Origin of the sequence: Pseudomonas sp. B21-056 (assembly GCF_026016325.1) — a bacterium.
GTDB lineage: Bacteria > Pseudomonadota > Gammaproteobacteria > Pseudomonadales > Pseudomonadaceae > Aquipseudomonas.
The window spans coordinates 5,889,794-5,947,464 of record NZ_CP087203.1 but is presented as its reverse complement, the minus strand read 5'-3'; the positions used below and the strand labels follow the sequence as shown (position 1 = coordinate 5,947,464).

Below are 57,671 nucleotides of genomic sequence, written 5' to 3'. Positions count from 1 at the left end.
TCACATCGAAGCCACCTTGCTGGCCGAAGTTCTCGCGGCCCAGGGTGCGGGTCTGGCTGTCCTGGCCGTCGAAGGCGGTGACGTCCAGGGCCGGGTAGATGAAGCGCTGGGCCTGGCGCAATTCGGCACCGGCACTGTTGAGGTAGATCTGCTCGACCTGGGTCAGGCCGATGCTGGCCTGCCAGTTCACCAGGCGCTCGTCCTGGGGCACCGCCGCCGATTCGTCGCCGAGCAACTGGTAACAGTCACTCAGGGAAGGAAACGCCTGGTCGAAATGCGGCGAGAAATAATCGGCGCGGTCGCTGGCAACCGCGTGCTCGCGCAGGTCGAGCAGGGCATGGGGCTTGAGCCGGCGGGCCTGTTGCTCGGCGCGCTCGAGGGCGGCTTGCAGGCCGGCCTGGGACAGGTCGTTGGTGGCCGCGTAGGCCTCGACACCGTTGACCCGCGCCGTGAGCATCGCCCCTTCGTCTCGGCTCAGGCTCGGCGGCTCGGCGACATTCTTGCGCACCGACAGATGCTGGCCGGACTCGCGCACGTAACGCAGGGAAAAGAATTCAGCGCCCGTGCGCAAGGCAGCAAAACGCTGCTTGAGCTGGGGGTGGAAGTCGAACATTCGGGAACCTCCTTGTCTGGAGTGGCGGTGCAACGAGGTGCGGCGCATTGACGCGGCGGCTCTAGAGTAGGCTTGGGCGGGAGAGGGATCAAGGTAGAGAGGAATACTGAGTGTCAGGGCTACCGCCATCGCGAGCAGGCTCGCTCCCACAGGGGATCTGTGCCGGGCACAATATTTGTGCTCACAACGGACTCCCACACTGGACCTTAGTGGTCACAAGAGTTGTGTCCACCGGGGATCCCCTGTGGGAGCGAGCCTGCTCGCGATAGCCGCGCTGCGGTCTTACTGCGCGGTTGGCGCCACTTCGCGCACCGGCTTGCCCTTGACCGGCGCATCGCCGGCCACATAGTACGGCGCGGTGCTGCGTGGCAGCGGTTTGCGGCCACGGATCCTGTCGGCGATTTTCTCGGCGATCATGATCGTCGGCGCGTTCAGGTTGCCGGTGGTGATGATCGGCATGATCGAGGCATCGACCACCCGCAGGCCTTGCATGCCATGCACGCGGCCTTCGCCGTCCACCACCGCCATGTCGTCGGTGCCCATCTTGCACGAGCAGGACGGGTGGAAGGCGGTTTCGGCGTGTTCGCGGATGAACTGGTCCAGTTGCTCGTCGGTCTGCACCTCGATGCCCGGGCTGATTTCCCGGCCACGGAACGGATCGAGCGCCGGCTGCTGCATGATCTCGCGGGTCAGGCGGATGCCGTCGCGAAATTCCTGCCAGTCCTGCTCGGTGGCCATGTAGTTGAACAGGATGCTCGGATGCTGGCGTGGGTCCTTGGACCTGGCCTGGATCCGGCCACGGCTTGGCGAACGCATGGAACCCATGTGCGCCTGGAAGCCGTGTTCCTTCACACCGTTGCTGCCGTTGTAGTTAATCGCCACCGGCAGGAAGTGGTACTGAATGTTCGGCCAATCGAACTCCGGACGGGTGCGGATGAAACCGCCGGCTTCGAACTGGTTGCTGGCGCCGATGCCGGTGCCGTTGAACAGCCACTCGGCGCCGATGGCCGGCTGGTTGTACCAGAGCAGTGACGGGTACAGCGAAACCGGTTGGGTGCAGGCGTATTGCAGGTAAAGCTCCAGGTGGTCCTGGAGGTTTTCACCGACGCCCGGCAGGTCGTGGACCACCGGGATGTCGAGGCTTTCCAGCAGTCTGGCCGGGCCGACGCCGGAGCGCTGCAGGATCTGCGGCGAGGCGATGGCGCCGGAGCACAGCAGCACTTCTTTGCGCGCCCGTGCTTCGACGCGCTCTTCAGCGGCGCCCACCAGGTAACGCACGCCCACGGCACGCTTGCCTTCGAAGAGGATCTTGTCGGTCAGGGCGTGGGTGACGATGGTCAGGGTCGAACGTTTCTTGGCCGTGTCCAGGTAGCCACGAGCGGTACTGGCGCGACGGCCGTTCGGGGTGACGGTGCGGTCCATCGGACCGAAGCCTTCCTGTTGGTAGCCGTTGAGGTCGGAGGTAGCCGGGTAACCGGCCTGAACGCCGGCCTCGACCATGGCGTGGAACAACGGGTTGTTGCCAGCTTTGGGCGTGGTCACGCTGACCGGGCCGTCGCCACCGTGATAGTCGTTCGGCCCGATGTCCCGGGTTTCAGCTTTTCTGAAGTAAGGCAGGCAGTCCAGATACGTCCAGTCCGCGAGGCCGGGCAGTTTTGCCCAGTTGTCGTAGTCCAGGGCGTTGCCACGGATGTAGCACATGCCGTTGATCAGAGAAGAACCGCCCAGGCCCTTGCCCCGCCCGCATTCCATGCGCCGGCCGTTCATGTGCGGCTCAGGGTCGGTTTCGTAGGCCCAGTTGTAGCGCCGACCTTGCAGCGGGAACGCCAGGGCGGCGGGCATCTGCGTGCGAAAATCCAGGCGATAGTCCGGGCCACCGGCTTCGAGCAGCAGGACGGTGACGCCTTCGTCTTCGGTCAGGCGGGTGGCCAGGGTGTTACCGGCGGAGCCGGCACCGATGATGATGTAATCGAATTCTTGGGACATGAAATGCACCCTCTTTTAATTGGGTTCAGGTCAGGGCCGGGAGTGCTTTGCACTCCATCGCGAGCAGGCTCGCTCCCACATTGGAATGGGAACTCATGTGGGAGCGAGCCTGCTCGCGATGACGGCCGTATAGGCGACGTCGACTCAGAACACCGACGCGTAATCGCCCAACTCGACCTGTACCGATTTGATGCGCGTGAAGTTGTTCAGCGAGCTGATCCCGTTCTCACGGCCCACGCCCGACTGTTTGTAGCCGCCGACCGGCATCTTGGCGTCGGATTCGCCCCAGGCGTTGATCCAGCAGATACCGGCTTCCAGTTGATGGATGATGCGGTGGGCGCGGTTCAGGTCGCGGGTCACGACGCCGGCGGCCAAGCCGAATTCGGTGTCGTTGGCGCGGCGGATCACTTCTTCTTCGGTTTCGTAGCTGAGGATCGCCATCACCGGGCCGAAGATTTCTTCGCGCACGATGGTCATCTCGTCGGTGCAGTCGGTGAACACGGTCGGGGCGACGAACGCGCCCTTGGCGAACTCGCCGTCGGTCAGGCGCTTGCCGCCACACAACAGGCGTGCGCCTTCGGCCTTGCCCTTCTCGATGTAGCCCAACACGCTCTCCATGTGGGCGAAGCTCACCAGCGGGCCAAAGTTGGTGTTTTCGTCTTCCGGGTTACCGATGCGGATGCGTGCCACACGTTCGGCGATCCTGGCTTCGAACGCAGCCTTGAGATGGCTTGGCACGAACACGCGGGTACCGTTGGTGCAGACCTGGCCGGAGCTGTAGAAGTTGGCCATCATCGCGGTGTCGGCGGCGCGATCCAGGTCGGCGTCGTCGCAGATGATCAGCGGCGACTTGCCGCCCAGTTCCATGGTCACGTCCTTGAGCGAGGAACTCGAGGCGCTGGCCATGACTTTCTTGCCAGTGTCGGTGCCGCCGGTGAACGAGACCTTCTCGATGCGCGGGTGCTCGGTCAGCCAGGTGCCGACTTCACGGCCACTGCCGGTCAACACGTTGAACACGCCCGGTGGAACGCCGGCTTCGGTGTAGATCTCGGCCAGTTTCAGGGTGGTCAGCGAGGTGACTTCGCTTGGCTTGAAGATCATTGCGTTGCCGGCCGCCAGGGCCGGTGCGGACTTCCACAAGGCGATCTGGATCGGGTAGTTCCACGCACCGATCCCGGCGACGATGCCCAGGGGCTCGCGACGGGTGTAGACGAACGAAGTATCGCGCAGCGGGATCTGTTCGCCTTCGATGGCGGGCACCAGGCCGGCATAGTATTCCAGCACGTCGGCGCCGGTCACGATGTCGACGTAGCGGGTTTCGGAGTAGGCCTTGCCGGTGTCCAGGGTTTCCAGGGCGGCCAGCTCATCGTTGCGCTCGCGCAGGATGTCCACGGCGCGGCGCAGGATCCGCGAGCGCTGCATGGCGGTCATGGCGGCCCAGATTTTCTGGCCCTTTTCGGCGCTGACTACGGCGCGCTCGACGTCTTCCTTGGTTGCACGCTGCACTTGGGCAAGGACCTCACCGTTGGCAGGGTTGATGGCTTCGAAGGTCGCGTCGCCGCTGGCATCGCTGTACGCGCCATCGATGTAGAGTTTTTGCAGTTCGAAACGGGCCATAAAGTCCTCGCAAGTGCATTAAGTGGTTGGCTTGGCCATCGGGCGTGTCTTCTATTGCTGACTACGCGGGTCGATGGCGGTTCAGGAGCCGAGCGGTTCTGTGTGCTCTGGCGCCCCTGCTTTTGCCAGTTGGAAATCCATGTATTCGTAAGCGATCCGGTGTGCCTGGACGGTGTCGAATGCGTCTCCCGACAACGCGCCGCGCAACCACAAACCGTCAATCAGGGCGGCCAGGCCCCGTGCCGCGCTGCGCGCCTCATCGACAGGCAACACGCGGCGGAACTGGCAACACAGGTTGGAATACAGACGGTGATCGTTGATCCGCTGCAACCTGTGCAATGACGGGTGATGCATGCTGGTGGCCCAGAAGGCCAGCCAGGTTTTCATTGCCGGGCCATTGACCTGGCTGGCGTCGAAGTTGCCTTCGATGATCACCTTCAGATGCGCCCGTGGGCTCGAATCCTCAAGCGCCTGACGGCGCGCGGTGACGTTCTCGCTCAGGACCGTCATCAGGTACTGGGCCGTAGCCGCGATCAGGCCATTCTTGTCCTGAAAGTAGTGACTGATGATGCCGTTCGAGACACCGGCCAAACGGGCGATCAGCGCAATGCTGGCGTCCCCCATGCCGACCTGATCGACCGCCTGCAACGTGGCTTCGATCAATTGCTGGCGGCGGATGGGTTGCATACCGACCTTGGGCATCTAGCACATCTCCTTAGGCCATCCGGCAGACGAAGTTCGCCTGACGGGACGAGGGCCAGTCTATTTTGTTTTGATTGAACGTTCAATCAACAAAGAATAAGCTCCGCGACAAATCGTCGCGATTTACCGATATTTCCTACGCGTAAATGGCGCAAGAACCAGGCATCCAAGGCTCAGAACCCGCGTTTGACGGGGGCGAAGGCCGTAAGGATGTCTTTATAACACCCGCCGGTCGGCTGCCAACTCACCGATTGGTCGGGTACCGCGTTGCCTTGTCCTTCTCTCGCACTGCCTGGAGCATCCGTGCAAATGAGTTCTGCCTCGCTAATAAAGACCTCGCCGCAAAAGGTGACGGTCAACGGTTGGGTGTTCTACACCTCCACCGCGTTGATCCTGCTGCTGACGGCCATCCTGATCATCGCCCCGCAGGAGGCCGGCCGATTGCTCGGCCTGGCCCAGGCGTGGTTGTCCCGCAGCTTCGGCTGGTACTACATGGTGGTGATCGCCGCCTACCTGGTGTTTGTGGTCGGCCTGGCGTTTTCCTCCTATGGCAAGCTCAAGTTGGGCAGCAAGGACGACACACCGGACTTCAGCTACGGCGCCTGGGCCGGGATGCTGTTCTCCTCGGGCATCGGCATTTCGTTGTTGTACTTCGGCGCCTCCGAACCCCTGGACCATTACTTCAACCCGCCCGAAGGCGTGGCCGGCAGCAACCTGGCCGCGCGTCAGGCCGTGCAACTGACCTTCCTGCATTGGGGCCTGCACGGCTGGGCGATCTACGCATTGGTGGGCCTGGCGGTGGCGTATTTTGCCTACCGGCATCACCAGCCGCTGGCGTTGCGCTCGGCGCTGTACCCGCTGGTAGGCGAGCGCTGGGTCAGGGGCGCGGCCGGTCATGCGGTGGATGGCTTCGGCATGTTCGTGACGTTGTTGGGGCTGGTAACGAACCTGGGGATCGGTTCGCTGCAAGTCGCGTCCGGGCTGGAAAACCTGTTCGGCATGGAACACAGCAATACCAACCTGCTGATCGTGATCATCGTGATGAGCACTGTGGCGACCATCGCGGCGGTGTCGGGCGTGGAGAACGGCATCCGCCGGCTGTCCAACCTCAATATCGTGCTGTTCAGCGGCCTGCTGATCTTCGTCTTGCTGTTTGGTCCGACCTTGCACCTGCTCAACGGCTTCGTGCAGAACGTCGGCGATTACCTCAACGGCGTCGTGCTGAAAACCTTCGACCTGTATGTGTATGAAGACGACAGCGCCAAGTCAGACCGCTGGTTGGGTCTGTGGACCCTGTTCTACTGGGCGTGGTGGATTTCCTGGGCCCCCTTTGTCGGCATGTTCATCGCCCGTATTTCCCGTGGTCGCACCGTGCGCGAGCTGGTGGCCGGTGTACTGCTGATTCCCCTGGGCTTCACCCTGGCCTGGCTGTCGATTTTTGGTAACTCGGCCCTGGACCTGGTGATGAATCATGGCGCGGTAGAGCTGGGCAAGACCGCATTGGAGCAGCCGTCCATGTCGATCTACCAGTTGCTTGAGCACTATCCGGCGTCAAAAGTGGTGATCGGCGTGTCGATCTTCGTCGGCTTCGTGCTGTTCCTGACCCCGGCGGATTCCGGCGCGGTGATGATGGCCAACCTTTCGTGCAAGGGCGGCAATGTCGATGAGGATGCGCCGCACTGGTTGCGGATCTTCTGGTCGGCGGTGATTACGCTGGTGACCATCGGCCTGCTGTTCGCCGGTAACTTCGAAGCCATGCAAACCATGGTGGTGCTGGCCGGGCTGCCGTTCTCGGTGGTGCTGGTGTTCTTCATGTTCGGCCTGCACAAGGCCATGCGCCGGGATGTGCAGATCGAACAGGAGCAAGCGGCGCTGGCGACCCGGGATTGGCAGCGTTTCAGTGAGCGCATGATGCAACTCGATCGGCAGCTGTAACACAGTTGTGGCGAGGGGATCTCCTTCAGTCTGGGCACCAACAAAAACGCCGCGATCATCTCGCGGCGTTTTTGTTGGTGTTGGGCTTAGCCCAGGTTTTTGCCGAGCAGCGCGTGGTACAGCTCGCTGTCGCCGAGGATCCCGACGACTTTCTGGTTGTCGTGGAGCACCAGTTTGTTGCCGGTCTGGTAGCGGATCTGCAATGCGTCGCGCATGCCGATGTTGGAATCCACCAGCGTCGGGCGACGGCCCAGGCCTTCGACGGGTTGGCCCTGGACCCAGTTCTGCAGGTCCAGCGCGGCTCCGTTCTGGCGTGCGCCCTTGATGGTGTTGCCTTCGGCCAGGTCGAGCCAGGAGTCGCCACCCGGATCCAGGCACACCGAACCGTTGATGCGCTTGCAGTTGTCCAGGGTGCGCATCAGACTGCGGCCGCACAGGACGTTGAGCGGGTTGGTATGGGCGACGAAGGTGCGCACATAGTCATCCGCCGGGTTCAATACGATTTCTTCCGGCTTGCTGTACTGGATGATCTTGCCGTCCTTCATGATCGCGATCCGGCTGCCCAGTTTCAGGGCTTCGTCCAGGTCATGGCTGACGAACACAATGGTCTTTTGCAATTTGCGTTGCAGTTCCAGCAGTTCGTCCTGCAAACCCTGGCGGATCAAAGGGTCGAGGGCCGAGAACGGTTCGTCCATCAACAGGATGTCGGCGTCCATCGCCAGGGCGCGGGCCAGGCCAACACGCTGTTGCATGCCGCCGGACAGCTCGTCGGGCTTTTTGTTGCGCCACTGGGACAGGCCCACCAGCTCGAGTTTTTCATCCACCAGCTTGCGCCGTTCCTTCTCGGGGCGGCCCTGCATTTCCAGGCCGAAGCTGATGTTCTCGCGCACGGTCAGCCAAGGCATCAGGGCGAACTTCTGGAACACCATGGCGATGCGCTTGGTGCGCATCATCTTGAGTTCAGCCGGGGAGCAAGAGGCAATGTCGATCTGCCGTCCCTCGTGCTCGACGAACAACTTGCCACGACTGACGGTGTTCAAGCCGTTGATGCAGCGCAGCAGGCTGGATTTGCCTGAGCCGGAAAGGCCCATCAGGACGCAGATCTCACCCTTCTCGACGGACAGGCTGGCTTTTTCCACGCCAACGATCAGGCCGGTCTGCTGCAGGATCTCGGGGCGTGAAAGACCCTTGTCCAGCAGGTCCAGCGCGGCCTTGGGGCGGTTGGAGAAAATAACATCGACGTCTTCGAAACGAATGATGCTCATGCGTCACCCCCTGCTTTAGCGTCGGGTTGTTTGCAGATACGGTCGAGCATGATTGCCAGCAATACGATCGCCAGGCCGGCTTCGAAGCCCAGGGCGATATCGGCGGTGTTCAGTGCGTTGACCACGGGTTTGCCCAGGCCATCGGCACCCACCAGTGCGGCGATCACCACCATCGACAACGACAGCATGATGCACTGGGTGACACCGGCCGCGATGCTTGGCATCGCATGGGGCAGTTCGATGCGCGACAGGAGCTGGCGACGGGAGCAGCCGAAGGCCTTGCCGGCGTCCATCAGTTCTTCCGGAACGTCGCAGATACCCAGGTAGGTCAGGCGGATGGGCGCGGCAATCGCGAACACCACCGTGGAGATCAGGCCCGGGACCACACCCAGACCGAAGAGGGTCAGGGTAGGAATGAGGTAGACGAAGGTCGGTACGGTCTGCATCAGATCGAGTACCGGCCGCATCATGGTGTAGAACATCGGCTTGTGCGCGGCAACAATGCCCAGCGGCACGCCGATCACGACGCAGACCAGGGTGGCGAACATCACCTGGGCCAGGGTTTCCATGGTTTCCTGCCAGTAACCCAGGTTGAGGATCAGCAGGAAGGAGGCAATGACGAATACAGTGAGGCCCCATTTGCGCTGGATGAAATGCGCCAGCAGGGCAATGAGGCCAATCAAGGCCAGCGGGTTGAACCAGGTCAGCGCAAATGTCACGCCGTGAATCATCGTTTCCAGAGACAGCGCGATTGCGTCAAAGGTGCTGGCGCCATGTTGCGTCAACCATTCGACGAAGCCCGCGATGTACTGGCCCAAGGGTATTTTCTGATCAATCAGCATGGTAGTGAACGTCCGCATGCAAGGGATAAACAGCCCGGGCGGGCGAACCCGCCCGGCATAACTATTACTGTGCGAGCTTGGCTTTCACGGCTTCCAGGCCAGGTTTACCGTCAATGGTGGTCACGCCAGCGAGCCAGGTATCGAGTACCTGTGGGTTTTTCTGCAACCAAGCCTTGGCGGCAGCTTCAGGCTTCATCTTGTCGTCAAGCACGTTGCCCATCAGTTTGCTTTCCATGTCGACCGTGAACTCGAGGTTCTTCAACAGCTGGCCAACGTTGCTGCATTCCTGGGCGTAACCCTTGCGGGTGTTGGTCGCCACGGTGGCGGCGCCAAAGTCCGGACCGAAAAACTCATCGCCGCCGGTCAGGTATTCAATGCTGAAACGAGTGTTCATCGGATGCGGTGCCCAGCCGAGGAACACCACGTCGGTGCCGCGCTTGGAGGCGCGGTCGACCTGGGACAGCATGCCCGCTTCGCTCGACTCGACGACCTTGAAGCCGGCGTCCTTCAGGCCGAAGGCATTTTTGTCGATCATGCTCTGGATCAGGCGGTTGCCGTCGTTGCCCGGCTCGATGCCGTAGATCTTGCCGTCGAGTTCCTTCTTGAACTTGGCAATGTCGGCGAAATCATGCAGGCCTTTGTCGTACAGGGCCTTGGGCACCGCGAGGGTGTACTTGGCGCCCTTGAGGTTGGTGCGCACGGTTTCCACGGTGCCGGCGTCGCGGTAGGCCTTGATGTCGTTTTCCATGGTCGGCATCCAGTTGCCGAGGAACACGTCCATGTTCTTGCCGTCGGCCAGGGACTTGTAGGTCACTGGCACGGAAATCATGGTGGTCTTGGTCTTGTAGCCCAGGGCGTCGAGAATCACGCTGGTGGTGGCGGTAGTCACGGTAATGTCGGTCCAGCCGACGTCGGAGAAGTTAACGGTGCTGCACTGTGCGGGTTCAGCAGCGTTGGCCAGCATGGGAAGACTCAGCATGGCGGCCAACAACAACGACTTGGAACCTTTCATGAGTGGACTCCTGGTGTTTTATCGGCGGTGTCCGGTCGGACCTCCGCGCTTTTTATTGGATGTTGCGGTTGGGGCGCGTGAACACAGTCTCGACACGCGGCCTGGAAAACGAGCCGTAACCGATCATGTACCAGCGCAAATCTGTCGCCTACAGGGTGAGTCGTATCCAGTACAGGGAGGGTCGTATCCAGTGTTGGTGACGTCGTTTACAGATTTTTTTCGCCTCCAGCCGGTCTCTGACACGCAAAAAAACGCCCTGGAACCCCGTCGTGAAGCAGGCGGCGTTGGTGGGCATAATTGCGTCGGTGTCAGACGTCGACCCCTCAGGTAAAAACCGGATGATGCGGCCATCCCGGCGTTGAGCGTAGCAGCTCCGTCACCGGGCGCTCCTGCGCCCGGATGTGCCCGTTCTGGAGGTTCTAGGCAATGGCAATCAGTGTGTTCGATCTGTTCAAAATCGGTATTGGCCCGTCCAGTTCCCACACGGTCGGCCCGATGCGTGCTGCGGCGCTGTTTGTCGAGGCGTTGCGGGCAAAGGCGCTGCTGAACGACGTGCGACGGGTCGAGGTGCAGCTCTATGGTTCGCTGTCGGCCACCGGCATCGGCCACGGTAGCGATACCGCGGTCATCATGGGCCTGATGGGCGAGTGGCCGGATGCGATCGATCCGTCGCAGATTGCGCCGCGCATTGCACTGTTGCGCGAAATCGAGACCCTGCAACTGGACGGTCGCCTGCCGGTGCCTTTCGTATGGGCCCGGGACATGCGCCTGATCGACGAAAACCTGCCGTTCCACCCCAATGCCATGACGCTGGTGGCCGAAGGCGCCAGCGGTGAGTTGTTCCGCGACACTTATTATTCGGTCGGCGGTGGTTTTGTCGTCGACGAGGCCCAGGCTTCGAGCGGCGTCGCGGACCTGGACACCACCAAGCTGCCTTACGACTTCTCCAGCGCCGAAGAGCTGCTCGAGCTTTGTCGCACCCATAACCTGCGTGTGGCCGAACTGATGATGGCCAACGAAAAGGCCTGGCGCTCGGAAGAGGAAATCCGCAGCGGCCTGATGAAGCTCTGGCGGGCCATGCAGGATTGTGTCGAGCACGGTCTCAAGCATGAAGGCATCCTGCCCGGCGGTCTGAACGTGCGTCGGCGTGCGGCCAAGCTGCACCGCAGCCTGCAAGAACTGAACAAACCGAATGTCATCGGCTCGACCCTGAGTGCCATGGAGTGGGTCAACCTCTTCGCCCTGGCGGTCAACGAGGAAAACGCCGCCGGCGGGCGCATGGTCACGGCGCCGACCAATGGCGCGGCGGGGATCATTCCGGCGGTGCTGCACTATTTCATGAAGTTCAGCGAGGCCGTCACCGACGCCAACGTGGTGGATTATTTCCTCGGCGCGGCGGCGGTGGGCATCCTGTGCAAGAAGAACGCCTCGATCTCCGGCGCCGAAGTCGGTTGCCAGGGCGAAGTGGGCTCGGCCTGCGCCATGGCGGCGGCAGGTCTGGCGGGGATCCTGGGGGCCACGCCGGAGCAACTGTGCAACGCGGCGGAAATCGGCCTGGAACACAACCTCGGCCTGACCTGCGACCCGGTGGGCGGGCTGGTCCAGGTGCCTTGCATCGAGCGCAACGCGATTGCCGCGGTAAAAGCCATCAATGCGGCGCAGATGGCGCTGCGTGGGGACGGCCAGCATTTCATTTCCCTGGACCGGGTGATCCGCACCATGCGCGATACCGGCGCCGACATGCACGACAAGTACAAAGAGACGTCGCGCGGTGGGTTGGCGGTCAGTGCGGTGGAGTGCTGATAGAAGACTGGCAACTGCCTCTGTGGCGAGGGGGCTTGCTCCCGCTGGGGGCGTAGGAGCTGGCGAAGGCTCGGGCCGCGTTCGGACGATCTTTTGATCTTGATCTTTCGCTCTGGACTCAATTGTCAGGGGAAAGATCGCAGCCTCGCTTCGCTCGACAGCTCCTACACAGCTGAGCGGGGCAAGCTCCCTCGCCACAGGTAGTAGAAACTGCTCAATAAACGAACACTACCCCCTGAACCCGCCACCTTTTAGCGCGTCGCAATCAGATAAGACGCTGTTGTCGGATCAGCCGTTGTGCAGCTGCCGACCGTTCGTCCTCCGCGCTTGGGGTGACACTGTGGCGAAAGTGGCGCAGCCCAGTTCCCACAAGTGATACCGAACTGCTCACCGCCCGCTGTGGCAGTCGCTAACCGCCCTGGATGGCTCCGATAATCCACACTCGTTACGCGCCTTATATAGACGGCTCGGCATGTCGTTTTCAGGATTTGTTGAATACCTATCCAAGTTTAGGCATGGCAATTGCTCTACCAATACAAAGCCCGTCTCCTGCGTAGAGACCGAGGGCAATCACCAATAAAAAGAGCCTCCGCCTGAGGCCATCACCCGCTTTGTGTGAGGAGATACCGCGATGACGTCGACCCACTCCGGGGCTCAACCCCAGAACCGTGCGCCTCAGTCCATCGGCTTTCTGCTGTTGGACAATTTCACGCTGATTTCCCTGGCGTCCGCCGTGGAACCCCTGCGCATGGCCAACCAGCTATCCGGTCGCGAGCTGTATCGCTGGACCACCCTCACCGTGGATGGCGGGCAAGTCTGGGCCAGTGACGGTCTGCAGATCACCCCGGACGCCTCCATGCACAAGGCACCGGCCCTGGATACCGTCATCGTCTGTGGCGGCATCGGCATCCAGCGCACCGTCACCCGGGAACACGTCTCCTGGCTGCAAGGCCAGGCCCGGCAATCCCGTCGTCTCGGCGCGGTCTGCACCGGCAGTTGGGCCCTGGCCTGCGCCGGCCTGCTCGATGGGTTCGATTGCAGCGTGCACTGGGAATGCCTGGCGGCGATGCAGGAAGCCTTCCCGCGGGTGTCGATGAGTACCCGCCTGTTCACCCTCGACCGCAACCGTTTCACCAGCTCCGGCGGCACCGCGCCGCTGGACATGATGCTGCACCTGATCAGTCGCGACCACGGTCGCGAGCTGTCGGCGGCCATCTCGGAAATGTTTGTCTATGAGCGCATCCGCAACGAGCAGGATCACCAGCGCGTGCCGCTCAAGCACATGCTCGGCACCAACCAGCCGAAGTTGCAGGAAATCGTCGCGCTGATGGAGGCCAACCTCGAAGAGCCGATCGACCTGGACGAACTGGCGGTGTATGTCGCCGTATCCCGCCGTCAGCTGGAGCGGCTGTTCCAGAAATACCTGCACTGCTCGCCGTCGCGCTATTACCTCAAGCTGCGACTGATCCGTGCCCGGCAACTGCTCAAGCAGACGCCGATGTCGATCATCGAAGTGGCGTCGGTGTGCGGCTTCGTTTCCACGCCGCACTTCTCCAAGTGCTACCGCGAATACTTCGGCATTCCACCGCGCGACGAGCGCGTCGGTTCCAACACCACGCAACAGGTGGCGATGATGCCGTTGCCGCAGGCCCTGGTGCTGTCGCCGTTGTCCGGCCCGTTGTCGGCGTTGAGCCAGGCGCGTAATGAGTCGACGTTTGCCAGCGTGAGGCTGTAAACCCAGGCGTCCTCATCGCGAGCAGGCTCGCTCCCACATTGGACTGTGTCAGGCACACATCTCATGTGGGAGCGAGCCTGCTCGCGATGGGTTTTTCAGGCGCTGCGGTTTTGCTGGTACTGCGCCAATGCCGGCAACAGCTGCTGATCAATCGCCTGGCGCACGGCCGGCAGGATGGTGGCGCTGCTGGTGTACATCTCCTTGACCATCCGCCGCAGTTCATTGGCACGAGCCTGGTCCAGACCGCGCACGGCGCACTCGCAGGCCTGCTCGGCGGTAGAGCCGCTGGGTATCTGGAGGCCGAGGGCCTTGAGCTGGCCCAGCAGGTCTTCCTGGTCGATCAAATCGGCGTGCATCATGACGCTTTTCCTTGTTCATGGATGGGGGCGTGATCCGATTCTGGTAGCCACCCGAAGCGACGGCAAGGGCAAATCGTCGCGATGACCTATATGGCTATGAGCGTGTCGTTTTCGGCTAACTGGCGCTGTCCGGGACTGGGCACACTGGCCTCAAGCTGAATCACGATGGTTTGGTCACCCTCGCGCTGACAGCTCCTCCAGTAACGCCTCCTGCCCCGATCCTGTCACGGCTTGATCGGGGATTTTTTTGCCTGCGTTGTCCATGCCGACGCCATCGCGAGCGGGTTCGCTCCCACAGGGGAGTGAGGACTTCTGTGGGGGCGAGCCTGCTCGCGATGGCCACGACGCGGTCTAGCGCTGCAACACCAGGATCCGCGACAGCAACTCATCCCTATCCACATAGCAACCCTGGAAATGCCGTGCCCCGGTGGTCGGGTCGAAGGCGTTGCGGGCGTGGAGGGTGCGGCGGTTGTCGAAGCACCACAACTGGCCGGGTTCCAGGCGCTGCATCAGGCGAAATGACGGCTCGCGGGTCAGGGCGATGAAGCGTCGGTAGGCGCGGTAGAGCCTGGGCATCTGCTCGACCGAGGTGTCGAACGGCCCGCGCAGGAAGTTCGCCATGCGGATTTCCGACACCTGCCCCAGCGCGTCCAGTGCGATGATGGGCGCCAGGCAGCGATAGTCGCTGTGGCGATCCTTGTTGCGAAACTCCACCGGGATCTCGCACAACGCAGCAAAGGCTTCGGGGTCTTCCTGGCGCAGGGCTTCGGCAATGGCGAATCCATCGACGAAAATGCTCTCGCCGCCGTCAGCGTCGTTGACCAGGCAATGCAGGAACTGCAACCCCGGTTGCAACTCCCGGGTCGGCAAGTCGCTGTGCAGCGGCAGGTTGAAGGCGGTGTAGGCGTTGCTGTCGGCGTCGGCTTTGGACTGCACATTGAACAGCACGCCGAAGTTGCTCTCGCGGATGAAGGAAATCCGCTGGGCAATCTGTTTCAGCGAGCCGGGCTCGGTGGGCACGCCGCGCACCTGGGTCAGGCCGATGTCCCGTACCGCCAGCAGCCATTGCAACAGCGCGCCGGCATCTTCCATCAGCGCCGGGTAATCGAACACCGGCAATTGCAGATCGTGCTTCCATAGTTGGCGCTGGGCCTTGCCCGCCAGGCGCTCGGCCCTGGATGCATCATCGTAGGCATGGGCGCGCAGCCAGCCCGGGTCGAAACGGCTCAGGTGGCCGTCCTGCCAATCCACGCACAGGCAGCCTTCGGCATCGAGACGGATTGCGCCAGGCGCCAGGTCTTCGGGCATATCGACGATTTCCAGCACCTGTTCCCGGGTCACGGCATAGACGCAGTGTGGGCAGGGGCAGTTATCCCGCAGCCATTGGTGATGAAAAGGGCTGATCCGACCGTCGGCCCAGGTGACCTGTATCCGGTCGGCGAGGGGATTTGCAGCGGTCAGCGCGCAAACCAGGGGATAGCGACGGAAGTCGGCAAAAGCGGCGGCGGTGTTCATGGCGATCTCCTTTTCGGGGTTCAGCGGGCAGGCGGCAGGGCGATGACCCGACCGAGGTAGGCCGGCGCTGGCAGGTCGGATTGTTCGTTGATCAAGGCCTTGAGTTTGCCCAGGGTAGGTTCCGTGAAGGGCGCCGAACGCGGGCCCGCCAGGTCGACGTGCAGCAGCATCTGCTCGTTGCCTGCCAACGCCTTGTCTCCGCCAACCAGGTGCAGGCTGTGGTAGAGATGCAGGCGTTTGGCGTCGTGACCGATGATTTGCGTATGCACTTCGACGTCGGCGTCGACCTTCACTTCGTGCAGGTAATTGAGGTGCAGTTCGAGGGTGAACAGCGAGTGGCCGCGGGCGTCGCGGTTCTGGCTGTCCATGTCGAGCCTGTCCATCAGCGCGTCGGTGGCGTAGCTGAAAATCAGCAGATAGTAGGCGTCGCGCAGGTGACCGTTGAAATCGACCCATTCAGGGCGGATGTGGGTTTGGTAGGTGGTGAGGGTGGGCATGATGTCTGTTCCAACTTTAGGGGTGGCTGGGGTGCCGTCATCGCGAGCAGGCTCGCTCCTACATTTGATTTGTGCACGCCACAGAACCTGTGTGGGAGCGAGCCTGCTCGCGATGGGGCCAGTCAGGCTGGCCCTGGTTCGGGGGGTTACTCGGTAAACGCCATCCCATGCTTCTCCTTGGTGGTCCTTACCGCCTCCAGCACTGCCAGCAGGCAATCGTCACGATAGCGCTCCAGGGCCGAAATGCTGTGGCTGCCCAACTGATCGCTGGTGCCCTCTACCACATCGTCGATCAGCTTTTCGGTCAGCTCGGGCGCCGGCAGGTAGGTCCATGGCAATTGCAACGCCGGGCCGAACTGGGCCATGAAGTGACGCATCCCGGCATCGCCGCCGGCCAACGTGTACGTCAGGAACGTGCCCATGAACGACCAGCGCAGGCCGGCACCGAAACGGATGGCGTCATCGATTTCGCCGGTGGTTGCCACGCCGTCATTGACCAGGTGCAATGCTTCACGCCAGAGCGCTTCGAGCAACCGGTCGGCGATGAAACCGGGCACTTCCTTGCGTACGTGCAGGGGCCGCATGCCGAGGGATTCGTACACCTGCATGGCGGCCTGGATGGCTTCGGGCGCGGTGTTCCTGCCGCCGACCACTTCCACCAGTGGCAGCAGGTAGACCGGGTTGAACGGGTGACCGACCACGCAACGTTCCGGATGGGTGGAACCTTCGTAGAACTCGCTCGGCAGCAGCCCCGAGGTGCTGCTGCCGATCAGCGCATTCGGCTTGGCGGCGGCGCTGATCTGGCTGTGCAGTTCGAGCTTGAGCTCCAGGCGTTCTGGGGCGCTCTCCTGGATGAAGTCGGCATCGCGCACGCATTCTTCGATGGTTGCGACAAAGCGCAGCCGGTCCTGGGAGGCGCCAGGTGCCAGGCCTTGTTTCTCCAGCGCGCCCCAGGCACTGGCAACGCGTTTGCGCAGCGCTGCCTCGGCACCCGGTGCCGGGTCCCAGGCCACGACGTCCAGGCCGTGGGCCAGGGCACGGCTGACCCAACCGCTGCCGATGACGCCACTGCCGAGGGCGGCGAAGGTCTTGATGTCGGTGATAAAGCTCATGGTAATTTCCTGAAGTATTCGATGAACCAAATGTGGGAGCGAGCTTGCTCGCGATGGCGGAGTGTCAGTCGGCACATCTATGAGGCTGTTGCACTGCTATCGCGAGCAGGCTCGCTCCCACAGGGGAGGTGGGTGTCTGGTCAACTGCGTTGGGTCAGGCCCATTTTCTTACGGCCTTCGGCGGGCGTGAGCACGCGGGCACCGAGGCGGCTGAGGATCTCGCCGGCCCGTTCCACCAACTGGCCGTTGGTGGCGAGCACGCCTTTGTCCAGCCACAGGTTGTCTTCCAGCCCGACCCGCACGTTGCCGCCCAGCAGCACCGCCTGGGCGGCCATCGGCATTTGCATGCGGCCGATGCCGAAGCCGGCCCACACCGCGTCCGTCGGCAGGTTGTCGACCATGGCTTTCATGGTGGTGGTGTCGGCCGGTGCGCCCCATGGGATGCCCAGGCAGAGTTGGAACAGGGGGTTGTCCAGCAAACCTTCTTTGATCATCTGCTTGGCAAACCACAGGTGGCCGGTGTCGAAGATTTCCAGCTCGGCTTTCACCCCCAGCTCGGTGATGCGCCTGGCCCCGGCCCGCAGCTGCGCCGGGGTAGAGACGTAGATGGTGTCGCCGTCGCCGAAATTCAGGGTGCCGCAATCCAGGGTGCAGATTTCCGGCAGCAGTTCCTCGACGTGGGCCAGGCGGGTCAACGGACCCACCAGGTCGGTGTTGGGGCCGAATTCCATCGGCCGTTCTCCGGCACCGATTTCCAGGTCGCCGCCCATGCCCGCCGTGAGATTGACGATGATGTCCACGTCCGCCTCGCGGATGCGCTCCATCACTTCACGGTACAGCGCCACGTCGCGGCTGAACTTGCCGGTCTGCGGATCGCGAACGTGGCAGTGGACCACCGTGGCCCCGGCCTTGGCGGCTTCGACAGCGGCCTCGGCGATCTGTTTCGGCGTGACCGGTACGTGGGGACTCTTGGCGGTGGTGTCGCCAGCACCGGTAAGTGCGCAGGTGATGATGACGTCGTGGTTCATGGTGCGGTTTCCTTCAGGCGTAGTGGGTCGCTGCGCAGCCATGTGGGCGCTGCGCAGAGGGATAACGTTCGATCAGTTGCTGGTCAGTTTCAGATTGTCGGCGGCCGGCTTGCCGTCGAAGGTGGTCACGCCTTCGAGCCAGCGCTGCTTGTCCTGTGGATGGTCCTTGAGCCATTGCCGGGCTGATTCGAGCGGGTCCTTGTGATCCAGCAGCGGCTGCATCATCCGGCTCTCGTCTTCGGCGCTGAAGGTCAGGTTGCTCAGCAACCGGCTGACGTTCGGGCATTGCTCGGCGTAGTTCGGCGCCGTGACGGTCCATACGGTGGCCATGCCCTCATTCGGGCCGAGGGCGTCGTCGCTGCCGGTGAGGTAGGTCATCTGTACGTTGACGTTCATCGGGTGCGGCGCCCAGCCGAAGAACACCACGGCTTCCTTGCGCCGCACGGCACGGTCCACGGCGGCGAGCATGCCGGCCTCGCTGGACTCCACCAGTTGGAATTTGCCCAGGCCGAACTGGTTCTTGGCGATCATCGCCTTGATCTGGGTATTGGCGCCGGAGCCGGGCTCGATGCCATAGATCTTGCCGCCCAGTTCCTTCTCGAACCTGGCGATGTCGGCGAAGGTCTTCAGGCCCTTGTCGGCCAGGTAAGTCGGCACCGCCAGGGTGGCGCGGGCGTCTTTCAGGCTGGGTTGCTCCAGTACCTTCACCTGTCTGGCCTCGACGAACGGCGTGATGGTCTGGGTCATCAGCGGGTTCCAGTAGCCCAGGAACATGTCCAGGCGCTGATCGCGGATGCCGGCAAAGATGATCTGCTGGGAGGCGCTGGTCTGCTTGGTCTGGTAGCCGAGGCCGTCGAGCATCACCTGGGTCAAGGCGCTGGTGGCGATGACGTCGGTCCAGTTGACCACGCCCAGGCGCACGTTCTGGCACGCGGCCGGTTCGGCTGCCAGGGCGGCGGAGCTTATGCCCAGGAAGGGGGTAGCGCTGAGTGCAAGAACGCAGTAGCTGATCAGTCGTTTCATGTCGGGTTCCTCGGCAGCTTATTGTTATGGGTTCCGGCGTCTGCGCGCCGGTGATGCCAAGTTACGCAGCCGGCCCTTTGGCAAAACGCACTGCGGCGACTCGCACTTGCACTGCGGCGACCTCTTGAATGGCCCCTGCAAGTGGCGTATCAAGATCCCCACGCTACCCGTCGACCGAGTGCGCCATGTCCCAGGATTTCTACTTTCTGCTGATGCCGGGTTTTTCGGCGATCGGCTTCATTTCGGCCATCGAACCGTTGCGGGTCGCCAACCGCTTTCGCGGCGAACTGTACCGCTGGCATGTGTTGAGTGCCGATGGCGGCGCAGTCCTGGCCAGCAACGGCATGTCGGTCAACGCCGATGCTGCGTTGGAACCGTTGAAGAAGGGCGCGACCCTGTGGGTGGTGGCGGGGTTTGAACCGCTTAAATTCGCCACACCGGCATTGGAGCGCTGGTTGCATCGGCTGGACAAGGAAGGCGTGACCCTGGGCGGCATCGATACCGGCAGCGTGGTCCTGGCCGACGCGGGGTTGTTGGAAGGGCACCGCGTGACCCTGCACTGGGAAGCCATCGAGGCGTTCAAGGAGTCCTACCCACAGCTCGGCGTGACCCAGGAGCTTTTCGAGATCGACCGCCGCCGCATTACCTGTGCCGGAGGCACCGCGTCCATCGACCTGATGCTGGACCTGATCGGCCAGGCCCACGGCGCGGACCTGGCCATTCAAGTGAGCGAACAATTCGTGCTCGGCCGCATCCGTCCGCGCAAGGATCACCAGCGCATGGAAATCGCCAGCCGCTACGGCATTCGTAACAAGAAGCTGGTGCACGTCATTGGTGAGATGGAAACCCACAGCGAGCCGCCCCTGAGTACCCTTGAACTGGCCGAATCCATCGGGGTCACCCGGCGCCAGCTCGAACGGTTGTTCCGCCTGCACCTGAACGACACCCCCAGCAATTTCTACCTGCGGCTGCGCCTGGAAAAAGCCCGGCAGCTGCTGCGCCAGACCGATATGAGCGTGCTAGAGGTGAGCATCGCCTGCGGGTTCGAGTCACCTTCGTACTTCACCCGCAGTTATCGGGCGCGGTTCGAGCGGTGTCCTCGTGAGGATCGGCGGCGCCAGGGGGATGGACGGGAGGTGGTTTGACAGGCATTTATACTCAATTATACTCGTGACTATAAATTATACCTGTCGCCATAATTGAGTATAAAACCATGTCCAAACACACCGGTTTTGTCTTCCGGCGCCCCGATCTGGCCCGCAACATTGTCGATGGGCTGGTGGGTGCCGGGATTCAGGACTACACCTCTGGCTTGTTCCTGGCTGCGCCGAGACGTACCGGAAAAAGTACCTTCCTGCGTGAAGACTTGATCCCAGAATGCGAAGCCCGCGGCTGGTTGGCAGTCTACGTCGACCTATGGGCCAATAAGGAGAAGGACCCTGCCGATCTGATCGCTGCGGCTATCGCCGCGGCATTGGTGCCTTATGAAAAAGGTATCCGCAAGCTTGCCAAATCCATGGGCATCGACAAACTCAGCTTCTTGCGCACGCTGTCCTGGGATTTCAGCCGGCCGCAACTGCCTGACGGCGCAACGCTGACCCAGGCGCTGGAGTTGTTGCATGGTGCCGCTGGTAAAACCGTGGTGTTGGTGATCGACGAAGCCCAGCACGCGCTGACCACCGAAGCCGGGGTCAATGCGATGTTCGCTCTCAAGGCCGCCCGTGACCAGCTCAACCAGGGCCGTGAGGACGATACCAGTGGCCTTCGCCTGGTATTTACGGGTTCCAATCGAGACAAACTGGCTCATCTGGTACTCAGCCGCAATCAACCCTTCTACGGCTCCGGCATCACCTCTTTCCCATTGTTGGGTAAGGAATTCACCAAGGCCTACGCCACCCATTTGAACGCACATCTGGCCCAGACCAACCAATTCAATGCCGACGAGCTCGATCAAGCGTTTGAGTTGGTCGGACGTCGCCCTGAAATGTTGCGTGCCGTCATCGGTGAAATTGCGTTGGAGCTGGGTGAGGCGAACCATTTGGGCGAGCTGTTGCGCAACAGTGCCGAAATGCTGCGTGCCGGTGTCTGGACCGAGTTTGAAAGCGCCTGGAGCGCCCTGACGGTGCCACAACGCGCCGTTCTACAGGTGATGGCCGAGCGCTCGCAAAACAACGAACCCTTTGCGCCCTTCACGGATGCGACGCTGGAGGCCGTGGGCAAGGTGCTTGCGAGTATGGGAAGCGAGGTTGTGCCTGGCACCCAGACCATCCAATCCTGCATCGATGCACTTCGTGAAAAGGAATTGGTATGGAAGTCCAATCGCGGCGGTTACGCATTGGAGGACAAAGCGTTTGCCGATTGGTTGAAGGCGTATCGCAAGCTGTAGAACCGATGCTGCTCGGTAAGCTGCCATGCGAAGAATCTGTGGCGAGGGGATTTATCCCCGCTGAACTGCGTAGGAGCTGTCGAGCGAAGCGAGGCTGCGATCTTTTCCCTGACACTTGAGTTCCAAGCGACGATTTAAAAGATCGCAGGCTTCGCCAGCTCCTGCAGCCCAGCGGGGATAAATCCCCTCGCCACAGAGACTTGTGTCCAATCGGCAATTGGTTTGCAAGGTCTATTTCTTCACCAGCGCCGCACACGCCGCCTTATATGCCTCATGCTGATACTTGTTCAGCGTTGCCGGCAGGGCGAAGTCGTGTTTCTTGCTCTGCGCATTGATCGTCTGCGGCGACAGCAGCGTCACCTCGCAACCTTCCAGCAGCTGGAAGACCCCTTCGATCTTGAACGTCGTCGGGCCGCCGGCAAATTCGCCTTTCTTGCTGCGCTTTTTGATGGCGATGCGTTCGATACGGTTTTCGGCGACGAATGCCCGTACCCGGGTAGCGAAGGCCTTGACGTTGGCGGCTTCGTCATCGTCGTCCAGGGCAATTTTCCGTGTGCTCAGTGCGACGTGACTCAATGCCTGTTGATCCAGCGAGGCGACGGCGATGATCGCTTCGCTGCCTTTGATTTCGATACCGCAGATAATCATTCGAACCTTCGGGGCTTGAGGTGGAAAGGAGCAAGTCTATCCACATCGGAGCCGGTGGACGTGGTGATTTTTGTCGCCTCAGTCCAGGGTCTTGCGCAGGTCCAGCATGATCTTGTCGAAGTAGTCGACCCGGATGATGCCGAAGCGGGGGTACTCGAAGTCGAGGATCACATACAACACGCAGACCATCACCGCCGCATAGCCCAGGCTGTGCAGCCAATGGCGCTGCGCCGTACCGGCCATGCCGTAGCCGATCAGCACGGCGCTGACCAGGGTCATGGCTACCAGCATCAGGTAGATAGTCAGTGGCGGGTGGGTTTCGTGGGCCACGGCGCGGGTGGTGGTGATGTCGATCATTTCGTTCAGCGCCTGTAGCACGCTGACCCCCAGGGTTGGCGTGGGCATTTGTTGCAGGGCGGCGATGGTGCGTTTCCAGATGGTCTGCTGCAAGTCATTGGCCCGGTCATGGGCGGTTTCGTCGATCTGGTCCTCGCGCAAGTCGCGGTAGTAGTCGATCCGGGCGTCGACATAATCCCTGAACGCCTGGCGCACCGCCGGTTGCTCGCTGGCCGGCAGCAGATCCAGGCGCAGCCAGGCGGTGCCCATGGCGTTGGTTTCGGCAACGATCAGCGCGCGCCGCTGGTCCAGGCGCGAGGCTGCGCCGGAGAAGGTAAAGGCAATCAGCAGCGCCAGCAGGCCGAACACCGCGCCTTCAATCGCGCCAATGCCTTGGCGGGCACCCTCTGGATCCTGGGCCAGATGACGATTGCCGATCCGGCGACCAGCCTCGATGCCCAGCACGATCGCGATGAAGATAGCCACGCCGTAGAAAGGCAGGACGGTAAGCGCGTGCATACGAGAATCCCTTGAATGTCGTGCTCGGCTCGTCTGTACGGCGGGACCCGGACGATGCCAGGGCATACCGCAAAGCGAATCGTGGCCTCATCCTAAGATTCTCTTCGTATCCCGCCTACTGTCAGAGTTGACAGTAGGTGGGATGTGAGCTGCCCCTCCTGCAAGATGACCTGGGGTTACAACTCAAGCTGATCGGCGTGGATACCAAAGGCCGCGGCGATTTTCTCGCGAGTGGCCCGGCGGGGTTTTGCAACGGACTCCTGCTGGGCGAAGGCCGGTTGCGAGATGCCCAGGCGCCTGGCAACCTCGTCCTGAGTCAGGTTCAGATGTTCGCGCCAGGCACGGATGGGGGTTGCGCCGTCTACGATTCGGCTGACCACCTCATGGGGAATCAGCTCCGGCTCCAGTTTTTGTGCAACGTACTGTCCGTACGGAATCACCACAAATGCCGGATTTCCCTCGGCATCGTTGATGATCTGAATATCAGTAGGTACGTTCATCGCGTTTCTTGATCTCTTGAATGTCATAAGTCTTTTATAAGGCTTTTGAAGCCTGACTTATATTTTTTCAGAGGCCAATGCATGAACGGTGTCTGGATATTGCCCCGTCATCACTCCTGCCCGATCGACTCCAAAAACTCCGACCGATCATCGCTCACCTGGGCCATGCAGTCGTTTTCGGCGATCTTGTACGCTTCGCTGCCCGGTTTGGCCGGGAAGGCGGCGATGGCGCAGTCGGCGTCGCGTTGTTTTTGCCACAGTTGCTGGGCGGCCTTGATCTTGCCGGTGATGTCGTTGAGCTGGGCCTTGTCGCTGCCGTAGCGGGTTTGCAGGCGTTCGTAGAGGCCTTGCAGGTTTTCGCCCAGCAACTGTTCGGCGGCGGTCTTGCTGTAGACCGAGCAGGCCAGGGTCTGGACGTCGTTTTCGACGGCGTCGCAGGGGTTCTGTTCGGTGTCTTCGGTCGCGTGGGCGACGGTGCTGATCAGTGCCAAAGCCAGGAAAATTGATTTCATTGCGTTGCCGCTCGAGTCCAGTGAAAACCAGTGATGCAGCGGATTCTGGCGCAAGCGTCGGGCAAAGAACAGACGGGGAGGGTGGGCCGGTCGCAGCCCTTTGTCGCTGATTGACGCTTTCGGCAATTCCCCTGTCGTTTTTGCACCGGGTCGCCACGGCCCTCAGGCATATGCTGGCCCCAAAGCGCCGGCAGACGATTCGGCGCATGAAATCCGATAAAAGGGGACTGCCTGATGAGCCCAGCCGAATTGCACGCCGACAGCATCGTTATCGACGGGCTGATCATTGCCAAATGGAACCGCGAACTGTTCGAAGACATGCGCAAGGGCGGCCTGACCGCAGCCAACTGCACCGTGTCGGTATGGGAAGGCTTCCAGGCCACCATCAACAACATCGCTGCCAGCCAGAAACTGATCCGCGAAAACAGCGACCTGGTGATCCCGGTGAAAACCACCGCCGACATCCGCCTCGCCAAGGAACAGGGCAAGACCGGCATCATCTTCGGTTTCCAGAATGCCCATGCCTTCGAAGACCAGCTCGGTTATGTCGAGATCTTCAAGCAGCTCGGCGTCGGTGTGGTGCAGATGTGCTACAACACCCAGAACCTGGTCGGCACCGGTTGCTACGAGCGCGACGGCGGCCTGTCGGGCTTCGGTCGTGAAATCGTCGCCGAGATGAACCGCGTCGGCATCATGTGCGACCTCTCCCACGTCGGTTCCAAGACCTCCGAAGAGGTCATCCTCGAGTCGAAGAAGCCGGTCTGCTATTCCCACTGCCTGCCGTCCGGCCTGAAAGAACACCCACGCAACAAATCCGATGAAGAACTGAAGTTCATCGCCGACCACGGCGGCTTTGTCGGCGTGACCATGTTCGCGCCGTTCCTGGCCAAGGGCATCGATTCGACCATCGACGACTACGCCGAGGCCATCGAGTACACCATGAACCTCGTCGGTGAGGACGCCATCGGCATCGGCACCGACTTCACCCAGGGTCACGACCAGGCGTTCTTCGAAATGCTGACTCACGACAAGGGCTACGCCCGTCGCCTGACCAGCTTCGGCAAAATCATCAACCCCCTGGGCATCCGTACCGTGGGCGAGTTCCCGAACCTCACCGAGACGCTGCTCAAGCGCGGTCATTCCGAGCGAGTGGTACGCAAGATCATGGGCGAGAACTGGGTCAACGTCCTCAAGGACGTCTGGGGCGAGTAAACGCCGCTGCTGCACTGAATCCTTTACCTGCGGCCCTGTGCGCCGCAGGCAACATCACGAATTTCCGGAGTCAAGTTTCAATGGCCAAAATCGCCCCTCAACTGCCTATCGAAGTCGACAGCGAAACCGGTGTCTGGACCTCCGACGCCCTGCCGATGCTCTACGTGCCGCGTCACTTCTTCGTCAACAACCACATGGGCATCGAGGAAGTGCTGGGCGCCGACGCCTACGCCGAGATCCTCTACAAGGCCGGCTACAAATCCGCCTGGCACTGGTGTGAAAAAGAAGCCGAATGCCATGGCCTGGAAGGCGTCGCTGTATTCGAGCACTACATGAAGCGCCTGTCGCAGCGCGGCTGGGGCCTGTTCAAGATCCAGGACATCGACCTCGATAAAGGCACCTGCAGCGTCAAGCTCGAACACTCGGCATTCGTCTATGTATACGGCAAGGTCGGACGCAAGGTCGACTACATGTTCACCGGCTGGTTTGCCGGTGCCATGGACCAGATCCTCGCTGCTCGCGGCAGTTCGATCCGTACCGTGGCCGAGCAGGTCTACGGTGGTTCCGAAGAAGGCCACGACGACGGCCTGTTCATCACCAAGCCGTTGTAAGTCGAGGATTGCGCCATGGCTTTTGAAGCAATGTTCCAGCCGATCCAGATCGGCAAACTGACCATCCGCAACCGCGTGCTCAGCACCGCTCACGCCGAGGTCTATGCCACTGACGGCGGGATGACCACCGACCGGTACGTGAAGTATTACGAAGAAAAGGCCAAGGGCGGCATCGGCCTGGCGATTTGCGGTGGCTCCTCGGTGGTCGCCATCGACAGCCCGCAGGAATGGTGGAGCTCGGTGAACCTGTCCACCGACCGCATCATCCCGCACTTCCAGAACCTGGCCGACGCCATGCACAAGCATGGCGCCAAGATCATGATCCAGATTACCCACATGGGCCGTCGCTCGCGCTGGGACGGCTTCAACTGGCCGACCCTGATGTCGCCGTCCGGTGTGCGTGAACCGGTGCACCGCGCTACCTGCAAGACCATCGAGCCGGAAGAAATCTGGCGGGTGATCGGCAACTATGCCCAGGCGGCACGCCGGGCCAAGGCCGGTGGCCTGGACGGTGTCGAGCTGTCCGCCGTGCACCAGCACATGATCGACCAGTTCTGGAGCCCGCGGGTCAACAAACGTACCGACGAGTGGGGCGGCAGCTTCGAAGGCCGCATGAAGTTCGGCCTGGAAGTGCTCAAGGCCGTGCGCGCCGAAGTGGGCGACGACTTCTGCGTGGGCATGCGCCTGTGCGGTGACGAGTTCCACCCGGACGGCCTGTCCCACGAGGACATGAAACAGATCGCCAAGTACTACGATGACACCGGCATGCTGGATTTCATCGGCGTCGTGGGGTCGGGTTGCGACACCCACAACACCCTGGCCAACGTTATCCCGAACATGAGTTATCCACCGGAGCCGTTCCTGCACCTGGCCGCCGGTATCAAGGAAGTGGTCAAGGTCCCGGTGCTGCACGCGCAGAACATCAAGGACCCGAACCAGGCCACGCGGATCCTGGAGGGCGGTTACGTCGACATGGTCGGCATGACCCGCGCCCACATCGCCGACCCGCACCTGATCACCAAGATCAAGATGGGCCAGGTCGACCAGATCAAGCAGTGCGTCGGCGCCAACTACTGCATCGACCGTCAGTACCAGGGCCTGGACGTGCTGTGCATCCAGAACGCCGCGACCTCCCGTGAGTACATGGGCGTGCCGCACATCATCGAGAAATCCACCGGGCCGAAACGCAAGGTGGTGGTAGTCGGTGCCGGCCCGGCCGGGATGGAAGCCGCTCGCGTGGCGGCTGAACGTGGTCATGACGTGACCCTGTTCGAGAAGAAGGAATTCATCGGCGGGCAGATCACCACGGCCTCGAAAGCCCCGCAACGGGACCAGATCGCCGGTATCACCCGTTGGTTCCAACTGGAACTGGCGCGGCTGAAAGTCGACCTGCGCCTGGGCGTGGCGGCCGACGCGGCGACCATCATGGATCTGCGTCCGGATGTGGTGGTGCTGGCGGTTGGCGGTCATCCGAACCTGGAGCAGAACGAGCACTGGGGCGCCGCCGAAGGGCTGGTGGTCAGCAGCTGGGACGTGCTCGACGGCAAGGTCGCACCGGGCAAGAACGTGCTGGTCTACGACACCATCTGTGAGTTCACCGGCATGTCGGTGGCCGACTTCCTCGCCGACAAGGGCAGCCAGGTCGAGATCGTCACTGACGACATCAAGCCGGGCGTGGCCATTGGCGGGACGTCGTTCCCCACCTACTACCGCAGCATGTACCCCAAAGAAGTGATCATGACCGGGGACATGATGCTGGAGAAGGTCTACCGCGAAGGCGACAAGCTGGTGGCGGTGCTGGAGAACGAATACACCGGTGCCAAGGAAGAACGCGTGGTGGACCAGGTGGTGGTCGAGAACGGCGTGCGGCCGGACGAGGAAATCTACTACGCCCTCAAGGAAGGTTCGCGCAACAAGGGCCAGATCGACGTCGAAGCCCTGTTCGCGATCAAGCCGCAACCGTGCCTGGAGCAGAGCGGCGACGGCTACCTGCTGTTCCGCATCGGCGACTGCGTGGCGCAGCGTAATACCCACGCCGCGATCTACGACGCCCTGCGGCTGTGCAAGGATTTCTAAGCGCTTGCACATGACCCTGTGGGAGCGAGCCTGCTCGCGATAGCGGTGGATCAGTCGACATCTATGTTGAATTTGAGTCCGTCATCGCGAGCAGGCTCGCTCCCACAGGAACCGAGTAAGGCATCTCGACCTGCAAGACCCTGAGGTCTTTGGGAGCAACACCTATGTTGAACACCCTTCTTCCCATCCTGCTGTTCGCCGCCTTGGGCCTTGCGGTCCTTGGCGCCTTGCGGCGGGTGAACATGTGGCGCCGGGGGCGACCGTCCAAGGTCAACCTGATCGGCGGCCTCTTTGCCATGCCCAAGCGCTACATGGTGGATTTGCACCACGTGGTGGCGCGGGACAAATACATTGCCAACACCCACGTTGCCACGGCCGGTGGTGCAGTGGCATCGCTGGTGCTGGCGATCCTGGTGCACGGCTTCGGCCTGCATAACCGCTTCCTTGGCTATGCACTGCTGTTGATGTCGGCGGTGATGTTCGTCGGTGCGATCTTTGTCTACCTGCGTCGGCGCAATCCGCCGTCGCGGCTGTCGAAAGGCCCGTGGATGCGCCTGCCGAAAAGCCTGTTGGCGTTCTCGGCATCGTTCTTCCTGGTGACCCTGCCGGTGGCCGGTATTCTTCCGGAAAACTTCGGTGGCTGGCTGCTGGCGGCGATCCTCGGCGTCGGCGTGTTGTGGGGCGTGTCGGAACTGTTGTTCGGCATGACCTGGGGCGGGCCGATGAAGCACGCCTTTGCCGGTGCCTTGCACCTGGCCTGGCACCGCCGCGCCGAGCGCTTTGGCGGCGGTCGTTCCACCGGCCTTAAACCGCTGGACCTGAACGACCCGCAAGCGCCGTTGGGCGTAGAGAAACCCAAGGATTTCACCTGGAACCAGTTGCTCGGCTTCGACGCCTGCGTGCAATGCGGCAAATGTGAAGCGGCCTGCCCGGCGTTCGCCGCCGGCCAACCGCTGAACCCGAAAAAGCTCATCCAGGACATGGTCGTCGGCCTGGCCGGCGGCACCGATGCGAAGTTCGCCGGCAGCCCGTACCCAGGCAAACCGGTGGGCGAGCACGGCGGTAATCCGCACCAGCCGATCGTCAACGGCCTGGTGGACGCCGAGACGCTGTGGTCCTGCACCACCTGCCGTGCCTGCGTCGAGGAATGCCCGATGATGATCGAGCACGTCGACGCCATCGTCGACATGCGCCGGCACCTGACCCTGGAAAAAGGCGCTACGCCGAACAAGGGCGCCGAGGTGCTGGAAAACCTCATCGCCACCGATAACCCTGGCGGCTTCGCCCCGGGCGGACGGATGAACTGGGCGGCGGACCTGAACCTGAACCTGCTCAGCGAGAAGAAATCCACCGACGTGCTGTTCTGGGTCGGCGACGGTGCCTTCGATATGCGCAACCAGCGCACCTTGCGTGCCTTCGTCAAAGTGCTGAAGGCCGCGAACATCGACTTCGCCGTGCTCGGTCTCGAAGAACGCGACAGCGGCGACGTGGCCCGGCGCCTCGGTGACGAAGCGACCTTCCAACTGTTAGCCAAGCGCAATATCCAGACCCTGGCCAAATACAGTTTCAACCGCATCGTGACCTGCGACCCTCACAGTTTCCACGTGCTGAAAAACGAATACGGCGCCTTCGATGGCAACTACCTGGTGCAGCATCACAGCACCTACCTGGCGGAAATCATCGACGCCGGTGCCCTCAGCCTCGGCCAGCACAAGGGTGACAGCGTGACCTATCACGACCCGTGCTACCTGGGCCGCTACAACGGCGAATACGAGGCACCGCGTCAGGTGCTGTGCGCCCTGGGCATCGAGGTCAAGGAAATGCAGCGTTCCGGTTTCCGTTCGCGTTGCTGCGGCGGTGGCGGCGGTGCGCCGATCACCGACATCCCGGGCAAACAGCGGATCCCTGACATGCGCATGGAAGACATCCGCGAAACCGGCGCCGAGCTGGTGGCGGTAGGTTGCCCACAGTGCACCGCAATGCTTGAAGGTGTGGTCGAGCCCCGGCCGATGATCAAGGATATCGCTGAGCTGGTGGCCGATGCCCTGCTCGAAGAGGCGGCGCCGAGCAAGTCTGCGACCCCGGCCAAACGTGAACCTGCGGAGGTGCATTAATGAGCGACATCATCCGCCGCGACCCTCGCGCCGAGTGGATCGCCCGCAACCGCCTGCACCCGCTGCACGCGGCCATGCAACCGGTACAGCACAGTTGGATGGGGCCTAACGGCATCATTCGCAAGAATGTCCATGGCGTCGGTTTCATCGGCCCCAACGGAATCAAGCGTATCGACCGCAGCGGCGCCCAGCAGGGCGGCACGGCCAAGCGCAGCGCCGCGACTGAGGTACAACTGCCGTTGCATCAGGTACCGCAACCGGCGTTCCACATCTGTGTGGTGCCGGACATGGTGGGCGGGCGTCTCAGCAGTCACGACCGCGATCTGCTGGGCCTGGCTCATCAACTGGCCGGTACGGAAGGTGCCGTGCTGGCAGTGGTCTTCGGCGAGCACAAGGAGAGCGCGTTCGCCACGGCCGGCGTCGACCGCCTGCTGGTGCTGGACGGCGAGGAATTCAGCGGTTATGCACCGGAACAACGGGTGCAGGGCCTGCGAGCTGTGGATAACCAGTTCAACCCACGCCACTGGCTGCTGCCCGACAGCCGCAGTGGTGGCGGCGAACTGGGCCGGCGATTTGCCGCGGCCTTGGGCGAGCGTCCGGCGACCCGCGTCTGGCAAGTCAAGGGCGAGGAATGCATCGGCCGCGCCGGCGCGGGTCTGCAAGACTTGGCCAGGCCGTTGGCACGGTTGATCCTGGCCGCAGCCGAATGCGCCGAACCGGTCAGCGAAACCCGTCATGAAGCCTTGCCGGTGGAGTTATCCACAAGCGTGGCCCGCAGTCTGTCACGCATCGAGGATCTGGGTGCGGTGGCGGTGGATCCGGGCGCGATCCCGATGGCCGAAGCCGAATTCATTTTCTCGGGCGGCAACGGGGTCAAGGACTGGGCGCTGTTCCACCAGACCGCTGCGGCCCTGGGCGCCACCGAAGGCGCGTCGCGGGTGGCGGTGGACGATGGTTTCATGGCCCGGGACCGTCAGGTCGGCGCCAGTGGTACCTGGGTTACCGCACGGGTTTACGTGGCGGTGGGGATTTCCGGGGCGATCCAGCACCTGCAAGGCATCGGTGCCTGCGACAAGGTGGTGGCGATCAACCTCGACCCGGGCTGCGACATGATCAAACGGGCGGACCTGTCGGTGATCGGTGACAGCGCGGCGATTCTCCAAGCCTTGATCACGGCGGTAGAGGCTTACCGCAACGAGGCCAAGCGTGATGCGGCTTAAGCTAAGGATTCAACCATGAGTACTCAAGTGATCAGCCTCGTGTCCATTGGCGCGCACCCGACCTCCGGTCGGCCCCGGCGCGCCGAGCAGGACGCCCGCGCCGTGGAGTTGGGCCTGCAACTGGCCGGCAACGACCTGCAAGTGCTGCACGCCGGTGACGTGGCCGAGCCGGCCCTGCGCGCCTACCTGGGCATGGGTCTGGACGAACTGCACGTGCTGGAAAACCCTGCGGGCGGCGATGCGCTGCCGGCGCTGACCGACTATCTGCGTGATGTGGGCGCCCAAGTGGTGCTGACCGGCAGCCAGGCGGAAACCGGCGAAGGCTCGGGGATGCTGCCGTTCCTGCTGGCGGAAAACCTCGGCTGGCCTCTGGTGGTGGGTCTGGCCCAGGTCGAGTCCCTCGACAATGGCGTGGCCCTGGTGCTGCAAGCCTTGCCCCGTGGGCAGCGGCGGCGCCTGAAAGTGCGCCTGCCATTCCTGGCCACCGTGGATAACGCCGCGCCAAAACCCCGGCAAAGCGCCTACGGCCCAGCCCGGCGCGGCGCGTTGCACGCTGAAGAAGTCGAAGTGATCGACGACGCTCTGCTGGCGGTGGCAACCCTGCAGCCGGCCAAGCCACGTCCCAAGCGCCTGAAAGTCATCAAGGCCAAGAGTGGCGCCGACCGTATGAAAGCCGCCACGGCCAAGGCCAGCGGTGGCGGTGGGCAAGTGCTCAAGGGCCTGAGCCCGGAGGCAGGCGCCGAGGCGATACTCAAGTTGCTGGTGGAGGAAGGGGTGGTTCGCTAACCCCGCAATCCCCGCAAAACCCCATGTGGGAGCGAGCCTGCTCGCGATGGCTGGGTGTCAGGTGACATTGTTGTCGCTGATACACCGCTATCGCGAGCAGGCTCGCTCCCACAGAGGATCGGGTTTACCCACAACTCCTGTATACGCCTGTGGATAACCCCCAAAGGCGTCTGATAGCTATTGGAGCCCCTTCATGGACATCCTGTTTCGTCCGGCTTTACCCACGGATACGCTCGAGATTGCCCGTTTGTTCCAGATTTCTTCCGAAGGTGCTTCGGATTACATCTGGAGCCAGTTGGCGGCGCCCGGCCAGGAGCTTGTAGAGGTGGGCGCAGCACGCTACGCGCGGGAGGATGTGGATTTCTCTTACCAGAACTGCGTCATCGCAGAGGCGGGTGGGCGGGTCATCGGGATGATGCACAGTTACGTGATGCGCCATGATCCGCTGGCGACTCCCGTCACAGATCCGGTCCTGGCGCCCTACGCCGACATGGAAGTTCCCGATACCCTCTATATATCCAGCCTGGCCCTCCATGAAGGGTGGCGTAGCAAAGGGCTGGGCGTGCGCTTTCTCGAGCTGGCACAACAGCGGGCCGATCAACTGAAACTCAAGGGCCTGAGCCTGATCGACTACGCAGCGAACACCGGGGCCCGGCGCTTTTATGAACGTCATGGCTTTGGCATTGTTAAAACCTGCCAAGTGGTTCCGCATCCGATGATTCGGGTGACGGGGGACGCGTATCTCATGTATCGGGCCTGAAGGCCGCCGACAAGACTTCTGCCAGCGAGCGGGCTCTTCCCCGAAAAGCGGCGTTTACCCACAATCGCTGTGCATCCATCTGTGGATAACCTGTTCGCCCCTCGCTATACCCCTTGTCAATCAAGCGCTGCAAGCCTGCGCTCAGAAAATAGCCAGCCTAACCCACGGTTTTCATTGGCTTTTTCGTGTGAATAAAAGCGGACGATGAACCGCAGTTGCCCCCAATCTCTGTTGGCGCCTTTGTGGATAAGATGTTTGCTGTCCTCTACAAGCCATACGGAACGGGCTCTTCAGGCGATTGGTCATTAAATAATCAATTCACCTTTTTAATCTGAAAATCCCCCACGGAGTCTTGATTTACAGGCCGTTGCAGCGGTTTTCCACAGTACCGTCAAATTTACCCCCAAACACTGTTGGCGCTTCTGTGGATAAGGTGTTCGCTCCCTGCTGTAAGCCCTATGGATCAAGCCTTTCAGGCGGCTGATCAAAAACTGATCGATATGACGGCGATATCCTCGATAGGCTAAGTGGCGGATTTTTCCAGGATTTGCCTCAGGAACAGCCAATCAGAAGGGCACTTGTCCCCATTAGCTGTGGGTGGACTTGTGGATAACTTGTTCGCGAAAGGCTGTGGCCCCCGATTGGTATAGTCCGAAACGCGATAGATCAAATTTCATACAGTTCTAAGGAACTGCCTTGACGGGCGACGGTCGCGTGTCTTCACTCCAAACCACAAGGACATCAGCGTTTTTATCCACATCCGGTTCAGGGAGAGCACAGGATGGATAGCCGACAGCCTCACGCGTACCTCCCCCCTTCGGTGAATTGCATCCCGACGCCGCCCATGTTGTTGCCCAGACGCATTCGTCGCCGCGCCGCCAACCAGCGTGCGCGTCAATAGCGTTCACCCACGCTCCAGTTTCCCCGTAACACCGTTGACTGCCGCGCGTACCCCTACGGGACCGCGGCCAGGCGCTCGCACGCCTTCGATTTACAGGCAACCGCAGAGTTGCCCTATCTGCCTGAGAGGACTTGGACATGACACGGATCTCGACCCCCATCAGCGACATCAAGGAGCATTACGACGTTATCGTCATCGGCTCCGGTTACGGCGGCGGCATTGCCGCTTCACGGCTGTCCCGGGCCGGGCGCAAGGTGTGCCTGTTGGAACGCGGCCGGGAGAGGCAACCCGGCGAGTACCCCAACACCATGCTGGCGGCCACCGAAGAGTTGCAGGTGCATGACCCGGACGGCCACATCGGCTCGCGCACCGGGATGTTCGACCTGCATGTCAATGCCCAGCAGAACGTGGTGGTGGGCTGCGGCCTGGGCGGCACTTCGCTGATCAACGCCAACGTCGCGCTGGAACCGGAGCCCGGGGTGTTCGAAGACCCGCGCTGGCCGCTGGAAGTGCGTGAGCACCGTGACACGCTGCTCAAGGACGGCTACGAGCGCGCCCGCGAAATGCTCAAGCCCAATCCTTACCCGGCCTCGGGGCCGAACCTGCCCAAGCTCGACGCGCACAAAAAATCCGCGGATTACCTCAAGCAAGGCGCGCATTTCTACAAGCCGCCCATCAACGTCACGTTCGACAAGTTGCCCAATAACCTCAACCACGTCGGCGTCGAGCAATTGCCGTGCAACGGCTGTGGCGACTGCGTCTCCGGTTGTAACAACAAGGCCAAGAACACCACGCTGATGAACTACCTGCCGGATGCCTGGAACCATGGCGCGGAAATTTTCTGCCAGGCCGAGGTGCGGCACCTGGAGCGCGACGGTAACGGCTGGATCGTGCACTTCCAGTACCTGGACAGCGGCCGTGAACTGTTCTCGGCGCCTACGTTGTTCGTGCGGGCCGACATCGTGGTGGTGTCCGCCGGTACCCTGGGCTCCACCGAGATCATGCTGCGCTCCCGGGACAAGGGGCTGTCGATGTCCAGTCAACTGGGCGAGAACATGAGCGGCAACGGCGACATCCTCGGGTTCGGCCACAACTGCGACCAGACCATCAACGGCATCGGCTTCGGCGCCCACTCGGCCAAGGAGCTGGATCCGGTGGGGCCGTGCATCACCTCGATCATCGACATGCGCACCGAGGGTGACTGGCGCAGTCGCATGGTCATCGAGGAAGGGTCGATTCCCGGCGCTCTGGGGCGGCCGATGGTGCCGAGCATGGCGGCGTTCGCCGAAATGATCGGCGTGCCGACCGACACCGGCTTCGGTGCCAGCCTGAAATACAAGGGGCGGGAAGCCGAAAGCTTCTTGCGCGGCCCGTATCACGGCGCGCTGCATAACATGCAGACCTACCTGATCATGAGCCACGACAACGGCAAGGGCCGCATGGTGCTCGACAACAAGGACCAGTTGCGCATCGACTGGCCCGGTGTCGGCGAGCAGGAGAACGTCACCCTCGGCAACGAGCGCCTGCACCAGAGCACCAAGGCGCTGGGCGGTATCTGGGTCGAAAACCCGATCTGGACCAAGTTGCTCAAGCACAGCATCGTCTCGGTCCATCCCCTGGGCGGTTGCGTGATGGGCGAAGACGCGACGCAAGGTGTGGTCAACCACAAGGGCCAGGTGTTCAGTGGCGCCAGTGGCACGGATGTCTATCCCGGCCTGTACGTGGCCGACGGTGCGGTGATCCCGACTTCCCTGGCGGTCAACCCGCTGCTGACCATTTCGGCGGTGAGCGAGCGCAACATGGGGCTACTGGCGGCCGATCGCGGCTGGCTGATCGACTACACGCTGCCTTCGGCCCCGCGTAAACAGGTGGCGGCGCCAACCCTTGGCGTGCAATTCACCGAAACCATGAAGGGCTACTTCTCCACTGCCTTCACCCAGGCCCAGGGCACCGACCTCACGCTTTACGAAGCAGCGGCCAAGCGCGGCAAAACCGACAACTCGACCATCGAATTTACCCTGACCATCACCGCCGATGATCTCAACCGCATGATCAAGGAGCCGGAACACGCCGCGACGCTGGTGGGCACTTTGGATGCACCGTTGCTCTCGCCGCAGCCGCTGGTCGCCAGCAACGGCGTATTCAACCTGTTCGAGCAATATCAGGAGCAGGTGGGCGTGCGCCACATGAACTACGACATGAAGCTGACCGCCGAGGACGGCAGCGACTATTACTTCAGCGCCTTCAAGACCGTGCCCGAGGACAACGGCGTGCTGAACATCTGGCATGACACCAGCACCCTCTATGTCACGCTCTATCGCGGGCCGGACAAGACCGGCGCGGTGCTTGGCTCGGGGGTGATGCACATCCTGCCGGCGGACTTTGCCAAGCAGATGACCACCATGAAGGTGCTCAATGCCCGTAACGAACGCGAACGCCTCGAGGCCCTGGCGCGGTTCGGCAAGTTCTTTGCCGGCATCCTCTGGGAGAGCTACGGCGGGGTGTTCGCCGGCGATATCTACTTCAACCCGGATGCACCGCCGCGCATCAAACGGCCGCTGGACGCACCGGCGCCCACCGTGCATTTCTTCGAGACCGAAGACAACGTCCAACTGCGCCTGACCCGCTACCAGGCGGGCAGCAAAGGCCCGGTGATGCTGGTTCACGGCCTGGGCGTGGGCTCGAACATCTTTTCCACCGACACCATTCACACCAACCTGCTGGAGTACCTGTGCAAGCACGAGTACGACGTCTGGCTGCTGGATTTGCGGGTGAGCATCCTGTTGCCCGCCAGCAAGCATGAGTGGAATGGCGACCAGGTGGCCCAGTACGACTTCAAGGCCGCCATCGAGCAGATCCAGCAGGCGACCCTCGCCCGCGACGTGCAGTGCGTGGTGCATTGCTACGGTGCGACGACGTTCTTCATGTCGATGCTGGCGGGCCTGCAAGGCGTGCGCTCGGTGGTCTGCTCGCAGATCGCCGCCGACACGGTGGTTGCCACCGCCACCGGTCTGAAGGCCGGCCTGCACCTGCCGGGCATGCTCGACGCCATCGGCATCAAGTCCCTCACGGCCTACGCCGACACCAAGGAGAACTGGTTCAACAAGCTCTATGACAAAGCGCTGAATGGCTACGCCCGGATCGAGGCCCAGGGCTACTGCACCAACCCGGTCTGCCATCGCATTACCTTCATGTATGCGTCGCTGTACCGCCACGACACCCTCAACGAAACCCTGCACGACAACCTGCATGAACTGTTCGGCGAGTCGAACATGCACACCTTCGAGCACCTGGCGCTGATCGTGCGCAAGGGGCACCTGGTGGACTTCAAGGGCAACGACGTCTACATGCCGCATTTCGACCGGTTGAAGTTGCCGATCTGCTTCATCAGCGGCGCCGACAACCAGTGCTACCTGCCGCAAAGCACCCTCAAGACCTATGAGCGCCTGTGCGACATGCACGGTCCGCAACTGTTCAGTCGCCATGAGGTACCAGGCTACGGCCATATCGACTGCATCTTCGGCAAGGATGCGGTGGTGGATGTGTATCCGATCGTCCTTGAGCACCTGGAGAAGACTGCGCTCGGCTAGCCGGGATCGTTCCCACGCTCTGCGTGGGAATGCCGCCACGGACGCTCCGCGTCCGCTTTTATGACGCAGAGCGTCATGGGATGCATGCCCACGCAGAGCGTGGGCACGATCTGGGGAAATGCTATGAACACTTACATCCGCTGGTACCAACGCATCATCTGGGTCGGGATTGTCATGAACATGTTCTTCGCGATTCCGGCGCTGTTCGCGCCGGCGTTGCTGACGTCCATGCTCGGCCTGCCACCCGTGCTGTCCGATCCCTGGCTGGAAAACACCGGCATGTTGCTGGTGGGGATCAGCCTGTTCTATATGCCTTCGGGGTTCAACGCGCCGCGTTTCGTGGTGAATTCGTGGTTGTGCGTGCTCTCGCGGCTGGTGGCGGTGGTGTTCTGGATCTACCTGATCAACACCAACAACCAGGGGCCGTTGTTCGTGCCGATGCTGATGGGCGACCTGAGCATGTTCCTGATCCTGGGCGTGCTGCTGTACCTGGGCAGCCCGGTTGCCAATCGCCCGCTGGCCTTGATCTGCGCCGGTTGCCGGGAGTGGCGTGAAGGCTGGGCCCGGCACTGGCAGAGCCCGCGCTTCAGGACCGGCGCGTTGGTACTGGTGCTGGTGCTGGGCTTCATCGGCTACCAGACCTGGTACCAGATGATCCGCGAAGTGCCGCAACCGGACTTCGCTTCCGACGAAGACCATTACAAATACGCCGCCATCGGCCTCGGCATCGAGGCGCGGATTCCGTACTACCTGTTCGCCGTGCTGCCGCAGATGTGCCCGGAAAAAATGCCCAAGCCCGGCGGCTACGAAGTGTTCGGTTTCCTCTACGAGAACGGTAAGGACCTGCCCATCGGCATGGCCAAGCGGCAACTCGGTTACCCCACCGTGGAGCCGAACTGCGCCCTGTGCCACACCGGCTCCTACCGGGCCAACGCCACTGACGTCGCGGTGCCGGTCGCGAGCGCGCCGGCCAATACCTTGCAGCTACAGGCCTTCCAATGGTTCGCCTACGATTGCGCCAGCGACCCGAAATTCACCCCCGATGCGGTCATGGCCGCGATCAACGGCAAGTTCCAGCTGGGCTTCTGGGAGAAGCTGTACAACCGCTACCTGATCATCCCGATGGCCAAGAGCGCACTGCTCAAGCAGAAGCAGGCCTACGCCTGGCAGAAACTGCGCCCGGCCCAGGGACCGGGGCGAACCGACACTTTCAACCCGACCAAAATGGTGGTGTTCGGCTTCCCGGATGACTCCACCATCGGCACCGTGGACCTGCCCCAGGTCTGGAACCAGAAACCCCGCGAGTCGATGTACCTGCACTGGGACGGCAATAACAACAAGATCCACGAGCGCAACTACGCCGCCGCCATGGCCGTGGGCGCGACGCCGGAATCGGTGCTGCCGCCCAGCTTCAACCGCGTGACCAACTGGTTGCTGGGGCACAAGGCGCCGGCCTGGCCGTTCGCCCTGGACCAGGCGAAGGTGGCCCAGGGCAAGCCGATCTGGGAGAAAAACTGCGCCGGTTGCCACGACTTCGGCCGCACCGACACGGGCCAGGTCACCACCAACATCGATCAGCTGGGCACTGATCGCTATCGCCTCGATTCCTTCACCACCGGGCTGGTGACGGCGTTCCACGGCTTCAAGAAACCGCCGTTCGACTTCAACGCCTATCGCAAGACCCAGAGCTACAGCAACACCCCCACCGACGGCATCTGGCTGCGCGCCCCATACCTGCACAACGGCTCGGTGCCGACCCTGTGGGATCTGCTGCAACCGCCGGAACAGCGTCCGCAGGTGTTCTACACCGGCTCCGACATCTATGACCCGCAGAAGGTTGGCTTCATCACCAGCGGCGCGCAGATGAAGGCGTCGGCGGATTTCAAATACGACACCCGCCTGGAAGGCAATCACAACGGCGGTCACTTGTATGGCACGCAGCTGTCGGACACCGACAAACGGGCCCTGATCGAATTCATGAAGACCCTGTAGCCCAGGGCACTACGAAGGAGCGTCCACATGTCATTACTGCACCATTGGGAACATGAGTTCGACAAGGTCAAGGTCCGCCTGCACGGGTTGGTCACGCGGTTGGAAATGTCCTGGAAGAAACTGGTCAACGACCTGGAGCCCGAGGAGTTCCAGGCCATCGTCAAGCTGTTGCAGCGGGGCCACGACCAGGCCCAGCACGTGATCGACCATGGCGACCTGCCGGACGACGAGCCGGCCGTGCCATGGGAGTTGTCCCACGGCCTGTCGATCCTGAAGATCGGCAACGCCAAGCCCTTGCCACAAAGCGAGGACGAATTGCCGACCCGGGTGCTCAAGGACGGTACCTTGCTGGGTTGCCGCAAGTGGGAACTGCTGGACTTGTTGTGGAGCGAGGCGCTGCTCAAGTGGATCGAGAATCTGCGCCACCACGCGACGTTCGCCACCAACCCGGCGTTGGTGAAAATGGACAGCGACGTGGTGCTGGCCATCGCCGGCGACTGGGGCACCGGGCCGTTCGACAGCCACGCCCCGGCGGTCGCGGTGGCCAATCAGATGCAACTGGCCCAGGCTGATTTCACCATCCACCTGGGGGACGTCTATTACGCCGGTACCCATTCCCAGGAAGACGTCGACATGGTCGGCTGGCCCCAGGGCAAGCACGGTTCATTCACCCTCAACTCCAACCATGAGATGTACAGCGGCGCCCATGGCTATTTCAAGGAGCTGGCTGCGCGTTTTCCGGTGCAGCAGGGCACCAGTTATTTCGCCTTGTACAACGACGACTGGCTGGTGGTCGGCCTCGACAGCGCCTATGCCTCGGACGCCATGAACCTGTACATGGACGGCACCCTCAACACCCAGCAGATCGACTGGATGAAAAGCCTGCCCAAGCGCAAGAAGCTGATGGTGCTCAGTCATCACCAGGGGTTCGATATTTCCGGGCACAACAAGACCGCGCTGTACCAACCGGTGTGCGATGCGCTGGGGCGTGAGCCGGACTACTGGTACTGGGGTCACCTGCACAACGGCATCTGCTACGCCACCCAGGGCGGCTTGCATGCACGGTGCGCCGGGCATGGGGCGATTCCCTATGGCACCACCAGCGAGCTGAACGGGCATGCGCGGGTGTTGTGGTCGGAGACGAAACTGGCCGGGGATGAGGTGTACCCGGAGCGGGTGTTGAACGGGTATGTGAAGGTGCAGTTGAGCGGGGAGGAGATTATCGAGACGTTCTACGGGGAGGATGGGTCGGTGCGGTGGTGTTCGAAGTAATGGGTTGATAGCCAGGCCGCTATCGCGAGCAGGCTCGCTCCCACATGTGATCTTCGGTGCGCCAAAGATCCCCTGTGGGAGCGAGCAGGCTCGCGATGCTTTTTGCTTTTAGGCCTGGACCTTGATGCCCTTGAGGTACGGCGCAGGCTCGGCCCCCAGGTTGTTGAGCATGCGGCCGCTGTACCAGTCCACGAAGTTCACCACGCCGAACTCATAGGTCTTGGAGTACGGACCTGGCTGGTAGGCGGTGGAGTTGATACCGCGCTGGTTTTCTTCGGCCAGGCGACGGTCCTGGTCGTTGGTGGCGTCCCAGACTTCGCGCATGCGCGCCACGTCGTAGTCCACGCCTTCGACCGCGTCCTTGTGCACGATCCACTTGGTGGTGACCATGGTTTCCTGGGCACTGATCGGCCACACGGTGAACACGATGATGTGGTCGCCCATGCAGTGGTTCCACGAGTGCGGCAGGTGCAGGATGCGCATCGAGCCCAGGTCCGGGTTCTTGATGCGGCCCATCAGCTTGGCGCAGCCCTGTTTGCCGTCCATGGTCATCGACACGGTGCCCTTGAGCAGCGGCATGCGCACGATGCGGTTACGCAGGCCGAAGCTGGCGTGGGCGTAAGGAATCTTCTCGGCATCCCAGGCGGCAGCGGAAGCGGCCACGTGGTCCTTGAACGCCTGGTCGGCGCGTGGGTCGGTGACGTCGTCCCATTCCAGCAGGGTCTTGAGCAATTCGGGGTGCGAACCGCCGCAGTGGTAGCACTCGCGGTTGTTTTCCAGCACCAGTTTCCAGTTGGCCTTTTCCATCAAGGTGGTTTGCACCGCCACCTTGGTGTTTTCCATGTCGTAGGGTTCCATGTAATGGCTCAGTGTCGACAGGAAATCATCGATGGCCGGCGGGTTCTCCGCCAGGCTGATGAAGATGTAGCCACCGGCGGTCTTCACATTCACCGGCTTGAGGCCGTACTGCTTCATGTCGAAGTCGGCGCCCATTTCGGTGCCGGCGAACAACAGGCGCCCGTCCAGCTCGTAGGTCCACTGGTGGTAATGGCAGACCAGTTTGGCGACCTTGCCCTTTTCGCTGGTGCACAAGCGCGAACCACGGTGGCGGCAGACGTTGTGGAAGGCGTGGACCACGCCGTCGGCACCGCGGATCACGATGATCGGGTTCTTGCCCACTTGCAGGGTCAGGTAGTTGCCCTTGGCCGGGATCTCGCAGGTCATGCCGGCGATCAGCCATTCCTTCTGGAAGATCTCCTGCATGTCGATGTCGAACAGACGCTCGTCGCTATAGAATGGCTGCGGCAGCGAGTAGGTGCGCTCGCGTTCTTGCAACATCTGCACGGTGGCCTTGCGTGCGGGTTCCAGTGGATCGCCCAGGCTCAGGGTTGTGGTCACGTCCATCGTTGTATCCTCATGGCCATCTGTGTGGCCGGCGAAATATGGCTAATCGGTTGTGCTACGCAAGGCAGAAAACGTTGTTTGTCTGTTGAGGCGAGTGTGGGGCCGCGCAGGGGGCGAACCTTATCCATGGGCGACATGGCCCAATCTGTTCCCGACGCGCAAGCCCCGGTGGTTGGGGGCTGGTCGCGATAAGTATGTCAATGTCGCGAATAGGTAAACGACGCTTCCGAGCCCTGCGCACAATCGCCAACATGAAGGCCGACAGTCGGCCGTGGAGACCAGCATGTCCAATAATTTCCTGAACCCGGTCACGACCCAGACCTGGGCCAATGGCCGACATATCGTACGTTGCGTCAAAGTCATCCAGGAAACCTGGGATGTGCGCACGTTCTGCTTCATGGCCGACCAGCCGATCATGTTCTTTTTCAAGCCGGGGCAGTTTGTCACCCTGGAGCTGGAAATCGAAGGCCAGCCGATCATGCGCTCCTACACCATCTCCAGCTCGCCGTCGGTGCCCTACAGCTTTTCGGTGACCATCAAGCGTGTGCCGGGGGGTAAGGTCTCCAACTGGCTGCACGACACCCTGCACGAAGGCCAGGAGCTGGCGGTGCACGGGCCGGTGGGGCTGTTCAACGCCATCGACTTCTCCGCTCCGAAGGTGCTCTACCTCAGCGGCGGCGTCGGCATCACCCCGGTGATGTCCATGGCGCGCTGGTACTACGACACCAACGGCAACGTCGACATGGTGTTCATCCACAGCGCCCGTTCGCCCAAGGACATCATCTATCACCGCGAGCTGGAACACATGGCGTCGCGGATCGACAACTTCAGCCTGCACCTGATCTGCGAGAAACATGGCCTGGGCGAGCCCTGGGCCGGTTATCGCGGTTACCTGAACCACAAGATGCTGGAGCTGATGGCGCCGGACTTCATGGAGCGCGAAGTGTTCTGCTGCGGCCCGACGCCGTACATGAACGCGGTCAAGCGTCTGCTGGAAGCCGCCGGCTTCGACATGAAGCGTTACCACGAGGAATCCTTCGGTGCCACGCCACCGGAAGCCCGCGCTGATGCGGTGGAGCAGGCCGAACAGGCCGCCGATGCACCCGAGGTCGATGCCGCGGACCTGCACCTGGTGGAGTTCACCTCCTCCGGCAAGAGCATCCGCGTGGCGCCGGGAGAAACCGTCCACGCCGCCGCCGCCAAGCTCGGCATGATGATCCCCAAGGCCTGCGGCATGGGCATCTGCGGGACCTGTAAGGTGTTGAAGCTGGGCGGGGAAGTGGAGATGGACCACAACGGCGGGATCACCGAGGACGACGAGGCCGAAGGCTACATCCTGTCGTGCTGCAGCGTGCCGAAGGGGGATGTGCGGATCGAGTTTTGAGTCGATCGCATGGGGCGTGGCAGGTGTTCCGCTGATCGTTCCCACGCTCTGCGTGGGAATGCCGCCAGGGACGCTCCGCGTCCCAGCTCCCCAACCGTCTGCACGCTACCATCGTTGAATCTCGATCAAGCCTTCCATCCCCGCATAATTGCGCGCACTGGAATACCGCCAATGTTCCGGTAGTTCCACATACCCACGCTTCACCGGGTTGAAGTGGATGTAATCCAACTTTTGGCGCATGACCGTTTCGCTATGAATCTGCTCCGCATGTGAGCCTTCCTGCCAAAGCTGATACACCCGGTCCTTCTTGTGAGCGCGCTTGCTGAACCTCAGGCGTTGCAACGCTCGCTCTGCGCCTTTGCTCTGCAGGTCATCAATGATCTGGCGTGCCGTAAATGATTTGAACTGGCGCAAGCACTTGTTCAGGTTCGGTGCCTGGGCGATGAAATGCAGATGATTCTCCAGAACGACATAACCCAGCAGTTGCAGGTCCTGGTGGGCTTGCTGATAACGCCAGCAATCGAGCAGGTGATCGACGAGGTAGGGCCGTACAAACAGCGGCAGCCACTCCATGAGCGTGCAGGTGAGAAAGTGCGGTTTGTCAGGTTCGGTGATGACGTAGCGGCTCCGGCCCATGGGTTCATTCCTTTGTTGCGCGTGGAATGGTCATGTTGCAGTTGCCGATTCATGTCGTGATAGGCGAAAAGGGCACGTGGCCGGTGAGAATAGTCGACTCGTCTCAGAAGCCGAACGCGGAGCGTCCGTGGAGGCATTCCCACGCAGAGCGTGGGAACGATCTGTGTGCCTGAAGTTGCTTCAGGCGCTCATCACTTCCCGAATATCCGCCGCCAGTTCCCGCACTCGCGCCTCTTCGGTATCCCACGAGCACATGAAGCGGGCGCCGCCCTTGCCGATGAAGGTGTAGAAGCGCCAGCCGCGGGCGGTGAGGGCGACGATGGCCGGTTCCGAGAGTTGCAGGAACACGCCGTTGGCCTGGACCGGGAACATCAGTTCCACGCCGCGGATGTCGCTCACCAGTTGTGCCAGCAGTTGGGCGCAGTGGTTGGCGTGGCGGGCGTGTTTGAGCCAGGCGTCGTTTTGCAGCAGGCCGACCCAGGGGGCGGAGAGGAAGCGCATTTTCGACGCCAGTTGCCCGGCCTGTTTGCAGCGGTAGTCGAAGTCCACCGCCAGGTCGTGGTTGAAGAACAGGATGGCTTCACCCACCGCCATGCCGTTTTTCGTGCCGCCGAAGCACAGCACGTCCACGCCCACTTTCCAGGTCAGGTCTGCCGGCGAGCAGCCGAGGAAGGCGCAGGCATTGGAAAACCGCGCGCCGTCCATGTGCAGGTTCAGCCCCAGTTCCTTGCAGGTGGTGCTGATGGCGCGGATTTCGTCCGGGGTATAGACGCTGCCGACTTCCGTGGCCTGGGTCAGGGTCACGACCCGGGGCTTGGGGTAGTGGATGTCCTGGCGCTTGAGGGCAATTTCGCGGATCGAGTCAGGGGTCAGCTTGCCGTTTTCAGTGCGCGCCAACAGCAGTTTGGAACCGTTGGAGAAGAATTCCGGCGCGCCGCATTCGTCGGTTTCGACGTGGGCGGTTTCCGAGCAGATCACGCTGTGGTAACTCTGGCACAGCGAGGACAACGCCAGGGAATTGGCCGCCGTGCCGTTGAACGCGAAGAACACTTCGCAGTCGGTTTCGAACAGGGCGCGGAAATCATCGGCCGCCCGGTGGGTCCACTCATCATCGCCGTAGGCGCGTTGATGGCCCTGGTTGGCTTCTTCCATGGCCGCCCAGGCTTCGGGGCAAATGCCGGAATAGTTGTCGCTGGCAAACTGTTGACTCTTGTCGGTCATGGCCTTGCTCCTGGAGTAGAGGTCCTGGGTAAAGATCCCTGGCGGAAATTCCCGGGTGGGGAGTCCCTTTGGTTCGGCGTGTTTGAGTCCACAGCGCCGTGGTCTATGTTGGTGCGCACTTTACCCAAGATTAGCGGGGGAACACACCGGATGTTTCTGTCAGGAAATCACAAAGTCGCCGAGCCGCCGTGCACATGAACCGGCGCGACGGAGCGTTGGACCTGCTCAAATGGCTGGCTCTGTTGGCGATGGTGCTCGATCATCTGCGATATGTCGGTTTCTCCGCCGATTGGTTGTATGTGCCGGGGCGCCTGGCATTCCCGTGGTTCTGCCTGGCGATGGCGGCGAACCTGGCGCGGGATGGGGGTGCTGTCATGCCGTGGCGTTATCTGGGCTGGCTGTTGCTGTTCGGCGCGATCAGTGAAATTCCGTATCGATTGTTCATTCCCGACCCTTCTACGTTGAATGTATTGCCGACGCTGATCCTGGGCCTGCTGGTGGCGCGCGGCTGGCAGGCGCCGGGACGGGAGGCGCGGTGTCTGGCGGTGGCGGCATTGCTGCTGGCGGCACTGTGCTCTACACAGCTGATGTTCGGTTTCTTTGGTGTACTGCTGCCCCTGGCGATGTTGCTGGTGTTTCGACGGCCCTGGTATTTCGCCTTGCTGCCGGGGCTGGTGTGCCTGGCGGCCAATCAATGGCGCGTGCTTTATGGCGCCGCATGGCTGGGAAATGAGGTGGCGGTGGCTGGCATGCTGGCTTGCCTGTTTGCGCCAGGGCTCGGGCTGGTGCTTTTGCGCCAGGCGGGTGGTTTTCATCCGCCGGCGATGCGGCGTTGGGCGTATGCCCTGTATCCCGGGCACTTCCTGGCGTTGCTCGCAGTTCGCCAGGTACTTGCCTGACACCATAAAGGCCATAAAGCCTGCAAAAGTTTCCCTTCGGCGCTCCTTTGCGACACATGTCGTAAACGCGCCTTTGCGTGGCGTCCATAGGCATTTGACTTGCCTGCGCCAGCCATACCATCGCATCCAAAGGGCACTGTCGAAGGGGCAGTCCCTCACCAAGACAAAAAGGCGTATCGACGCCGCTGGGAGAGACGCGATGTTCAGCAAGCAAGACCAGATCCAAGGTTACGATGATGCACTGCTGGCGGCGATGAACGCCGAAGAGCAACGCCAGGAAGATCACATCGAACTGATCGCGTCAGAAAACTACACCAGCAAGCGTGTCATGCAGGCCCAGGGCAGCGGCCTGACCAACAAGTACGCCGAAGGCTATCCAGGCAAGCGCTACTACGGTGGCTGCGAGCACGTCGACAAGGTCGAAGCCCTGGCCATCGAGCGCGCCAAGCAACTGTTCGGTGCCGATTACGCCAACGTCCAGCCGCACTCCGGTTCTTCGGCCAACAGCGCCGTGTACCTGGCCCTGCTGCAGGCCGGCGACACCATCCTGGGCATGAGCCTGGCCCATGGCGGTCACCTGACCCACGGTGCCAAAGTGTCGTCCTCGGGCAAGCTCTACAACGCCGTGCAGTACGGCATCGACACCACCACCGGCCTGATCGACTACGACGAAGTCGAGCGCCTGGCGGTCGAGCACAAGCCGAAAATGATCGTTGCCGGTTTCTCGGCCTACTCCAAGACCCTGGATTTCCCGCGTTTCCGTGCAATCGCCGATAAGGTCGGTGCCTTGCTGTTCGTCGACATGGCCCACGTCGCTGGTCTGGTGGCTGCCGGTCTGTACCCGAACCCACTGCCTTACGCCGACGTGGTCACCACCACCACCCACAAGACCCTGCGTGGTCCACGTGGCGGCCTGATCCTGGCCAAGTCCAACGAAGAAATCGAGAAGAAGCTCAACGCCGCGGTATTCCCGGGCGCCCAGGGCGGCCCGCTGATGCACGTGATCGCTGGCAAGGCGGTGTGCTTCAAGGAAGCGCTGGAGCCTGGTTTCAAGGCCTATCAGCAGCAAGTGATCGAAAACGCCCAGGCCATGGCTGGCGTGTTCATCAAGCGCGGCTACGATGTAGTGTCCGGCGGCACCGATAACCACCTGTTCCTGGTCAGCCTGATCCGTCAGGGCCTGACCGGCAAGGACGCCGATGCCGCCCTGGGCCGCGCCCACATCACCGTCAACAAGAACGCCGTGCCGAACGACCCGCAGTCGCCATTCGTGACCTCGGGCCTGCGCATCGGTACTCCGGCGGTGACCACTCGCGGTTTCAAGGTTTCCCAGTGCGTCACGCTGGCCGGTTGGATCTGCGACATCCTCGACAACCTCGGCGACGCCGATGTCGAGGCCAATGTTGCCCAGCAAGTGGCAGCCCTGTGCGCGGACTTCCCGGTTTATCGCTGAGTCGGTTTTGGAGTAATGACTATGCAACGCTATTCGGGCTTCGGCCTCTTCAAGCACTCTCTCAGCCATCACGAAAACTGGCAGCGGATGTGGCGTACGCCGACGCCGAAAAAGGTCTACGACGTGGTCATCGTCGGCGGTGGCGGGCATGGTCTGGCGACCGCCTACTACCTGGCCAAGGAACACGGCATCACCAACGTGGCCGTGGTCGAGAAAGGTTACCTGGGCGGTGGTAACACCGCCCGTAACACCACCATCGTGCGCTCCAACTACCTGTGGGACGAATCGGCCCACCTGTACGAGCACGCGATGAAGCTCTGGGAAGGCCTGTCCCAGGACCTGAACTACAACGTGATGTTCTCCCAGCGCGGTGTGTACAACCTGTGCCACACCCTGCAGGACATCCGTGACTCCGAGCGTCGGGTCAACGCCAACCGCCTCAACGGCGTGGACGGCGAACTGCTCAACGCCAAGCAAGTGGCCGACGAGATTCCATATCTGGACTGCTCGAAGAACACCCGCTATCCGGTATTGGGTGCGACTGTCCAGCGTCGCGGCGGCGTGGCCCGTCACGATGCCGTGGCCTGGGGCTTTGCCCGGGCCGCCGACGCCTTGGGCGTGGACCTGATCCAGCAGACCGAAGTGATCGGTTTCCGCAAGGAAAACGGCGTGTGCATCGGCGTGGAAACCAACAAGGGTTTCATCGGCGCCAAGCGCGTCGGCGTCGTGACCGCCGGTAACTCGGGGCACATGGCCAAGCTGGCCGGCTTCCGCCTGCCGCTCGAGTCGCACCCGCTGCAAGCCCTGGTGTCCGAGCCGATCAAGCCGATCATCGACAGCGTGATCATGTCCAACGCCGTGCACGGCTACATCAGCCAGTCCGACAAGGGCGACCTGGTGATCGGTGCCGGTATCGACGGCTACAACGGCTACGGCCAGCGTGGTTCGTACCCGGTGATCGAACACACCGTCCAGGCCATCGTCGAGATGTTCCCGGTGCTCTCGCGGGTGCGCATGAACCGCCAGTGGGGCGGTATCGTCGACACCTCGCCGGACGCCTGCCCGATCATCTCCAAGACGCCGGTGCCGAACATGTTTTTCAACTGCGGTTGGGGTACCGGTGGCTTCAAGGCCACCCCAGGTTCGGGCAACGTGTTTGCCGCCAGCCTGGCCAAGGGGGAAATGCACCCGCTGGCCGCACCGTTTTCCATGGACCGTTTCCACAGCGGTGCACTGATCGACGAACACGGCGCTGCTGCCGTCGCCCACTAACAGGAGAAAAATCCTATGTTGCACATCTTCTGTCCTCATTGCGGCGAACTGCGCTCCGAAGAGGAATTCCATGCCGGCGGCCAGGCACACATCCCGCGCCCACTGGATCCGAACGGCTGCACCGACGAACAGTGGGGCGACTACATGTTCTTCCGCGACAACCCGCGCGGCTTGCACCATGAGCTGTGGATCCATGCCGCCGGTTGCCGTCAGTACTTCAACGCGACCCGTGACACCGTGAGCTACGAAATCCTGGAAACCTACAAGATCGGCCAAAAGCCGCAATTCACCAACAAGGCTGACAGTCCGAAAGCGGCCGCACAGGCTCTGGGAGAGAAGGTATGAGCCAGATCAATCGCCTGTCCAACGGCGGACGGATCGACCGCAGCAAAGTATTGAGCTTTACCTTCAACGGCCAGAGCTATAAAGGTTTCGAAGGCGATTCCCTGGCCGCTGCACTGTTGGCCAACGGTGTCGACATCATCGGCCGCAGCTTCAAGTACTCTCGTCCACGGGGCATTTTCGCCGCTGGCGCCGAAGAGCCGAACGCGGTGCTGCAGATCGGAGCCACCGAAGCCACGCAGATCCCTAACGTGCGTGCCACGCAACAGGCGCTGTACCAGGGCCTGGTCGCCTCCAGCACCAACGGTTGGCCGAGCGTGAACAACGACGTGATGGGTATTCTGGGTAAAGTCGGCGGCAAGATGATGCCACCGGGCTTCTACTACAAAACCTTCATGTACCCGCAATCGTTCTGGATGACTTACGAGAAGTACATCCGCAAGGCCGCGGGCCTGGGTCGCTCGCCGACCGAGAACGATCCGGACACCTACGACGCCATCAACCGTCACTGCGACGTGTTGGTGGTCGGTGCGGGCCCTGCCGGCCTGGCTGCCGCATTGGCTGCCGCACGTAGCGGTGCGCGCGTGATCCTGGCCGATGAGCAGGAGGAGTTCGGCGGTAGCCTGCTCGATACCCGTGAAAGCCTGGATGGCAAGCCGGCGACCGAATGGGTTGCCGCTGCGGTGGCTGAACTGCGCTCGCTGCCTGAAGTGGTGGTGCTGCCTCGCGCCACGGTGAACGGTTACCACGACCACAACTTCCTGACCATCCACGAGCGCCTGACCGACCACCTGGGTGATCGCGCGCCGATCGGGCAGGTGCGTCAGCGCATCAACCGCGTCCGCGCCAAGCGCGTGGTGCTGGCCACCGGTGCTTGCGAGCGTCCGCTGGTCTACGGTAACAACGACGTGCCGGGCAACATGCTGGCCGGTGCAGTCTCTACCTATGTACGTCGCTACGGCGTGGCACCGGGCAAGAAACTGGTGCTGAGCACCAACAACGACTACGCCTATCGCGTGGCCCTGGACTGGTTCGACGCCGGCCTGCAAGTGATCGCCATCGCCGACGCCCGCAGCAACCCGCGTGGTGCGCTGGTGGAAGAGGCGCGTGCCAAAGGCATCCGCATCCTCACCGGCAGCGCCGTGATCGAGGCCCGTGGCAGCAAGCGCGTCACCGCTGCCCGCGTTGCCGCGATCGACGTCCGTGCGCACAAGGTCACCAGCCCTGGCGAATGGCTCGATTGCGACCTGGTCGCCAGTTCCGGCGGCTACAGTCCGGTGGTCCATCTGGCTTCGCACCTGGGCAGCAGGCCGGTCTGGCGTGAAGACATCCTCGGTTTCGTACCGGGTGAAGCGCCGCAGAAGCGCGTATGCGTCGGCGGCGTGAATGGTGTCTACAGCCTCGGCGACACCCTGGCCGATGGTTTCGAGGGCGGTGTGCGCGCGGCCAGCGAAGCCGGTTTCAAAGCGGTGGAAGGCGTATTGCCCAAAGCCCTGAGCCGTCATGAAGAGCCAACCCTGGCGTTGTTCCAGGTGCCGCACGAAAAAGCCACCGCACGGGCACCGAAGCAATTCGTCGACCTGCAGAACGACGTCACCGCCGCCGCCATCGAACTCGCCACCCGCGAAGGCTTCGAGTCGGTGGAACACGTCAAGCGCTACACCGCACTGGGCTTCGGTACCGACCAGGGCAAGCTGGGCAACATCAACGGCCTGGCCATCGCGGCACGCTCGATGAACGTGAGCATTCCGCAGGTGGGCACCACCATGTTCCGTCCGAACTACACGCCGGTCACCTTCGGTGCGATCGCCGGCCGTAACTGCGGGCACATCTTCGAGCCGGTGCGCTTCACTGCGCTGCACGCCTGGCACTTGAAGAACGGAGCCGAGTTCGAAGACGTCGGCCAGTGGAAGCGCCCTTGGTACTTCCCGAAAAATGGCGAAGACCTGCATGCCGCGGTCAAGCGCGAATGCAAAGCCGTGCGCGACAGCGTCGGTTTGCTGGACGCCTCGACCCTGGGCAAGATCGACATCCAGGGTCCGGATGCCCGTGAGTTCCTCAACCGCATCTACACCAACGCCTGGACCAAGCTCGATGTGGGCAAGGCCCGCTACGGCCTGATGTGCAAGGAAGACGGCATGGTGTTCGACGACGGCGTGACCGCCTGCGTCGCCGACAACCATTTCATCATGACCACCACCACCGGCGGTGCGGCCCGTGTGCTGCAATGGCTGGAGATCTACCAGCAGACCGAATGGCCGGACCTGAAGGTGTACTTCACCTCGGTCACCGACCACTGGGCAACCATGACCCTGTCGGGGCCCAACAGCCGCAAGCTGCTGAGCGAAGTCACCGACATCGACCTGGATCGTGACGGCTTCCCGTTCATGACCTGGAAAGAAGGTCTGGTAGGCGGCGTACCGGCGCGGGTGTTCCGGATCTCGTTCACCGGTGAGCTGTCGTACGAAGTCAACGTGCAGGCCGACTACGCCATGGGCGTGCTCGAGAAGATCGTCGAGGCGGGCAAGAAGTACAACCTGACCCCGTACGGCACGGAAACCATGCACGTACTGCGGGCCGAGAAGGGCTTCATCATCGTCGGCCAGGACACTGACGGCTCGATGACCCCGGACGACCTGAACATGGGCTGGTGCGTAGGCCGTACCAAACCGTTCTCGTGGATCGGCTGGCGTGGCATGAACCGTGAAGATTGCGTGCGTGAGAACCGCAAGCAACTGGTGGGCCTCAAGCCGATCGACCCGAATGTCTGGCTGCCGGAAGGTGCGCAACTGGTCTTCAACCCCAAGCAGGCGATCCCGATGACCATGGTGGGTCACGTGACTTCCAGCTATGCACACAACTCCCTGGGCTATTCGTTCGCCATGGGTGTGGTCAAGGGCGGCTTGAAGCGTATCGGTGAGCGGGTCTTCTCGCCACAGGCCGATGGCAGCGTGATCGAGGCCGAGATCGTTTCTTCGGTGTTCTTCGATCCGAAGGGTGATCGGCAGAATATTTGATACCTGATCGTTCCCATGCTCTGCGTGGGAATGCATCCCGGGACGCTTTGCGTCCCAAAGCGGACGCAGAGCGTCCATGGCGGCATTCCCACGCAGAGCGTGGGAACGATCAATTCAAGAGACAGGTGCTATATGACAGCAGCCAATGTTTACCAACAACGCCCAACCACCGGGGCCAAAGCCGAGTCGTCGCTGCACCATGCCGACCTCGCCAGCCTGGTGGGCAAGGGTCGCAAGAACGCCGGCGTGACCGTGCGCGAGAAAAAACTCCTGGGCCACCTGACCATCCGTGGCGATGGCCACGATGCGGCATTTGCCGCGGGTGTGCACAAGGCCCTGGGCATCGAACTGCCAGGCGCGTTGAGCGTCATCGTCAAAGGCGAGACCAGCCTGCAATGGATGGGGCCGGATGAATGGCTGCTGGTCGTGCCGACCGGTGAAGAGTTCGCCGCCGAGAAGAAATTGCGTGAAGCCCTGGGCGACCTGCACATCCAGATCGTCAACGTCAGCGGCGGCCAGCAGATCCTCGAGCTGTCCGGCCCGAACGTGCGCGACGTGCTGATGAAATCCACCAGCTACGATGTACACCCAAGCAGCTTCCCGGTAGGCAAGGCCGTGGGCACGGTGTTCGCCAAGTCGCAACTGGTGATCCGCCACACTGCCGAAGACACCTGGGAACTGCTGATCCGTCGCAGCTTCTCCGATTACTGGTGGCTGTGGCTGCAGGATGCGTCGGCTGAGTATGGCTTGAGCGTGCAGGCCTGATTACACCGATGATCGTTCCCATGCTCCGCGTGGGAACACATCCCGGGACGCTCCGCGTCCCAAAAGCGGACGCAGAGCGTCCATGGCGGCATTCCCACGCAGAGCATGGGAACGATCAGAGGAGTATCACGAATGAGCCGCGCCCCAGACACATGGATTTTGACTGCCGATTGCCCCAGCGTGCTCGGCACGGTGGACGCGGTGACCCGCTTTCTGTTCGAGCAGGGCTGCTACGTCACCGAGCACCACTCCTTCGATGACCGGCTCTCGGCGCGTTTTTTCATTCGCGTGGAGTTCCGTCAGCCCGATGGCTTCGACGAGCAGGATTTTCGTGCCGGCCTGGCCGAGCGCGCCGAAGCCTTTGGCATGGTCTTCGAACTGACGCCGCCCAACTACCGGCCGAAAGTCGTGATCATGGTGTCCAAGGCCGATCACTGCCTCAACGACTTGCTCTACCGCCAGCGCATCGGCCAATTGTCCATGGACGTGGTCGCGGTGGTGTCCAATCACCCGGACCTCAAGCCGCTGGCCGACTGGCACCAGATTCCCTACTACCATTTCCCCCTGGACCCGAACGACAAGCCGGCCCAGGAGCGGCAGGTGTGGCAGGTGATCGAGGACACCGGCGCCGAACTGGTGATTCTCGCCCGCTACATGCAGGTGCTGTCGCCGGAGCTGTGTCGCAAGCTCGACGGCAAGGCGATCAACATCCACCACTCCCTGCTGCCTGGCTTCAAGGGCGCCAAACCGTATCACCAGGCCTACAACAAAGGCGTGAAGCTGGTCGGTGCCACGGCGCACTACATCAACAACGACCTGGACGAAGGCCCGATCATCGCCCAGGGCGTGGAAGTGGTGGACCACAGCCATTACCCCGAGGACCTGATCGCCAAGGGGCGGGATATCGAAGGGCTCACCCTGGCCCGGGCCGTGGGGTATCACATCGAAAGACGCGTGTTCCTGAACGCCAATCGCACTGTCGTTCTTTAGATGCTTGGCGGCGCTTTGAGGCCCGATGACGAGCAGTTCTTCTCTGATAATTCCAGTACTAATCCGAGCACAAACGCGCTGCCTGCCTGGGTGACGCAGTTCCACAAAAACAACAGCGAGGTGAAAGCATGTCTGGTAATCGTGGTGTCGTGTATCTCGGCAACGGCAAGGTCGAAGTACAGAAAATCGACTATCCAAAAATGCAGGACCCGCGTGGGAGGAAGATCGAGCACGGCGTCATCCTGCGCGTGGTATCGACCAACATCTGCGGCTCCGACCAGCACATGGTGCGCGGCCGTACCACCGCCCAGACCGGCCTGGTCCTGGGTCACGAGATCACCGGTGAAGTGATCGAGAAGGGCAGCGACGTCGAGAACCTGAAGATTGGTGATCTGGTGTCGGTGCCGTTCAACGTAGCGTGCGGTCGCTGCCGTTCCTGCAAGGAACAGCACACCGGCGTCTGCCTGACCGTCAACCCTGCTCGTGCCGGCGGCGCCTACGGTTACGTCGACATGGGCGACTGGACCGGTGGCCAGGCCGAATACGTGCTGGTGCCGTATGCCGACTTCAACCTGCTGAAGCTGCCGGACCGCGACAAGGCCATGGAAAAAATCCGTGACCTGACCTGCCTGTCCGACATCCTGCCTACCGGTTACCACGGTGCCGTGACTGCCGGCGTTGGTCCTGGCAGCACGGTGTACATCGCCGGTGCAGGTCCGGTTGGCCTGGCGGCGGCCGCTTCGGCGCGTCTGCTCGGTGCTGCGGTGGTGATCGTCGGTGACGTCAACTCCATCCGCCTGGCTCACGCCAAGGCGCAGGGTTTTGAAATTGTCGACCTGTCCACCGACACCCCGCTGCACGAGCAAATCGCCGCGCTGCTGGGCGAGCCTGAAGTCGATTGCGCCGTTGACTGCGTCGGCTTCGAAGCACGTGGCCACGGCCATGACGGCGTCAAGCACGAAGCCCCGGCCACCGTACTCAACTCCTTGATGCAAGTGACCCGTGTTGCCGGCAAGATCGGTATTCCTGGCCTGTACGTGACCGAAGATCCGGGTGCGGTCGATGCCGCCGCGAAGATCGGTGCCCTGAGCATCCGTTTCGGCCTCGGCTGGGCCAAGTCCCACAGCTTCCACACCGGCCAGACCCCGGTGATGAAGTACAACCGCGCGCTGATGCAGGCGATCATGTGGGACCGCATCAACATCGCGGACATCGTCGGCGTACAGGTCATCAGCCTGGACGACGCGCCGAAAGGCTACGGCGAGTTCGATGCCGGCGTACCGAAGAAATTCGTGATTGACCCGCACAAGATGTTCAGCGCGGCGTAAGGTTGGAAGCAAGACGGAAAAAGGGCGACAGTGATGTCGCCCTTTTTATTTGTATCGTTCGACCACCCATCAGATATGGATTCCTGGCTCACGGCTGGGTCGTTGTTGCCGTTTTGACCCGCTCGCAGAAGTCGGGGTAGAAACCCCAGACATTCGTGTCCCGACATTCCTGCTGGGCCTGGGCCAGCGCATCCCTGCCGAAGGTGAGGCTGCGGGGCATGCTGGCGAAGGTGGTGTAGCCATCCCTTTGGGTCTTGATCGCATCGAACCCCTGCATGTCGTAGACCAGTTCAACGTCGTCGTCGGCAAGGCGCCTGGCCTTGACCGTCACCTGGGTGTACTGCTGGCCCCCTGGTGCGTTATTGAGCGCCGCGAGCCCATGGCCGACGACGCGTAGCATGCGCGGGACCCAGCCTTCGTCGTTCTCGGTGGCTGCGTCCGGACGATAGGTGATGGTGAGTGTTTGCTGGTCGCGGGTCACCGAGGTCAGGGACGGGTCGTAGCGCTTGATGCGGTGCTCGATGGTCAGCCAGGTCTTCTGCTCTTCACTGACACCATCGGAAAACTTCGGGGTCAGGGGCCCCTTCTGGCATTCGTTGACACCCAGTGCGATAAGCATGCCCGCCAGGATGACCGCGAGGGTGGCGCCACCAATTTTTACGTCCATGGGCAAACTCTGCTGGGGGAGACGCACTGTACGGTATTTGCGCCCACCGTGAAATTCTTGTCACGGGATCAGAAAGTGGGCCCGGGGAACAATCGTCATGGGCCCCAGTCCAATCCACGATTTTGTGCCGCTCCTTATCGGGCGGCTTTTTAGTGGCTCAAGAGGACGTTCGCAATGAAGGTTTCACGCGGTTTCGCACTGTCTTGCCTGCTGTCGCTGGCGGCCGGTCCGGCCTTCGCGCAGTTCAGCCTCAGTGATGCGGCCAATGCGGTGGCGGCCATGCAGGGTGGTCAGGGCGAGGAGGGGAAAGGCGCCGTGGCCGCGGCACCGGAAGCCGCCGGGCTGCTGAACACGTTGGGCTCGGAGTTGAAGATCACGCCGGAGCAGGCCATCGGCGGTGCCGGTGCAATGCTGGGGCTGGCGAAGAACCGCCTCAGCGAGCCGCAGTTTTCCGAACTGAGCCAAAGCGTGCCAGGCCTGGACCAGATTGCCGGCAATAGCGCCATTGGCGGGCTCAATGGCCTGGGCGGCCTGCTCGGTGGCGGCTCGCAGAAGAATGCCTTGCTCGACGGCCTGTTGGGCAACGTCAAGGACACCAACGACTTGAACAACGCTTTCAGTGCGTTGGGCATGGACAGTGGCATGATCGGTCAGTTTGCCCCGGTGATCCTCCAGTACCTCGGCCAGCAAGGCGTGGCCAGCTCATTGCTGCAGAACCTCGGCGGTATCTGGGGCACCGGTGCCGGTATCTGATCAGCCGCGCCCGTCGAGCAAAGCGACGATGCGCCGGTCCTTTTCGGTCCAGAGCTGGTTGACCCAGTTCTGGACATGCTGGCGAAACAGCGAGTCGTTTTCGTAATCGCCTTGCCACAACGCCGGGTCCAACGGGCGGGTCTGGATGTCGATGATGACCCTGGGCACTGCGCCACTGATCAAGTCCCAGAACCCCGGAATCCGTTCCTGTGGATACACCACGGTCACATCCAGTATCGCGTCCAGTTGTTCGCCCATCGCTGCGAGCACGAACGCCACGCCACCGGCCTTGGGCTTGAGCAGATGGGCAAAGGGTGATTGCTGTTGCTGGCGTTTGGCAGCAGTAAAGCGCGTCCCTTCGAGGTAGTTCACCACGGTGACCGGCTGGCGCTTGAACAGCTCGCAGGCCGCCCGGGTGATTTCCAGGTCCTTGCCGGCCAGTTCCGGGTTCTTCGCCAGGAAAGCCTTGGTGTAGCGCTTCATGAACGGATAATCCAGCGCCCACCAGGCCAGCCCCAGGAACGGTACCCAGATCAGCTCTTTCTTGAGGAAAAACTTGAAGAATGGTGTGCGCCGGTTGAGGGTCTGGATGAGGGCGGGAATGTCCACCCAGGATTGATGGTTGCTGATGACCAGGTAAGACGTATCGCCACGCAGGCCTTCGCCGCCGCGAATGTCCCAACGGGTGGGGATGCACAGGGCGAAGATCAGTTTGTCGATCTCGGCCCAGGTTTCGGCGATCCACATCACCGCCCAGGAAGCATAGTCGCGAAGACGTCCGGGCAGGATCAGCTTGAGCAGCGCGAACACCATCAACGGCCCGAACAGCACCAGGGTGTTGAGCAACAGCAGCAGGGTGACGAAACAGCCGGTGAGCAGGCGGCGCATAAATGACTCTTGCAAACGGGTAGGCGGGCCATGATAAGCAGCTTCGGGCGGCAGGCCAAATCGCGGTTGAAAGAGCAACCTGTGGCGAGGGGATAAATCCCCTCGCCACAGGGATAGCGCTGGGCTGTATGTTTCCTTAATCCGTGGTATCGAGGTCAACCGAACGAATCCAC

47 protein-coding genes (1 of these 47 cut by a window edge) are annotated in these 57,671 nt (G+C 62.0%); 25 read left to right on the top strand and 22 right to left on the bottom strand.

Annotation, left to right across the window (positions count from 1 at the left end):
- The 4 genes from LOY67_RS26040 to betI all read right to left on the bottom strand — a co-directional run.
- On the bottom strand, positions 1-613 hold the beginning of the coding sequence (locus LOY67_RS26040; protein WP_265065025.1) for a TldD/PmbA family protein. The gene continues 830 nt to the left of window position 1, outside the view; 613 of the gene's 1,443 nt are visible here — the first part of the coding sequence; the start codon lies at positions 611-613; the stop codon falls past the left edge of the window.
- 282 nt (positions 614-895) lie between these two features.
- Complete coding sequence (betA, locus tag LOY67_RS26035; protein WP_265065024.1) at positions 896-2,599, bottom strand: choline dehydrogenase; 1,704 nt, start codon at positions 2,597-2,599, stop codon at positions 896-898.
- A gap of 144 nt (positions 2,600-2,743) precedes the next feature.
- Positions 2,744-4,216, bottom strand: coding sequence for a betaine-aldehyde dehydrogenase (betB, locus tag LOY67_RS26030; protein ID WP_265065023.1), 1,473 nt, complete (start codon positions 4,214-4,216; stop codon positions 2,744-2,746).
- Between the two features lie 81 nt (positions 4,217-4,297).
- Entirely contained in the window at positions 4,298-4,918 is a 621-nt protein-coding gene (betI, locus tag LOY67_RS26025; RefSeq protein ID WP_265065022.1) for a transcriptional regulator BetI, read from the bottom strand.
- 366 nt (positions 4,919-5,284) lie between these two features.
- On the opposite strand from betI, the gene LOY67_RS26020 reads away from it, so the two are divergent.
- Entirely contained in the window at positions 5,285-6,853 is a 1,569-nt protein-coding gene (locus tag LOY67_RS26020) for a BCCT family transporter (RefSeq protein ID WP_265067829.1), read from the top strand.
- Positions 6,854-6,939: 86 nt separating this feature from the next.
- Here the strand turns inward: LOY67_RS26020 and choV are convergent, their stop codons facing one another.
- From choV to LOY67_RS26005, 3 genes are all read right to left on the bottom strand, one after another.
- Positions 6,940-8,118, bottom strand: a complete 1,179-nt coding sequence (gene choV / locus LOY67_RS26015) for a choline ABC transporter ATP-binding protein (RefSeq protein WP_265065021.1) — start codon at positions 8,116-8,118, stop codon at positions 6,940-6,942.
- Positions 8,115-8,960, bottom strand: coding sequence for a choline ABC transporter permease subunit (gene choW / locus LOY67_RS26010; protein WP_265065020.1), 846 nt, complete (start codon positions 8,958-8,960; stop codon positions 8,115-8,117). Before choW ends, choV begins: the two co-directional genes overlap by 4 nt.
- 64 nt (positions 8,961-9,024) lie before the next feature.
- Complete coding sequence (locus LOY67_RS26005; RefSeq protein ID WP_265065019.1) at positions 9,025-9,972, bottom strand: choline ABC transporter substrate-binding protein; 948 nt, start codon at positions 9,970-9,972, stop codon at positions 9,025-9,027.
- Between the two features lie 426 nt (positions 9,973-10,398).
- Here LOY67_RS26005 and LOY67_RS26000 point away from each other — a divergent pair, with 426 nt between their 5' ends.
- Both LOY67_RS26000 and LOY67_RS25995 read left to right on the top strand, forming a co-directional pair.
- Entirely contained in the window at positions 10,399-11,775 is a 1,377-nt protein-coding gene (locus LOY67_RS26000; RefSeq protein ID WP_265065018.1) for an L-serine ammonia-lyase, read from the top strand.
- A 631-nt stretch (positions 11,776-12,406) separates the two neighbouring features.
- Positions 12,407-13,510: a GlxA family transcriptional regulator gene (locus LOY67_RS25995; protein ID WP_024776554.1), complete on the top strand. Its 1,104-nt coding sequence runs from the start codon at positions 12,407-12,409 to the stop codon at positions 13,508-13,510.
- 95 nt (positions 13,511-13,605) lie between these two features.
- Here LOY67_RS25995 and LOY67_RS25990 read toward each other — a convergent pair whose 3' ends face one another.
- From LOY67_RS25990 to choX, 6 genes are all read right to left on the bottom strand, one after another.
- The gene (locus LOY67_RS25990) at positions 13,606-13,869 is read right to left on the bottom strand and encodes a hypothetical protein (RefSeq protein ID WP_265065017.1); all 264 of its coding nucleotides are present in this window, start codon (positions 13,867-13,869) and stop codon (positions 13,606-13,608) included.
- A 351-nt stretch (positions 13,870-14,220) separates the two neighbouring features.
- The gene (locus tag LOY67_RS25985; protein WP_265065016.1) at positions 14,221-15,384 is read right to left on the bottom strand and encodes a gamma-butyrobetaine dioxygenase; all 1,164 of its coding nucleotides are present in this window, start codon (positions 15,382-15,384) and stop codon (positions 14,221-14,223) included.
- Between the two features lie 20 nt (positions 15,385-15,404).
- Positions 15,405-15,881, bottom strand: coding sequence for a thioesterase family protein (locus LOY67_RS25980; protein WP_265065015.1), 477 nt, complete (start codon positions 15,879-15,881; stop codon positions 15,405-15,407).
- Positions 15,882-16,027: 146 nt separating this feature from the next.
- A complete protein-coding gene (locus tag LOY67_RS25975; RefSeq protein ID WP_265065014.1) occupies positions 16,028-16,993 on the bottom strand; it encodes an L-carnitine dehydrogenase in 966 nt (321 codons plus the stop codon).
- Between the two features lie 140 nt (positions 16,994-17,133).
- A complete protein-coding gene (locus LOY67_RS25970; protein WP_265065013.1) occupies positions 17,134-18,021 on the bottom strand; it encodes a 3-keto-5-aminohexanoate cleavage protein in 888 nt (295 codons plus the stop codon).
- Between the two features lie 72 nt (positions 18,022-18,093).
- Positions 18,094-19,044 (bottom strand): choline ABC transporter substrate-binding protein, encoded by a 951-nt coding sequence (gene choX / locus LOY67_RS25965; protein ID WP_265065012.1) that lies wholly within the window; start codon positions 19,042-19,044, stop codon positions 18,094-18,096.
- 185 nt (positions 19,045-19,229) lie between these two features.
- On the opposite strand from choX, the gene LOY67_RS25960 reads away from it, so the two are divergent.
- Both LOY67_RS25960 and LOY67_RS25955 read left to right on the top strand, forming a co-directional pair.
- Positions 19,230-20,189, top strand: coding sequence for a GlxA family transcriptional regulator (locus LOY67_RS25960; protein WP_265065011.1), 960 nt, complete (start codon positions 19,230-19,232; stop codon positions 20,187-20,189).
- Positions 20,190-20,257: 68 nt separating this feature from the next.
- Positions 20,258-21,430, top strand: a complete 1,173-nt coding sequence (locus LOY67_RS25955) for an AAA family ATPase (protein ID WP_265065010.1) — start codon at positions 20,258-20,260, stop codon at positions 21,428-21,430.
- A gap of 231 nt (positions 21,431-21,661) precedes the next feature.
- Here the strand turns inward: LOY67_RS25955 and LOY67_RS25950 are convergent, their stop codons facing one another.
- The 4 genes from LOY67_RS25950 to LOY67_RS25935 form a co-directional block, all read right to left on the bottom strand.
- Positions 21,662-22,078, bottom strand: coding sequence for a DUF3010 family protein (locus LOY67_RS25950; RefSeq protein WP_265065009.1), 417 nt, complete (start codon positions 22,076-22,078; stop codon positions 21,662-21,664).
- Positions 22,079-22,156: 78 nt separating this feature from the next.
- Positions 22,157-22,933: a DUF4239 domain-containing protein gene (locus tag LOY67_RS25945; protein ID WP_265065008.1), complete on the bottom strand. Its 777-nt coding sequence runs from the start codon at positions 22,931-22,933 to the stop codon at positions 22,157-22,159.
- Between the two features lie 176 nt (positions 22,934-23,109).
- Positions 23,110-23,433 (bottom strand): helix-turn-helix domain-containing protein, encoded by a 324-nt coding sequence (locus LOY67_RS25940; RefSeq protein ID WP_265065007.1) that lies wholly within the window; start codon positions 23,431-23,433, stop codon positions 23,110-23,112.
- A gap of 110 nt (positions 23,434-23,543) precedes the next feature.
- On the bottom strand, positions 23,544-23,945 hold the full coding sequence (locus tag LOY67_RS25935) for a lysozyme inhibitor LprI family protein (RefSeq protein ID WP_265065006.1): 402 nt from the start codon (positions 23,943-23,945) through the stop codon (positions 23,544-23,546).
- Between the two features lie 234 nt (positions 23,946-24,179).
- Between LOY67_RS25935 and LOY67_RS25930 the strand changes: the two genes are divergently transcribed.
- From LOY67_RS25930 to LOY67_RS25885, 10 genes are all read left to right on the top strand, one after another.
- Positions 24,180-25,157 carry a dipeptidase gene (locus tag LOY67_RS25930; RefSeq protein ID WP_047702363.1) on the top strand — a complete coding sequence of 326 codons (978 nt, stop codon included), beginning with the start codon at positions 24,180-24,182 and terminating at the stop codon, positions 25,155-25,157.
- A gap of 80 nt (positions 25,158-25,237) precedes the next feature.
- Positions 25,238-25,768: a DUF5943 domain-containing protein gene (locus tag LOY67_RS25925; protein ID WP_041021573.1), complete on the top strand. Its 531-nt coding sequence runs from the start codon at positions 25,238-25,240 to the stop codon at positions 25,766-25,768.
- Positions 25,769-25,783: 15 nt separating this feature from the next.
- Complete coding sequence (gene dgcA / locus LOY67_RS25920; RefSeq protein WP_265065005.1) at positions 25,784-27,844, top strand: dimethylglycine demethylation protein DgcA; 2,061 nt, start codon at positions 25,784-25,786, stop codon at positions 27,842-27,844.
- A 164-nt stretch (positions 27,845-28,008) separates the two neighbouring features.
- Positions 28,009-29,958 carry a dimethylglycine demethylation protein DgcB gene (gene dgcB, locus LOY67_RS25915; protein WP_265065004.1) on the top strand — a complete coding sequence of 650 codons (1,950 nt, stop codon included), beginning with the start codon at positions 28,009-28,011 and terminating at the stop codon, positions 29,956-29,958.
- The gene (locus tag LOY67_RS25910) at positions 29,958-31,178 is read left to right on the top strand and encodes an electron transfer flavoprotein subunit alpha/FixB family protein (protein ID WP_265065003.1); all 1,221 of its coding nucleotides are present in this window, start codon (positions 29,958-29,960) and stop codon (positions 31,176-31,178) included. Before dgcB ends, LOY67_RS25910 begins: the two co-directional genes overlap by 1 nt.
- A gap of 15 nt (positions 31,179-31,193) precedes the next feature.
- On the top strand, positions 31,194-31,964 hold the full coding sequence (locus LOY67_RS25905; RefSeq protein WP_265065002.1) for an electron transfer flavoprotein subunit beta: 771 nt from the start codon (positions 31,194-31,196) through the stop codon (positions 31,962-31,964).
- 193 nt (positions 31,965-32,157) lie between these two features.
- Positions 32,158-32,724, top strand: a complete 567-nt coding sequence (locus LOY67_RS25900; RefSeq protein ID WP_265065001.1) for a GNAT family N-acetyltransferase — start codon at positions 32,158-32,160, stop codon at positions 32,722-32,724.
- Between the two features lie 1,038 nt (positions 32,725-33,762).
- Entirely contained in the window at positions 33,763-37,215 is a 3,453-nt protein-coding gene (locus LOY67_RS25895) for a GMC oxidoreductase (protein WP_265065000.1), read from the top strand.
- Between the two features lie 123 nt (positions 37,216-37,338).
- The gene (locus LOY67_RS25890) at positions 37,339-39,207 is read left to right on the top strand and encodes a hypothetical protein (RefSeq protein WP_265064999.1); all 1,869 of its coding nucleotides are present in this window, start codon (positions 37,339-37,341) and stop codon (positions 39,205-39,207) included.
- Positions 39,208-39,234: 27 nt separating this feature from the next.
- Positions 39,235-40,479 carry a metallophosphoesterase gene (locus tag LOY67_RS25885; protein WP_265064998.1) on the top strand — a complete coding sequence of 415 codons (1,245 nt, stop codon included), beginning with the start codon at positions 39,235-39,237 and terminating at the stop codon, positions 40,477-40,479.
- Positions 40,480-40,587: 108 nt separating this feature from the next.
- Here the strand turns inward: LOY67_RS25885 and gbcA are convergent, their stop codons facing one another.
- Positions 40,588-41,883: a glycine-betaine demethylase subunit GbcA gene (gene gbcA / locus LOY67_RS25880; RefSeq protein ID WP_265064997.1), complete on the bottom strand. Its 1,296-nt coding sequence runs from the start codon at positions 41,881-41,883 to the stop codon at positions 40,588-40,590.
- 283 nt (positions 41,884-42,166) lie between these two features.
- On the opposite strand from gbcA, the gene gbcB reads away from it, so the two are divergent.
- Positions 42,167-43,267 carry a glycine-betaine demethylase subunit GbcB gene (gbcB, locus tag LOY67_RS25875; RefSeq protein ID WP_265064996.1) on the top strand — a complete coding sequence of 367 codons (1,101 nt, stop codon included), beginning with the start codon at positions 42,167-42,169 and terminating at the stop codon, positions 43,265-43,267.
- A gap of 105 nt (positions 43,268-43,372) precedes the next feature.
- Here the strand turns inward: gbcB and LOY67_RS25870 are convergent, their stop codons facing one another.
- Together LOY67_RS25870 and LOY67_RS25865 are read right to left on the bottom strand one after the other, a co-directional pair.
- Positions 43,373-43,903 carry an REP-associated tyrosine transposase gene (locus LOY67_RS25870; protein ID WP_265064995.1) on the bottom strand — a complete coding sequence of 177 codons (531 nt, stop codon included), beginning with the start codon at positions 43,901-43,903 and terminating at the stop codon, positions 43,373-43,375.
- Between the two features lie 180 nt (positions 43,904-44,083).
- Entirely contained in the window at positions 44,084-45,124 is a 1,041-nt protein-coding gene (locus LOY67_RS25865; protein ID WP_265064994.1) for a low specificity L-threonine aldolase, read from the bottom strand.
- A gap of 194 nt (positions 45,125-45,318) precedes the next feature.
- Between LOY67_RS25865 and LOY67_RS25860 the strand changes: the two genes are divergently transcribed.
- The 8 genes from LOY67_RS25860 (at position 45,319) to fdhA (ending at position 55,190) form a co-directional block, all read left to right on the top strand.
- Positions 45,319-46,023 carry a conjugal transfer protein TraX gene (locus tag LOY67_RS25860; RefSeq protein ID WP_265064993.1) on the top strand — a complete coding sequence of 235 codons (705 nt, stop codon included), beginning with the start codon at positions 45,319-45,321 and terminating at the stop codon, positions 46,021-46,023.
- A 199-nt stretch (positions 46,024-46,222) separates the two neighbouring features.
- Complete coding sequence (gene glyA, locus LOY67_RS25855) at positions 46,223-47,476, top strand: serine hydroxymethyltransferase (protein ID WP_047702350.1); 1,254 nt, start codon at positions 46,223-46,225, stop codon at positions 47,474-47,476.
- 21 nt (positions 47,477-47,497) lie between these two features.
- Positions 47,498-48,748 (top strand): sarcosine oxidase subunit beta, encoded by a 1,251-nt coding sequence (locus LOY67_RS25850; RefSeq protein WP_265064992.1) that lies wholly within the window; start codon positions 47,498-47,500, stop codon positions 48,746-48,748.
- 15 nt (positions 48,749-48,763) lie between these two features.
- Complete coding sequence (locus tag LOY67_RS25845) at positions 48,764-49,093, top strand: sarcosine oxidase subunit delta (RefSeq protein WP_265064991.1); 330 nt, start codon at positions 48,764-48,766, stop codon at positions 49,091-49,093.
- Positions 49,090-52,107 carry a sarcosine oxidase subunit alpha gene (locus LOY67_RS25840; protein WP_265064990.1) on the top strand — a complete coding sequence of 1,006 codons (3,018 nt, stop codon included), beginning with the start codon at positions 49,090-49,092 and terminating at the stop codon, positions 52,105-52,107. Before LOY67_RS25845 ends, LOY67_RS25840 begins: the two co-directional genes overlap by 4 nt.
- 132 nt (positions 52,108-52,239) lie before the next feature.
- Positions 52,240-52,872, top strand: a complete 633-nt coding sequence (locus LOY67_RS25835; protein ID WP_024779443.1) for a sarcosine oxidase subunit gamma — start codon at positions 52,240-52,242, stop codon at positions 52,870-52,872.
- 132 nt (positions 52,873-53,004) lie between these two features.
- Positions 53,005-53,862: a formyltetrahydrofolate deformylase gene (gene purU / locus LOY67_RS25830; RefSeq protein WP_265064989.1), complete on the top strand. Its 858-nt coding sequence runs from the start codon at positions 53,005-53,007 to the stop codon at positions 53,860-53,862.
- Positions 53,863-53,990: 128 nt separating this feature from the next.
- Complete coding sequence (gene fdhA / locus LOY67_RS25825) at positions 53,991-55,190, top strand: formaldehyde dehydrogenase, glutathione-independent (RefSeq protein ID WP_258628693.1); 1,200 nt, start codon at positions 53,991-53,993, stop codon at positions 55,188-55,190.
- An 88-nt stretch (positions 55,191-55,278) separates the two neighbouring features.
- On the opposite strand, the gene LOY67_RS25820 is transcribed toward fdhA, so the two are convergent.
- Positions 55,279-55,857 carry a hypothetical protein gene (locus LOY67_RS25820; RefSeq protein WP_265064988.1) on the bottom strand — a complete coding sequence of 193 codons (579 nt, stop codon included), beginning with the start codon at positions 55,855-55,857 and terminating at the stop codon, positions 55,279-55,281.
- Positions 55,858-56,031: 174 nt separating this feature from the next.
- Here LOY67_RS25820 and LOY67_RS25815 point away from each other — a divergent pair, with 174 nt between their 5' ends.
- Positions 56,032-56,610: a DUF2780 domain-containing protein gene (locus tag LOY67_RS25815; protein WP_265064987.1), complete on the top strand. Its 579-nt coding sequence runs from the start codon at positions 56,032-56,034 to the stop codon at positions 56,608-56,610.
- On the opposite strand, the gene LOY67_RS25810 is transcribed toward LOY67_RS25815, so the two are convergent.
- Positions 56,611-57,498: an acyltransferase gene (locus LOY67_RS25810; protein WP_265064986.1), complete on the bottom strand. Its 888-nt coding sequence runs from the start codon at positions 57,496-57,498 to the stop codon at positions 56,611-56,613. It lies immediately after the preceding gene.
- Positions 57,499-57,671: the final 173 nt, after the last annotated feature.

Excerpts from the sequence above, each read along its gene's own strand:
- betA (WP_265065024.1), bottom strand. The coding sequence starts at position 2,599 with ATGTCCCAAGAATTCGATTACATCATCATCGGTGCCGGCTCCGCCGGT.
- betB (WP_265065023.1), bottom strand. The coding sequence starts at position 4,216 with ATGGCCCGTTTCGAACTGCAAAAACTCTACATCGATGGCGCGTACAGC.
- betI (WP_265065022.1), bottom strand. The coding sequence starts at position 4,918 with ATGCCCAAGGTCGGTATGCAACCCATCCGCCGCCAGCAATTGATCGAA.
- choV (WP_265065021.1), bottom strand. The coding sequence starts at position 8,118 with ATGAGCATCATTCGTTTCGAAGACGTCGATGTTATTTTCTCCAACCGC.
- choW (WP_265065020.1), bottom strand. The coding sequence starts at position 8,960 with ATGCTGATTGATCAGAAAATACCCTTGGGCCAGTACATCGCGGGCTTC.
- LOY67_RS26005 (WP_265065019.1), bottom strand. The coding sequence starts at position 9,972 with ATGAAAGGTTCCAAGTCGTTGTTGTTGGCCGCCATGCTGAGTCTTCCC.
- LOY67_RS26000 (WP_265065018.1), top strand. The coding sequence starts at position 10,399 with ATGGCAATCAGTGTGTTCGATCTGTTCAAAATCGGTATTGGCCCGTCC.
- LOY67_RS25995 (WP_024776554.1), top strand. The coding sequence starts at position 12,407 with ATGACGTCGACCCACTCCGGGGCTCAACCCCAGAACCGTGCGCCTCAG.
- LOY67_RS25990 (WP_265065017.1), bottom strand. The coding sequence starts at position 13,869 with ATGATGCACGCCGATTTGATCGACCAGGAAGACCTGCTGGGCCAGCTC.
- LOY67_RS25985 (WP_265065016.1), bottom strand. The coding sequence starts at position 15,384 with ATGAACACCGCCGCCGCTTTTGCCGACTTCCGTCGCTATCCCCTGGTT.
- LOY67_RS25980 (WP_265065015.1), bottom strand. The coding sequence starts at position 15,881 with ATGCCCACCCTCACCACCTACCAAACCCACATCCGCCCTGAATGGGTC.
- LOY67_RS25975 (WP_265065014.1), bottom strand. The coding sequence starts at position 16,993 with ATGAGCTTTATCACCGACATCAAGACCTTCGCCGCCCTCGGCAGTGGC.
- LOY67_RS25970 (WP_265065013.1), bottom strand. The coding sequence starts at position 18,021 with ATGAACCACGACGTCATCATCACCTGCGCACTTACCGGTGCTGGCGAC.
- choX (WP_265065012.1), bottom strand. The coding sequence starts at position 19,044 with ATGAAACGACTGATCAGCTACTGCGTTCTTGCACTCAGCGCTACCCCC.
- LOY67_RS25960 (WP_265065011.1), top strand. The coding sequence starts at position 19,230 with ATGTCCCAGGATTTCTACTTTCTGCTGATGCCGGGTTTTTCGGCGATC.
- LOY67_RS25955 (WP_265065010.1), top strand. The coding sequence starts at position 20,258 with ATGTCCAAACACACCGGTTTTGTCTTCCGGCGCCCCGATCTGGCCCGC.
- LOY67_RS25950 (WP_265065009.1), bottom strand. The coding sequence starts at position 22,078 with ATGATTATCTGCGGTATCGAAATCAAAGGCAGCGAAGCGATCATCGCC.
- LOY67_RS25945 (WP_265065008.1), bottom strand. The coding sequence starts at position 22,933 with ATGCACGCGCTTACCGTCCTGCCTTTCTACGGCGTGGCTATCTTCATC.
- LOY67_RS25940 (WP_265065007.1), bottom strand. The coding sequence starts at position 23,433 with ATGAACGTACCTACTGATATTCAGATCATCAACGATGCCGAGGGAAAT.
- LOY67_RS25935 (WP_265065006.1), bottom strand. The coding sequence starts at position 23,945 with ATGAAATCAATTTTCCTGGCTTTGGCACTGATCAGCACCGTCGCCCAC.
- LOY67_RS25930 (WP_047702363.1), top strand. The coding sequence starts at position 24,180 with ATGAGCCCAGCCGAATTGCACGCCGACAGCATCGTTATCGACGGGCTG.
- LOY67_RS25925 (WP_041021573.1), top strand. The coding sequence starts at position 25,238 with ATGGCCAAAATCGCCCCTCAACTGCCTATCGAAGTCGACAGCGAAACC.
- dgcA (WP_265065005.1), top strand. The coding sequence starts at position 25,784 with ATGGCTTTTGAAGCAATGTTCCAGCCGATCCAGATCGGCAAACTGACC.
- dgcB (WP_265065004.1), top strand. The coding sequence starts at position 28,009 with ATGTTGAACACCCTTCTTCCCATCCTGCTGTTCGCCGCCTTGGGCCTT.
- LOY67_RS25910 (WP_265065003.1), top strand. The coding sequence starts at position 29,958 with ATGAGCGACATCATCCGCCGCGACCCTCGCGCCGAGTGGATCGCCCGC.
- LOY67_RS25905 (WP_265065002.1), top strand. The coding sequence starts at position 31,194 with ATGAGTACTCAAGTGATCAGCCTCGTGTCCATTGGCGCGCACCCGACC.
- LOY67_RS25900 (WP_265065001.1), top strand. The coding sequence starts at position 32,158 with ATGGACATCCTGTTTCGTCCGGCTTTACCCACGGATACGCTCGAGATT.
- LOY67_RS25895 (WP_265065000.1), top strand. The coding sequence starts at position 33,763 with ATGACACGGATCTCGACCCCCATCAGCGACATCAAGGAGCATTACGAC.
- LOY67_RS25890 (WP_265064999.1), top strand. The coding sequence starts at position 37,339 with ATGAACACTTACATCCGCTGGTACCAACGCATCATCTGGGTCGGGATT.
- LOY67_RS25885 (WP_265064998.1), top strand. The coding sequence starts at position 39,235 with ATGTCATTACTGCACCATTGGGAACATGAGTTCGACAAGGTCAAGGTC.
- gbcA (WP_265064997.1), bottom strand. The coding sequence starts at position 41,883 with ATGGACGTGACCACAACCCTGAGCCTGGGCGATCCACTGGAACCCGCA.
- gbcB (WP_265064996.1), top strand. The coding sequence starts at position 42,167 with ATGTCCAATAATTTCCTGAACCCGGTCACGACCCAGACCTGGGCCAAT.
- LOY67_RS25870 (WP_265064995.1), bottom strand. The coding sequence starts at position 43,903 with ATGGGCCGGAGCCGCTACGTCATCACCGAACCTGACAAACCGCACTTT.
- LOY67_RS25865 (WP_265064994.1), bottom strand. The coding sequence starts at position 45,124 with ATGACCGACAAGAGTCAACAGTTTGCCAGCGACAACTATTCCGGCATT.
- LOY67_RS25860 (WP_265064993.1), top strand. The coding sequence starts at position 45,319 with ATGAACCGGCGCGACGGAGCGTTGGACCTGCTCAAATGGCTGGCTCTG.
- glyA (WP_047702350.1), top strand. The coding sequence starts at position 46,223 with ATGTTCAGCAAGCAAGACCAGATCCAAGGTTACGATGATGCACTGCTG.
- LOY67_RS25850 (WP_265064992.1), top strand. The coding sequence starts at position 47,498 with ATGCAACGCTATTCGGGCTTCGGCCTCTTCAAGCACTCTCTCAGCCAT.
- LOY67_RS25845 (WP_265064991.1), top strand. The coding sequence starts at position 48,764 with ATGTTGCACATCTTCTGTCCTCATTGCGGCGAACTGCGCTCCGAAGAG.
- LOY67_RS25840 (WP_265064990.1), top strand. The coding sequence starts at position 49,090 with ATGAGCCAGATCAATCGCCTGTCCAACGGCGGACGGATCGACCGCAGC.
- LOY67_RS25835 (WP_024779443.1), top strand. The coding sequence starts at position 52,240 with ATGACAGCAGCCAATGTTTACCAACAACGCCCAACCACCGGGGCCAAA.
- purU (WP_265064989.1), top strand. The coding sequence starts at position 53,005 with ATGAGCCGCGCCCCAGACACATGGATTTTGACTGCCGATTGCCCCAGC.
- fdhA (WP_258628693.1), top strand. The coding sequence starts at position 53,991 with ATGTCTGGTAATCGTGGTGTCGTGTATCTCGGCAACGGCAAGGTCGAA.
- LOY67_RS25820 (WP_265064988.1), bottom strand. The coding sequence starts at position 55,857 with ATGGACGTAAAAATTGGTGGCGCCACCCTCGCGGTCATCCTGGCGGGC.
- LOY67_RS25815 (WP_265064987.1), top strand. The coding sequence starts at position 56,032 with ATGAAGGTTTCACGCGGTTTCGCACTGTCTTGCCTGCTGTCGCTGGCG.
- LOY67_RS25810 (WP_265064986.1), bottom strand. The coding sequence starts at position 57,498 with ATGCGCCGCCTGCTCACCGGCTGTTTCGTCACCCTGCTGCTGTTGCTC.